Below are 55,163 nucleotides of genomic sequence, written 5' to 3' on the forward strand. Positions count from 1 at the left end.
CTCGACTGGATCTCGAACTCGTTGGCGCCGGGCACCGTCTTGATGAAGGTCTGCGTGTCGACCTTGCTGTCGGCCGCCAGCGGCGTCGTTTGGGCGGTGGATTGGGCAAGCGCGGCGGGCGCGGCGGCGAGCAAGGCCGCGGCGGTCATGGTCAGAAGCGTTTTCATCTGCAATCTCCGGTCGGAATGGTTCCCTCGGGATTCCAACGCCGCAGATGCGCGGAAGTTGCGCCGGGGCACCTTGCCGTCAATAGCAGCATGCCTCGCCATATTGCAGCTGCTCGTGCCAGTTCGGCCGGCCCTCCGGGGTGAAATCCATCAGGTTCCACAGGATCTCGCAGGTGCCGATGGCGCGCGGGTCCTGGCCGGGCTCGGGCGGGGCGAAGCCCAGCTCTGACGACCAGAAATGCCTGATGCCGTCAGCGTCGCGGTTGAACACCGACAAAAGCGGGATCTGCGCGCGGTCGGCATCCTCGGCATTGTAGTCGCGCTTGAAGCTGTTGTTGGCCGACGACACCAGCCGCATGTTCTTCCACCCACGGTCCCGGCCGAGCGTGACGAGGTTTCCGAGCGCCGTTTTCGCCACCACGGCGAAGTTGAACCCGGCCGCCTGGAGATGGCCGACCGCGCCGTCGAACTGGTCGAGCAGCGCCGTGCAGGACGGGCATGGCTGGTCCGGCCGTGCCAGCTTCGCCGTGCCGCCCGTCATTGCCACGTCGCGCGTCTCCTGCGGATGGCGCGGAAACATCATCTGGTAGAGGATCAGCGTGTCCTTGCCGGGTGCGAACAGTTCCGACAGCTTTATCTCGGCCGCCCTGCCCTCGGCATCCAGCCCGTCGAACACGTAATCCTGTGGCACCAGCCCGCCCGGCGGCAACGCGCGGCGTGCCACGGCCACATCCTCCATGGCACGGCGCAGCTCGATTTCCTTCTTCAGCAGCTTTTCGCGGGCGGCGCGGTATCTGGCGGATTCGTTGGGGAAGGTGATCATGATCGGCTCCTTGGTCACAGCGCCGGCGTCCCGGCGCGGTTGCTCTAAGACCTAAGGACGCTCCGCTGCGGCCGGTTCCGACAATTTCCCCTCACCCTTTCACGCCGCCGGCGGTGAGGCCCGAGACTATCTTGCGCTGGAAGATCAGCACCAGCACCACCAGCGGCACCGTGACGATCACCGATGCGGCCATGATGTTGCCCCATGGGATCTCGAACTGCGAATTGCCCGACAGCAGCGCGATCGCCACCGGCACGGTGCGCTGGGCGTTGTTGGAGGTGAAGGTGAGCGCAAACAGGAACTCGTTCCACGCGCCGATGAACGCCAAAAGCCCGGTGGTCGCCAGCGCCGGCCACATCAGCGGCAGGAAGATGCGCGTGATGATGATCCACGGCGTCGCGCCGTCAAGGATCGCCGCCTCCTCGACCTCGACCGGCAGGTCGCGCACGAAGGCGGTGAGCACCCAGACGGTGAACGGCAAGGTGAAGATCATGTAGGAGAAGATCAGCGCGAGAAGCGAATTGTAGAGGCCGAACATCCGCACCAGTTCGAACAGCCCGGCCAGCACCGCCACCTGCGGGAACATCGAAACGGACAGGATGGCGAATAGTAGCGCTGAGCGGCCGCGAAAACGGATGCGCGCCAGCGCGTAGGCCGCGGTGACGCCGAGGAACAGCGAGAGCGCGACGACCGCGCCGGAGACCACCAGTGAGTTGATCAGGTTGCGTGCGAAGGCGCCTTCTGTCAGCACATTCCTGTAATTGCCGAGGCTGAACGTCTTCGGCCAGAGGTCGGCCTGGAACAGTTCGGTCCCCGATTTCAGGCTGGTGACGATGGCGTAATAGAAGGGGAATACCGCGACCAGCACGATGACCGCGACCAGCAGGTAGAAAGCCGTCCGCTTCAGGATCCACATCTCAGCGGCCCCCCTCGAGGCTGATCCGGCCGATCCGGATATAGGCCGTGGTGAGAAGGGCAAGAATGAGGAACAGCAGCGTCGAGGCGGCCGAGCCGTAGGCGAATTTGTCGAACTCGAACAGGTTCTCGCGCGCGAACACCGACATCGACTTGGTGTGCACGTTGTTGGGCGTCAGCACATAGATCAGGTCGAAGATGCGCAGCGCATCGAGCGCGCGGAAGATCACCGCCACCATCACCGCAGGGCGGATCAGCGGCAAGGTCACCCGCCAGAAGATCTGCCACGGATTGGCGCCGTCGAGCCTCGCGACCTCGATGATCTCGCGCGGCAGCATCTGCAGCGCGGCAAGGATGAGCAGCGCCATGAACGGCGTCGTCTTCCAGATGTCGACGACCAGCACGGCCGCCATCGCCGTGTCGGCGTTGGCCGTCCAGGCGATCTTGGTGTCGATCAGGCCGAGATTGAGCAGAACCACATTGATGATGCCGAACTGGTCGTTGAGCATCCACTGCCACATCTTGGCCGAGACGATGGTCGGGATCGCCCAGGGGATGAGGATCGCCGCCCTGACGATGCCGCGGCCCGGGAATTCGGCATTGAGCACCAGCGCGACGACCATGCCGAGGATCGTCTCGCAGGTAACCGAAAGGGCCGCGAAACGCACCGTGTTCCAGACGGCGCTCCACCACACCGGGTCGGCCAGCACGCCATCGTAGAGCACCCGGCCGCTCGGCATGCGCAGCACCGAGAAGTAATTGGCGAAGCCTGCCCACTGGCGGGCGTCAAGATCGGCCAGCGAAGCGTCGGTGAAACTGAAATAGACCGTGCGGGCGAGCGGCCAGCCGGCAGCGGCGGCGAGCACCAGGAGCATCGGCGCCAGGAACAGCCAGGCCGAACGCACGCGCTGGCGCATCAGCCGCGAGCGCGGGCGGCGGGTCGCGACGGCTTCAGTCCTCGGCTCCGCTTCTGTCATCCCTCGCGCCGGGCGGGACATGGAGGCGCGTTGTGGCGTCACCAGCCACGCCCCTTCAGCCTGGTCAGCATGGCTTCGAGGTCGGCCAGATTGTCGCCCGCGGCGCCATCGCCCGACAGCGTCTTGTGGACGGCGTTCCAGAATTGGCTCGACGCCTCGTTGTACTTGATCCTGGCCGCGGCCGAGGGACGCGGCACCGCATTGAGGAAGATCTGCTTCCAGCGCGGAACGATCGGCTGTTGTCTGGCGATGTCGGTATCGTCATAGAGCGCCTGGATGGTCGGCAGGCTGGAGTTCCTCAGCGCGCGGTATTTCTGCATCGCGGGCGAGGCGATGAATTTGACGAGCCCGATCGCCGCGTCCGGGTGCCTGGAATATTTGGACACGGCAAGATTCCAGCCACCCAGCACCGCCGCCGGACGCGCGCCTTCGCCGGTGCCGGCCGGCAGCGGCGCTACGTCGAACTTGCCCTTGATCGGCGAGCCTTCGGAATTGCCGAGTGCATAGGCGTAGGGCCAGTTGCGCATGAAGACCGCATTGCCGGTCTGCCACACGCCGCGCGATTCCTCTTCCTGATAGGCCAGCACGCCGGGTGGCGCGATGGTTCCGACCCAGCCTTTGGCCATGTCGAGCGCTGCCGCCGCTTTTGGATTGTTGATCGAGATGGTGCCGTCCGGCTCGATGATCTGGCCGCCGCCATTCGACATCACCCATTCGAGCGCGTCGCAGGTCAGCCCCTCATAGGCATTGCCCTGGAAGACGAAGCCCCAGATGTCTTTGTTGCCGGCAGCCCGCTCCTTGTCCATGACCAGCCTGGCGGTGTCGGCCAGCTCCTTCCAGGTGGCAGGCACCTTGGCGTCGTATTTGTCGAGCAGGTCCTTGCGGTAGTAGAGCGCCGGCGCATCGGTGAAGATCGGCAGCGCCACCAGCCTGCCGTTGACGGTCTGCGACTGGATGATCGAGGGGAAATGGGCGCCGACGACATCCTTGGTCGCCGCGGTCAGGTCGACAAGCTGGCTGGCGAGCTGCGGCGCCCAGATCACATCGGTCTGGTAGACGTCGATATCGCTATTGCCGGCGGCAAGCCACAGCCTGTACTGGCCGAACTGGTCGGTCCCGGATGCCGGCATGACGACGATGCTGACCTTGTTGCCGCTGTCCTTCTCATAGCGGTCGAGGATTTCACGCAGCACCTTGATGCCGATTCCTGTGTCGCCCGATACGATCGACAATTCGACGGCTCGCGCAGGCACAGCCGCAATCATCGCGGCAGCGACCAACGTGGCAAATGCGTGAAAGAGCCTCATGGCGGCGGAGGATCTCCTTTCGGAACGGCGACGCAAGCCTTCGAGGCTCCGGAAGCTCGTCGGACCCCTCCACCACTCTTTGAATGCGGAGCGGCGCTCTGGGTTCCCGAGCGATGCCCGCGAGCGGCGGTGGGCCGGGCCGCGGCTTCAGCCTTCCCAGGCGACAGGGCTCATCCCAAGCCGCTGATAGAGCCTGACAGCGGCGGCGTTTTCCACCGTGTTGGTCTTGAGGTCGACATGGTCTGCGCCGCGTTCGCGAAAGACGGCGAAGGCGTGCCACATCAGCGCCTCGCCGATGCCCCTGCCGCGCGCCTGCGGATGCACGGCGAGATCCCTGACGAAGGCGCTCGTCCAGCACAGCGCCGCCGCCACCAGCAGGCCCTTGGCGTCGATGACGAGGAAACAGAGCGCAGAATCGAATTCGGGGTCGCCTGAGATGCGTGGCCACCATTCGTCGAACGGACCGTCGGCGCCATCGTTGAACACTTCGGTCAGCAGCGCATGCAAGGCCGGCGCATCGCCGGGCTCGAGGGTGCGCATGACAAAGCCATCCGACCAGTGCGCGGGAACCAGCGTCTCGTCGAGGATCTTGCGCAGCCGGATGTCGTTCGGAGCCGGCGGGCGCGGTTCGGGCATTTCGCTCAGGCGTCGGGCAGCAGGCGGCGCCGCTTGCGGTCGACGCCGAGGCCGGTCGCCTCGAGCAGGCCTTTGCGCTTGGCGTCGAAATAGTAGCCGGTCTGATAGAGCCAGTCGGCGCGCTTGGCGTTGCCGTCCGACACCAGCCAGGCGCCACGCAGGTATTTGACGGCGTATTTCAGGTTGGTTTCGGCATCGAACAGGCCCCTGGCCGGTCCGTCATAGCCCATGCCGCGCGCCGTCGCGTGCTTGATCTGCATCAGCCCCCAATGGCCGTTGTTGTAGGCCTTGGGATTGAAGGTGCTTTCGCGGTTGACGACATGGCGCACAAGGTCGACCGGCACCTGATAAAACGCGGCGTATTTTACGATCAGCCGGTCGATATCGCCGCGCACGCCGGTCGCATGCTCTTCCTGCACCGGAGCGGCAGGAAACTGGACGAGGGCAGCCGGATTCTGCGGCACAACATAGGCCGCCTGCTGCACGCCGGGCATGGCTTTCTGATCGTTCCTGGCGATCGCCGGCACGATGAGCCCGGCGGTGGCGTAGGTGGCTGCCGCCTTGATTGGTGCGCCGGCGCCAGCCGGCGGCGGCGCCTGCCAGGCATTGGCGGTCATCACCGCCGGCACGGCCGGTGCGGTTGGGGTCGCTCCGGCAAAGGCCGCGGTTGCCGCGGCCGCCTGTGTGGTCGGGCCGGCGGACAACTCAGCGGTTTGAACGGGCGTAATCCCCGACGATTCCGGCAGCACCGAAACCGTCTCCGGCAACGGTATGGTGAAGCCGGCATCGGTGCCGGCGACGGTCGCTGTTTCGGTGAGGGAAGACGCGGATTTCATCTGCGATGTCGACGTGCAACCGCTGACGCAGGCCATGGCCGCGATCACGCCGAGCGCGATAAGGGTTTGTTTTGCTGGCAAGCCGCGTTCGGGTCCGGTTCGTCGGATGTTAAGAAATCCCTTACACCAGCGATTCCTGGCGAGCAATCGGGGCGCTCAGGTGGTTTTCGGGTGGCGAGACTCGGGCCGAAATGCCATATTGTTCCTGATATGTACCGGCATGAATGCCGGTTTCTGGCCATTTTGCGAAAGGAGCACGCCATGCAAACGCCGTCGCAGATCACAGCCGGCCACGCAGTGTTAGAAACAGTGATCGGCTTCATGGGGATTGCCTGGAGCGAAAAGGGCCTGATCCGGCTCTGCCTGCCCGAACGCAGCCGCGAGGCGGTCGAGCGGCGGCTGATGCGCCACGCCGGCGTTTCGGCCGCTACCGTGCAGCCGCCGTGGGTGGTCGAGCTGATCGCCTCGATCAAGGCCTATGCGGCGGGCGAGGATATCGATTTCTCCGGCGTGCCGGTCGATCTCGACGGCATCGACGATTTCCGCCTCGCCATCTATGGCGCGGCGCGAAAGCTAGCCTATGGCGAAACCACCACCTATGGAGAACTGGCCAAGCGCGCCGGCCATGCCGGCCTGCCGCGCGAAACCGGTGCCGCGCTTGGCGCCAATCCGGTGCCGCTGGTCATTCCCTGCCACCGTATCCTCGCCGCCGGCGGCAAGATCGGCGGCTTCTCCGCGCCCGGCGGCTCGACCACCAAGGAAAAGATGCTGGCCATGGAAGGCGTGCGCGTCGGCCCGCCGCCGCCAGCGCAGGTCTCGTTCGGATTTTGACGCGATAACAGCCGCGCCAGGCTATGGCCTAGTCGTTATGAAAAAACCGCCGGCGGAAACGCCGGTCGTTGTCCGGTCGCTTGCAATTGTAGACCGGGCAGGATTTCGTATCGGCGCTCGGCACATAGGCGCGTGTCCTCACCTCGCCCATGGTGCAGAATTGCTGGCTCTGCACGTAGCGGTCGTAGAGTGGCAGTCCCGGTACCCGCCTCGACTGGTAACGCAGGATGACGGCGCCCTGCCGCGCGATCGTCGCCTGTACGCGGCCACACTCCATCCGCGTCGGATCGTAGCGCGAGATCGCCTGCGCCTCGGCGGCAATCAGCGTCAGGCATGCTGCCAGCAGAATGGTCTTCATGGTCCTCTCCCCTGATGCGCGGCTCACGGACAGCGCCATCTGACGCAACGGTTTCACCGGATTGGGGCGGCCATTGGGCGGTCCCTCGATCACGGCTTTCTCACGCAGTCTTGTATTTCGTGCGAAAGCAGCCTATATCAGCCCCATTGATATTTCGGCCGATCGATCCGGGCCTCGCGATCTTCGCGTTTGCTGACGTCTATCTCCAAAATCTCGATGCACACCGGCTGGACCTCGGTTCAGTCAAACCAAAGCAAATGTGAAGGACTATTTTTATGGCAACTGGAACGGTCAAGTGGTTCAACGCCACCAAGGGCTTCGGCTTCATCCAGCCTGACGCGGGCGGCGCGGACGTTTTCGTCCACATCTCCGCTGTCGAGCGCGCTGGACTGTCGACCCTGGTCGAAGGCCAGAAGATCAACTTCGAGATCGAGCAGGACCGCCGCACTGGCAAGTCGTCCGCTGGATCTCTGAGCAAGGCAGCCTGATTTTGAAAATGGCGCGCGCCGGGCGACAGCCCGGGGCGCGCGGCAAGTCACGGATGTACTGACGGTCGCGCGAGAAGCGCGCCGGAGCGGAAAGACCCGACAAGCCGGATCAGCAGATAGCTGCCAGCCCGGACCGGACGCTCCCGATCAGGCTACCGAAATGGGAAGGCGGGCATTGTCCCGCCTTTTTATTTGCCTGGATTCCAGGCATGTAAAGCCGAACCTAGAGTCCCACCTGTGGTACCATTAGAGTGGTATTATCCGGCCATGACCAAGCTTGAGCAAATCGAAAAGTCCATCACCGAACTGAGCCCCGAGGAGCCGAAGGCGTTTGCCGCATGGTTCGAGGCGCTCCAGGCGGACCTGTGGGATCGGCAGATCGAGACCGACGTGAGGGCGGGGCGATTGGACAAGCTTGCCGAACAGGCATTGGCTGACCATCGCGCCGGCCGGACTCGGCCTCTGTGAACAACGTCGCCTCTCCATCATTCTGGAAGGCTTATGAAAAACTGTCGTCGTCGATCAAAGCAAAGGCGGACAGGCGTTTTGTCATACTGCGTTCCGATCCTTTTCATCCCTCCTTACATTTCAAGCAGGTCGGTTGCTATTGGTCGGCGCGGGTCGACGAAACTACCGGGCTGTTGCCATACGCAACAATGAAGATGTGATCTGGTTCTGGATCGGCACCCATGCCTACTACGACCATTTGTTGAAATAGCTCCCGCGCAGCTTCTCGGACGATGGGTGGCCGGGCCTCGCGCCTGTTTGGCGCGCCTCGCCCAAAAGAGCCGCGGGGCGGTGGCGAGGTTGAGGATAAAATTACCCTACCCACTCCATAGAGACGTGCCCCGGATCCGCCACCACGCGGTCAAGCCACGCAGCCACCGCCGGATAGGCGTCGAGCTGGAAGCCGCCCTGCTCCGCCGTATGCGTATAAGCGTAAAGCGCGATGTCGGCGATGCTGTAGGCGTTTCCGGCGAAGAACGCGTTGTTCTCCAGGTATTTATTCATGACACCGAGCGCCTTGTTGCCGCGCTCCAGTGTCACCGCCAGCCGCTCGGGCGTCGCGTCCTTGGCCCTTTCGGGAAAGGTCAGCAGCGCCTTGCGCACGGCGATATAGGGCTCGTGGCTATACTGTTCGAAGAACAGCCATTGATAGGCGAGCCCGCGCTCATACTTGTCCGCGGGCAGGAAGCGCGTGCCCTCCGCGAGGTAGAGCAGGATGGCGTTGGATTCAGCGATCCGCTTTCCGTCGTCGAGTTCCAGCAGCGGCACCATGGCATTCGGATTCTTGGCGACGAAATCCGCTTTTCGCGTATCGCCCGTGTGCGAACTCACCTCGACAGTGGTGAAAGGGAGGCCGAGCTTGGCCATCAGCAGGCGCGGCTTGTAGCAGTTGCCGCTGTCGATCATGCTGTAAAGTATCATCGCTGGTCCCCCGAGCGCTGCCATGTGCAGACGCGATTATCGTAGCCGCGCCGTCCTCACCAATGATTAGTTTTGGCGCGACGATCAGCGCCGCTGATGTGTAGCACACGGCGCTACCCGAACAGCGGCACCACCTTGCTGTCCCTGCCCAGCAGCGCGTCGATGGCGAGCGGTCGCTCGTCGAAGATCACCCCGGCCAGCGCCGGCCGGGCGAGTAGAAAACCTTGCAGCAGGTCGACGCCGCCATCGAGCGCGACGCGCAGATGGGTGGGCTGTTCGATGCCCTCGACCAGGACCTTGGCGCCGCGGTCGTGCAGGCTGGAGACCAGCGGGCGGAAGAACCGCTCGGCGGCGGCGTGGCGGCAGAATTGCGCGAACCAGCCACCGTCGATCTTGACGATATCGGGCTTGAGCAGGCTGACCCGCTCCTCGGTCGAGTGGCCGGTGCCGAAATCGTCGATGGCGATGCGGATGCCGTCGCGGCGCATCTCGCGCACCAGCCTGGCCAGCAGCGTGTCGTCGGCCGCCTGTTCGGTGATTTCGCAGACCAGCATGCCGGGGGCCAGGCCGAGCTCGCCGAGATGCCTGCTCATCAGCCGGATTTCGGCCAAGGCCCGGCCCCGGTGGGCGTTGACCAATGGATTGTAGTTGAAGAACAGATCGAGCCCGTCGACGCCGATGTTGCGGAAGTTCCTGAGATGCAGCACGCGGCACATGGTTTCGACGAACAGCCGGTCCTCGGCCGCGACGCCTTCGAAGAACGCCCGTGCGGCGCCCGGCCGGCCGGCGCGATGCGGCTCTATCAGGCCCTCGACCGCGATTGCGTGCAGGAAGCGGCCGCGCGGCGCGAAGATCGGCTGGTAGGCGCTGCGCAGGCGGAAGTCGCCATAAACGCCATATTCGATACCGACCTCGTCCATGAAGATCGCATCGCCGACATCGCGCCGCCGCTCGGGTCTCATCGTGTGCCCCTGCGCCCAAAGGCTTTCGCCGCCCGCGCGGTATGCGGCGCGGCTGCCGGGACGGAAGATGCACTGTCGGCGGCAGGCGATGGCCCGTCCTCGCCGAAGACGCGGAAGCTGGTCGGCGCCAGTTCCGGCCGTGCCAGCACGAAACCCTGGACCATCGAAGCCCCGGATTTCTCGGCCAGCTCCAGCTGCCAGCCTTCCTCGATGCCCTCGAACACGGTGCGGATGCCTTGTGCCTCGAAGCTTTTCACCATGGACGTCAGCAGCGCGAAGCCGGCGCCGGACGCCATCAACTGCGTGATCCAGTGGGCATCGAACTTGACGATGTCGGGTTTCAACTCCTTGATGCGGTTGATGTCGGAATCGTCGGCGCCATAGTCATCGACGGCAATGCGAAAGCCGTTGCCCTTCAACGCCGCGACGAAACCGTGCAGGGTCTCCTGCGAGGCTGGACGCTGCTCGGTCACCTCGCACACGACACGGCCCGGATCGATGCCGGCCTCGTGCAGCACCAGGCGCATTTCGCGCAAGGCATTGTCGGCAACGGCGCGCTCGGTGAACACCGACGGATCGAAATTGACGAAGATCGACGCTTCCTGCGGCAGGCAGGCGCCGGCATTCAGCAGATGCAGCGTCCTGGTCAGCGCCTCGACATGAAGCCGGTCGGCGGCCGGGCAGGTGCTGAAGAAGCTCATTGGCGATTGCGGTTCGCCGTCGCGGAACGGCCGGATCAAGCCCTCGAAGGCGGCAACCGACAGCTTGCCTTCCCTGAAGGCGAAGATCGGCTGGAAGGCGCTTTGCAACGTATAAATGCCCCAGACACCTGACGAGGTGCCGTCATCATGACGGATGATATGGGCAAGCCCGATGCTGCGCGACAAGGTTCCTCGCTCCGCGAACTGGCGCAATTGGGTTACGATCCTGCCACGCAAGCCTCTACCGCCCGTTAATGAACTTTCTGTTGCCGATCACGGCTCATTGACCTCCTTGCGGCACTGGCCCAGCCGACAATGCTTGCACTCACGGGAATGATGCGACATGAGAAGCGCCGCGGCCGCTCCTGGCCGCGCTGATCCTTTCTGGAGAGAAAAAAGGTCATGGCCTTCCTTGCCGACACCCTTTCCCGCGTGAAGCCTTCCGCCACCATCGCGGTGACGCAGAAAGCCCGCGAGCTGAAAAATGCCGGCCGCGACGTCATTGGCTTGGGTGCCGGCGAACCGGATTTCGATACGCCCGACAACATCAAGAATGCGGCGATCGAGGCCATCCGCCGTGGTGAGACCAAATATCCGCCGGTGTCGGGCATCGCGCCGCTGCGCGAAGCGATCGCGAAGAAATTCAAGCGCGAGAACAATCTCGACTACAAGCCGGAGCAGACCATCGTCGGCACTGGCGGCAAGCAGATCCTGTTCAACGCCTTCATGGCGACGCTGAACCCTGGCGACGAGGTCATCATCCCCCGGCCCTATTGGGTCAGCTATCCCGAGATGGTGGCGATCTGCGGCGGCACCTCGGTGTTCGCCGACACTTCGATCGACAACGGCTTCAAGTTGACGGCAGAAGTGCTGGAAAAGGCGATCACGCCGCGCACAAAGTGGCTGCTGATGAACTCGCCGTCGAACCCGTCGGGCGCCGCCTACACCGAGGCCGAGCTTCGGTCGCTCGCCGACGTGCTGCTCAGGCATCCGCATGTCTGGACGCTGACCGACGACATGTACGAGCATCTGACCTACGGCGACTTCGTCTTCAAGACCATCGCCGAGGTCGAGCCGAAGCTCTATGAGCGCACGCTGACCATGAACGGCGTGTCGAAAGCCTATGCCATGACCGGCTGGCGCATTGGCTACGCCGCGGGTCCCGTCCAGCTGATCAAGGCGATGGACATGATCCAGGGCCAGCAGACGTCGGGCGCCTGCACCATCGCGCAATGGGCCTCGGTCGAAGCGCTGAACGGCCCGCAGGACTTCATCGCCAAGAACAAGGCGATCTTCCAGGGGCGCCGCGATCTCGTCGTCTCGATGCTCAACCAGGCGCGCGGCATCTCTTGTCCGTCGCCGGAAGGCGCCTTCTACGTCTATCCGTCCTGCGCCCAGCTGATCGGCAAGAAGACCAAGGCCGGCAAGGTGATCGACACCGACGAGGCCTTCTGCTCGGAGCTGCTCGAGGCCGAGGGCGTGGCGGTGGTATTCGGTTCGGCCTTCGGCCTCGGTCCGAACTTCCGCATCTCCTACGCCACGTCGGAGACGCTGCTGGAGGAGGCGTGCACGCGCATCCAGCGCTTTACGGCATCACTGACCTGATCGTGAAAACAAAACCCGGCCAAACGCCGGGTTTTTAGATCGGCTCGACACGGTACTCAGCCGCCATATTGGGCCGGCGTCACCGCTTCCAGCCAGTCGGCATGCACGCCCTCGAGCGCTTCCTGCATCGCTATATGCGTCATCGCCGTTTTCGGCCCGGCCCCATGCCAGTGCTTTTCGCCTGGCGCGAACGAGATGACGTCCCCTGCCCTGATCTCCTGGATGAGACCGCCCCAGGTCTGGGCGAGGCCGGCGCCCGACGTGACGTACAGCGTCTGGCCAAGCGGATGCGTGTGCCAGTGGGTCCGCGCGCCCGGTTCGAAGCTGACCAATGTCGCCCGCAGCCGTGCCGGAGCCTCCTTCTCGATGATCGGCGTCTGCAGCACCCGGCCGGTGAAGTACTTTTCCGGCGCGATGACGGTCGGCGTGCTGCCGCAAGCAATGATCTTCATCGTTCGATCCCTGGAACTGGTGGCGATGCGGGCGGCGGCGACGCCGCTCTTCTTTCGAGACCCTAGTTTCGGCCGATATGGCCGTCGACGCAACCGGTCTGTTCGGCTTGCAAATCAGCGGCAACCGCACCGCGCTCGGCCCTTGAGGCTACCTATTTTCCTTGCCCTGCCGGCAAACAAGTGGGACGATACCTTTGGGCCGGTTGAAGACAAGCCCGCCCGCGACGGTCGAACAGGCCGGCCGCCGCTCAGGACCGACTGACCTTGGCCTGAACCATGAATGCCAGTCGGTCTCCAGGGAAACGCCTGAGTGGAGGTCAGTCATGGGTAATCGCGCCGGAGGAAGACGCACGGGACCGAAATGCATTGCCATAGTCGGTCCCTTCGCAAGCGGTAAGACGACACTTCTCGAAGCCATATTGGCCCGCACGGGCGCCATTCCCCGCCAGAACCCGGTTTCCTCGGGAAACACCGTTTCAGATCATTCGCCCGAGGCGCGCGCGCACGCCATGAGCGTCGAGGCGACCTTCGCCACCACGGAATTCATGGGCGAGCAGTTCACCTTCGTCGACTGTCCCGGATCGATCGAATTCTCCTTCGAGGCCGAACCGGTGCTGGCCGCCTGCGACCTCGCGGTGGTCGTCGCCGAGGCCGACGAGAAGAAGATCCCCGCCCTCCAGCTCATCATGCGCAAGCTCGACGATCTCGGCGTGCCGCGCATCCTGTTTCTCAACAAGGTCGACAAGGCGATTGCCGGCGTGCGCGACACGTTGAAGATGCTGCAGCCTGCAAGTGCGGTGCCGTTGCTTCTGCGCCAGATACCGCTGCGCAAGGACGGCGTCGTCATTGGCTCGATCGACCTGGCGCTGGAACGCGCCTACATCTACCGCGAATATGCCGAGAGCGAGGTGGCCCAGATACCCGGCGACGAAAAGGCGCGTGAGCTGGAAGCCCGTTTTTCGATGCTGGAACGGCTGGCCGACCATGACGACCAGTTGATGGAACAGCTGCTCGAGGAGATCGAGCCGCCCAAGGACGCGGTCTTCGATGATCTTGCCGCGGATCTGCGCGACGGCGCCGTCACGCCGGTGCTGATCGGCACCGCAGAGAAAGGCAATGGCGTGCTGCGTCTCCTGAAGGCGATCCGCCATGATGCGCCCGACATCGACGCGACCCGCAAACGGCTCGGCGCCCCCGAAGGCAACGCGACCGTGGTTCAGGTGATGAAGACCATCCATACACCGCACGGAGGCAAATTGTCGGTGTCGCGCATCCTTTCGGGACAGGTCGCCGATGGCTCCGAGCTCTGGCTGCCCGGCGGCGACATGGCAAAGGTGTCCGGCATCTACAGGATGCTTGGCAAGGACCAGTCGAAGCTCACCGCGGCGAAGACCGGCGACACGGTCGCGCTCGGCAAGCTGGACGCGGTCAAGACCGGCCAGACGCTGACCTCGGCCAAGGGCGGCATGAAGCCGCTGCTCCAGTTCGAGCCGCCGCAGCCTGTCTTCGCTTTCGCCTTGCGGCCGAAGGAGCGCAAGGACGAGGTGAAGATGTCGGCCGCCATCCAACGGCTGGCCGAAGAAGATCCCTCGCTCAGCCTGCATCATAACCAGGACTCGGCCGAGACCGTGCTGTCGGGCCATGGAGAAATGCACCTGCGCGTCGTACGCGAACGGCTCGAGGGCAAGAACCAGATTCCGGTCGAAGGCCATCCGCCGGCGGTGCCCTACCGCGAGACTATCCGCAAATCGGCGCAGCAGCGCGGCCGCCACAAGAAGCAGTCCGGCGGCCACGGCCAGTTCGGCGATGTGGTGATCGAGATAAAGCCGCTGCCGCGCGGCGCAGGTTTCCAGTTCACCGATACCATCACCGGCGGCGTGGTGCCCAAGACCTACATCCAGTCGGTCGAAAGCGGCATACGCGATTACCTGAAGTCGGGCCCGCTCGGCTTTCCCGTCGTCGACGTCGCCGTCAACCTGTCGGACGGCTCCTACCACGCGGTCGATTCCTCCGACATGGCCTTCCAGATGGCGGCCAAGCTTGCCATGAAGGAAGGCATGGCGGGCTGTTCGCCCGTGCTCCTGGAGCCAGTGATGAAGGTCGAGATCGTGACGCCCTCCGATGCGACCTCGAAGATCATCGCGCTGATCCCGCAGCGGCGCGGCCAGATCCTCGGCTACGACGCGCGGCCCGGCTGGCCAGGATGGGATGTCGTCGAGGCGACCATGCCGCAATCCGAGATCGGCGATCTGATCATCGAGCTGCGCTCGGCCACCTCGGGCGTCGCCAGCTACCGCGCCGTCTTCGACCACATGGCCGAACTCACCGGCCGGCTCGCCGACGAAGCGATGAATGCCAACGGCAAGGCAGCCTGATACTGATGCATGTCGTCTAAAGTGATCTCGGCTTTGGGACATCGACATCCACAAAGATTTGGGTGAGTGCCCTCTCGAACCTTGTTCGAGAGGGCGCAAACAAAAAACGACGCCCGGGGGGGCCGGACGCCGTTTTGTTTGCGGACCGTTTTCTTGGGAGGAGAAACGGCAGGTCCGCCGCATCTTGAAGTCGCCGCTTCGGCGGAAGAAGGTTCGGACGCGGTAGCCGCCTGAGCCCGGATCGTCCGAGTGATGCCCCCATCTCCCGTCCGACCACACCGCGTCCTATGATCTGCTTAGCAGGAGCCGAGCGCCTTTGACATGTTACCAGAGGTTACATGTCACTGTTACGTGGCTATTTCGGTGGATTTTCCCGCCCTTCCGGCAGCGTCCGGGCAACAAAAAAGCCGGATCAATGAAGATCCGGCTGAGTTTGATTGGAAGTGCCTGTTAAGGCTAACCTCCAGAGGGGAACACTCGAGGGCGCTAATGGGAGGAGAACGCGCCCAGGAGATGAACTATATATGTGCTCATCATGCCCAAGAAACAAGCATCTATTTTGCAACACACGCATGCAAAAAGACGCAGGCTGTGGTCTAAGCCATTTCTGGACCCAATAGGACCAGCAGAATCACCGAAGCGGAACCCGCAATGAGACAATTGTCACGGCGGAATCGCGAATCACGCTCGGTTTTCATCCCGAAATGTCAAAAACGCGCAATGGCGTGGAATGAGGCAGCAGGCGTTTATTTCCGAGGCAACTAATGCATGTCGCGCAAAGTGTCCTCGGTTCGGCAGCGACGTGAACAACAAAGACTTGAGCGCGTCGCGGGAATCGGTTTGGGCGTGACATGCTTCAGGCGGGAGACAAGCAATGCGGACCATTTCGGCGATCGCCGGCAGTGCTGCGTTCTTCATCGCGGCACCCTGTATCGTCGCCGGCCTCGTGCCGTGGCTGCTGACGGATCGCTGGGACCGGCCATGGTCGAGCCTGCCGGGTCTTGCCCCGCTCGGCTGGATCCTCATCGCGGTCGCCGTGGCGGCGCTGCTGCATGCATTCGCCTGCTTTGCGCTTGAAGGCCTCGGCACGCCTGCTCCGGTCGCCCCGACCGAGAGACTGGTGGTCGGCGGGCTCTACCGCCATGTCCGCAATCCGATGTATGTGGCGGTGCTGTCGATCATCATCGGCCAGGCACTGCTGTTTTCAAGCTGGACGCTTGTCGCCTACGCGGCCATGGCAGCCGCGGCCATGGCCACCTTCGTCAAGCTGTACGAGGAGCCGACGCTCACACGCCGCTATGGCGACGAATACGAAGCCTACCGCCGCAACGTGCCCGGCTGGCTGCCCCGCCTGACGCGCTGGCGGGGGTGAGGGTCTGCGCGATCTCCGGGATCAATACGACCAGCTCCGCGCCTTGGCGATGATGAAGTCGCGAAACACGTGCAGCTTCGCCTGGTTCTTCATCGCGTCCGGGTAGGCGAAATAGGTGTCGAAGGAAGGCACCTCCGTTTCCGGCAGGAGCTGCACCAGGCCGGAATCCTTGGAGATGACATAGTCGGGCAGCATGGCGATGCCGGCGCCGCCCTGCACCGCGCGCTTGATCGACAATATGTCATTGATCTGCAGCGTCGGCACGCGCTGGCCGCCCTCGAAATCGCCGACCGTTTCCAGCCAGTTCAGCTCCGACAGATGCGCGGGCACCGGCACGCCGAAAGTGACGATGCGATGCGCCTTGAGCTCGGCCACCGAAGCCGGCCTGCCATGCTTGGCGATATAGCCTGGCGAAGCATAGAGGTGGAAATGCACCGTGAACAGGCGGCGCTGGATAAGGTCCGGCTGCTGCGGCTGGCGCAGCCGGATGGCGCAATCGGCCTGGCGCATGGTCAGGTCAAGCTCCTCGTTGGCGAGGATCAGCTGCAGGCTGATTTCAGGATAGAGCTCGATGAACTCCTGCACGCGCTCGGTCAGCCAGCCGGCGCCGAGCCCGACCGTGGTCGTGACCCTGAGCACGCCGGAGGGGCGGTCCTTGGTCTCGGTCAGCCGCGACTTGATGGTCTCGAGCTTCATCAGCACGTCATGCGCCGTGCGGAACAGCATCTCGCCCTGTTCGGTCAGCACCAGGCCGCGGGCGTGACGGTTGAACAGCGGCACGCCGACATCGTGCTCGAGCGCGCTGACCTGGCGCGAAATCGCCGATTGCGACAGGTGCAGCGTCTCGGCCGCATGTGTAAACGACCCCGCTTCCGCCGCAGCGTGAAACACGCGTAGCTTGTCCCAGTCCAACGCCATGATTCCCCTCGTTCCTGTTTGGCGTCTGAATGAAAAATCAGGCTTTTACACGGCATTTCTAAGCCGTTCTTTCAACAGTTTGCGAACCGCTATTCGGCCGCCTCGCGATGCACCTCGATGCCGGCCAGGTACTTCTCCGCCTCGAGCGCCGCCATGCAGCCCAGCCCCGCCGCAGTCACCGCCTGGCGGTATATATCGTCGGTCACGTCGCCGGCGGCGAACACGCCGGGCACGTCGGTGCGGGTCGAATCCGGCGCCGTCCACAGATAGCCGTTCGGCTTCTGCTTCAGCTTGCCGACGAACAGCTCGACCGCCGGCGCATGGCCGATCGCGACGAACACGCCGTCGACCTCGAGCTGCGTCTCGACACCCGTCACCACGTTGCGCAGCTTCAACCCTTCGACCGAAGGCGGCAGTGGCGTCTTGCCCGGACGGCCGGTGATCTCGTCGACAACCGTGTCCCAGATGACGCGGACATTGTCCTTCTTCAAGAGCCGCTCGCGCAGGATGCGTTCGGCGCGGAAGTCCGAGCGCCTGTGGATGACCGTCACGCTCTTGGCGAGGTTCGACAGATAGAGTGCTTCTTCCACCGCCGAATTGCCGCCGCCGACCACCGCGACATCCTTGCCGCGGTAGAAGAAGCCGTCGCATGTGGCGCAAGCCGATACGCCGAAGCCCATGAACGTCTGTTCGGTCGGAATGCCAAGCCATTTGGCCTGCGCGCCGGTGGCGATGATCAGGGCATCGGCCGTGTAGACGGTGCCGGAATCGCCCGTTGCGCGGAACGGCCGCACGTTGAGATCGACCTCGGTGATGATGTCGGCGATGATGTCGGTGCCGACATGTTCTGCCTGCCTGAGCATCTCGCTCATCAACCACGGACCCTGGATGGGTTCGCCGAAACCGGGATAGTTCTCGACGTCGGTGGTGATCATCAGCTGGCCCCCCTGCTGCAGGCCGGCGACCAGCATCGGCTTCAGCATGGCGCGGGCGGCATAGATCGCCGCGGTATAACCGGCCGGGCCGGAACCGATGATGAGGACAGGCGCGTGCTTGGTGGTCATGAAAAGCCTCTGCGGAGGGCTGCCGGCGTTTGCGGCATGGAAAACTCGTCGATGTCGCGCGTAATGTAAGTGTTGCCCACGACGCCAGCAAGGCAAGTTGGCGCTCGTCCCCGGAAAGCTTTGTCGCACCGGGCGAACCGCTCTGGTGCTGCGTGGATTTCCGCGTGGGGGATGGCGTGGACAGCAAAGTCGTTTAATTACAAAATCCCGCAAGATTCTTTCGCCACCCGCAATCATCGAAAGCCCCGAAATGCCGCTCAAGGCCGACCTCGACGCAATCGACTGGAAGATCCTGCGCGAATTGCAGGCAGATGGACGCATGACCAATGTCGAACTGTCGAACCGCGTCGGCATTTCGGCACCACCTTGCCTGCGCCGCGTCAAGCGACTGGAGGAAGCCGGCATCATTCGCGGCTATCGGGCGCTGCTCAACGCGCCGGCGCTCGGTCTCGACGTGGTCGCCTTCTGCCTGGTCGGCCTGCACCATCAGGCCGATGCCGAGCTTCGCATCTTCGCTGAGCGCACGCGCGGCTGGCCGGTCGTACGCGATGCCTGGATGGTGTCGGGCGAATCCGATTTCCTCCTGCACTGCGTGGCAAGCGACCTCGGCGCCTTCCAGACCTTTGTCATCGAGGAACTGACCTCCACGCCGAACGTCGACACGGTGCGCACAGCCCTCACCATCCGCCGGGTCAAGGATGAAGGGTTGGTCTCGTTCGAGCGGCCGTGACGCCGATCGATTGCGGCGCCCGGCCAAAGCGAATTCCGGAATTTCGCCACATCGCCGCCGCGTTGATAACGGACAGGCGCAGGCAGCCGGATCGTCCTGTGCGATTTGGCGCCTGATTGGTTTCCTTGCCCAAGCAGCGTAAGTTCCAAGGACGATCCGCCGTGGAAGGGACCATGACCAGGTTTGCAAGCCCGATTTCGGCGCTCATCATCTGCATGAACGAGGCCGATATGATCGGCCCGTGCCTCGAAAGCATCGATTTTTGCGCCGAGATCGTCATCGTCGATTCAGGCTCCACCGACGCCACGTTGGACATCGTTCGGCAGTTTGTCGCTGAGGGCTATCCGATAAAGCTGCTGCACAATGGCTGGCCGGGTTTTCCGCATCAGCGGCAATTCGCGCTCGACCACGCCACGCAGCCCTGGTGTCTTTCGATCGACCCGGACGAACGCGTCGACGACCGGCTGCGGCAGTCGATCGTGGCGGCAGTCGAGACGGCGAACGCCGGTATCAGCGGATGGTACATCCGCCGCCGCGACTGGCTGAAGGGCTACGGCTATGCCCATCGCTGGGTGCTGCACAACAGGCTGTTGCGGCTTTTCCGCCGGGAAGGCGCAACCATGGACGTGACCGCGCGGGTCCATGAATCCTTCGGCGTTTCCGGCGAGACCAGCACGATCGAAAACGGCGTGCTGCTGCATCGCCGCGAAATATCGGTCGAGGAGGATCTGGCCCGGGCAAATGCCTATTCCAGCCTCAAGGCGGCCACCCTGGTCGAGAAAGGCAAGAAGCCGGGCCTGGTGCGGCTGGTGCTTTCGCCGCTCGGCAACTTCCTGAAATTCTATCTGGCCAAGCGCTACTTCCTGTGCGGCCGGCACGGTTTCGTCTATTCGATGTCGGTGATGATCTATTCCTTCGCCACCGAGGCCAAACTGTATGAGGCCTCGCAAGGCAGCGAACCGGCGTGAGCGGTCAGGTCCGGATCAAGACCGCTTATCCCGGCCATCGAGCCGCCCTATGGCGGCGAGCAGGCCGTCGAGGTCGCTGCTGTCCCGCAAGGGCCTGATGACGAAGCCGGAGCGAAGCTGCGCCTCGCCGTCGACGAGCCAGCCCTGCGGCAGGCCGGCGCCCAGGCCTGCCTCCATGTCGGCCAGCTTGTCGCCGACGATCACCGACCGCCGGAGATCGAGATCGAGGCGTTTCGCCGCCTCGAAGAGCATGCCGGGATTGGGTTTGCGCATCGGGTGATCCGATATGCCCAGCGGCCCCACGCCGGCCTCGTGGTAGGCGCAGGCCAGCACCATGTCCACGACAACGCCCTGATCGCGCAACAGGTCGAGCACGCGGCGGTTCACATCGGCGAAGGCACTCCAGCCGAAATAGCCGCGCGCGATGCCGGACTGGTTGGTCACCACCACGACCGGGATGCCGGCATTGTTGGCGGCGGCGATCGCCGGCAATATCTGCGGCCGGAGCTCGATCTCGGCCGGATCGCTGGGATAGTCGGTATCGACATTGATGGTGCCGTCGCGATCGAGGAACAGCGCCGGCTGGCCGGCGGGAAAAACCCTGCCGCCGATCCGCTCCACCCACAGGCCCGGCTCGGCCAGCGGGTGCGGCGCCTTGTCAGCCATTGCTGAGGCGCGCTTCCACCACCTCGCACAGGTGATGGTAGAGGCACAGATGCCCCTGCTGGATGATCGGCGTCGAGGTCGAGGGCACGTTGAGCAGGATGTCGGTGAGCGGCGCGAGCTTGCCGCCTGTGTCGCCTGTCAGGCTGATCACCGTCATGCCCATGGTCCGTGCCTGTTCGGCGGCCGCCAGGATGCTCGGCGAATTGCCGCTGGTCGAGATCGCCAGAAGCACGCCGCCGGCCGCGCCATGCGCCTCGACCTGGCGCGAAAAAACGGTGTCGAAGCCGTAATCATTGCCCCAGGCGGTCAGCACCGCGGCATTGGCCGGCAGCGCGATGACATTGTAGCCCTTGCGCTCCTTGAGAAAGCGGCCGACCAGTTCGCCGGCGATGTGAATGGCGTCGCTGGCCGAACCGCCATTGCCGCAGATCAGCAGCGCCTTGCCCGACGAAAGGGCGGCGACGATCGCGGTCGCCGCACGTTCCATCGCGCCTGTGAGATCGCGCTCGACCAGCGCCGTGATCGCGGCCGCCGAGCGGACCAGGTAATCGTTCAGTTCGGACATGAAACCCTCAATTCTTGTTGCCGGCCGAGCGCAACCTGCCGATGGTGCCGGTCGTGCTCTTGCCGGCGACGAGATCGACCAGGACCACGCGCCCGCCGGCTTTCTGCACCACGTCCGCGCCGACCACGGTGTCGACCGTGTAGTCGGCGCCCTTGACGAGTATGTCGGGCAGAAGCGCCTCGATCAGCGCCAGCGGCGTGTCCTCGTCGAAGACCACCACCGCGTCGACCGACGCGAGCGCCGCCAGCACGCAGGCGCGGTCGTGCTGGTCGTTGACGGGCCGTTCCGGCCCCTTCAGCCGGCGCACCGAGGCATCGCTGTTGAGGCCGAGCACCAGCCGGTCGCACTGGCTGCGCGCCGCGTGCAGCAGGCTGACATGGCCGGCATGAAGGATGTCGAAACAGCCATTGGTGAAGCCGACGCTGAGGCCTTCCTCCTTCCACGCCGCCACCAGCCGTGCGGCCGATTTGGCGTCGAGGATGGCATCCCTGTGGACGCTCGGACCGTGCGATCGAAACAGCGCGCCGTTGAGTTCCTCGACCGTCAGCCGCGCCGTGCCTCGCTTGCCCACCACAACGCCGCCGGCTGCATTGGCGATCGAGGCGGCCGCGGCCGGATCGGCGCCGGCGGCAAGCGCCAGCGCGAAGGTCGCGATCACCGTATCGCCGGCGCCCGACACATCGAACACTTCGCGCGCCTGCGTGGCGATGTGGCGCGCCTCCGTCGGACCGACGACGCTCATGCCCTTTTCGCTGCGCGTGGCGACGACGAAGTCGAAGCCATGCGCCGCAAGCAGCTCGCGCGCCGCGGCCACGATCTCGTCATCGCTGAACACCGGCCGTTCGACCGCTTCGCCGAGTTCCTTGCGGTTGGGCGTGATGGCGGTCGCGCCGGCATAGCGTGCATAATCCCGGCCCTTCGGATCGACCAGCACCGGCTTTCCCGCCTCGCGGCAGATCGCGATCAATTCGCCGGCGACGCCGTCGAGCAGGATGCCCTTGCCGTAATCCGACAGGATGACGATGTCGGCGTGCGCCAGCGCGGCGCGGAAATGCCGGACCAGCGCCGCGCGCTCCGCCGCGCCGAGCGGCTTGATCTCTTCCTCGTCGAAGCGCAGCACCTGCTGGTTGAGCGCGCTGAAGCGGCTCTTGGACGACGTCATGCGGCCGCGCTCCCGCGCCAGGCCTGTCGTGTCGGCGCCAAGCTCGCCGAGCATGCGCACCAGGCTGTCGCCTGCCGTATCAGAGCCGATCACCGAGACCGGAATGGCGGCGGCGCCGAGCGAGATGATGTTGGCCACGACATTGCCGGCGCCGCCCATCGCCAGGCTCTCGCCGCGCCCATGGAGCACCGGGATCGGCGCTTCAGGCGAAATCCGCTCGATGATGCCGTTGACGAACCGGTCAAGGATGAGATCGCCGACCACCAGCACGGTGGCCTGGCCGAAGTGCGCGATGGCGCGGTGCAAGGGCTCGGGGGAAAGTGGGTCGTGCTTGGTCATGTCACTGGCAACGCGCAAAAACCGGTTTTGAAGATGCATGGAGGACAAATTGGCCGGGATCGGTCGTTCATGGCGATGCCGATATACCGCAATTCGAGCCAGCGCAACGCCGGCTGGCCTCGTCAACTCTTCTGCAAGGCGACATGGACGCCAAGCCCGACCAGCACCGCGCCGCCGGCTCGCTGCATCATGCGCTGGGCGCTGCTGGAGCGGCGCAGCCTGCCGATCACGGCACCAGCCAGGAACACGCAGACGATATCGGCCGAGGAGAACATCAGGTTGACTGTCGTGCCCAGCACGACGAATTGCAGCCAGACCGGGAATGCGGCAGAGGCATCGATGAACTGGGGCAGGAAGGCCATGAAGAAGATCGCGGTCTTCGGATTGAGCACCTCGACGGCGATGCTCTCGAAAAAGGCGCGGTAAGCCGATTTCCGCTCGATCGCCGGCAGTGCCATGTCGCCTTCCGCGCGCTTGCGGAACAGCGCCACACCGAGCCAGATCAGGTAGAGCGCGCCGACGAGCTTGACCGCCATGTAGAGCGGCGGCACGGCGTGGAAAAGCACGGACAGGCCGGCGGCGGCGGCAAAGACGTGAACATAGCCGCCCAGATGAATGCCGAGCGCCGCCGTCAGGCCGGACCAGCGGCCGCGCGCCATCGTCTGCGCGGCGGCATAGAGCATGGCCGGGCCTGGAATATAGGCGAAGATCGCGGTGGTGGCGAAAAACGCGACGAGCAGCTCTGTCGATGGCATTCCTGGCCCTCATGATCGCGTCCGGCGGCGCGAGCCGACTGAAGCGTCAGCTTTGCGGCGCCACTGTGGCGCGCTGTGCCGTGCAGGACAATCGCGGGCGGGTCCACCCCTCGATTGTTCTTGCGGATCCCAGTGCCGCCCGGCAACGCTGCTTTGTCGACAGCTTCGTAAGCCTCCCTTATAAGGGCCGGAATCGCAAGCAACCAGAGGCGTTCATGATCATCGTCACGGGCGGCGCCGGCATGATCGGCTCCAATATCGTCGCCGCGCTCAATTCGGAGGGCCACGACGACATTTTGGTTGTCGACGACCTGAGCGATGGCCACAAGATCGCCAACCTTGCTGACTTGCGGATCGCCGATTATCTCGACAAGGACGATTTCCTGGCCCGCCTCGAGGACGGCGGGCTCGGCCGCATCGAGGCCGTCTTCCATCAGGGCGCCTGCTCGACCACCACCGAATGGAACGGCAAGTTCATGATGGAGGTGAACTACGCCTATTCGAAGCGGCTGCTGCATGCCTGCCTGGCGCTGCGCGTGCCCTTCCTCTACGCCTCCTCGGCATCGGTCTATGGCGGCGGCTCCGAGTTCCGCGAGGACGCGGAGCTTGAGCGGCCGCTCAACGTCTACGCCTATTCAAAAAAGCTGTTCGATGACTATGTCAGGCGCAATGTCTTCGATACCGATCATTCGCAGGTCGCGGGCCTGCGCTACTTCAACGTCTATGGGCCGCGCGAGGCGCACAAGGACGCCATGGCCTCGGTCGCCTTTCATCTGTTCAACCAGGTCGGGCGTGGCGAGAATCCAAAGCTGTTCGGCGCCCATGACGGCTTTGGCCCCGGCGAGCAAAGCCGCGACTTCATTCATGTCGGCGATGTCGCCGATGTCAATCTGTGGCTGTGGAAGCGCGGCGCGAGCGGCATCTTCAACTGCGGCACCGGCCGGGCGCAACCCTTCCGCGCCATTGCCGAAACCGTCATCGACACGCTGGGCAAGGGCGAGATCGAGTACATCCCCTTTCCCGACCACCTCAAGGGCAGCTACCAGAGCTTCACGCAAGCTGATATGTCGCGTCTGCGCGCGGCCGGTTACAACGGGCAATTCCGCAGCGTCGAAACCGGCGTCAGAGACTATGTCGAATGGCTGAAAGCCCAGCGATCCTCGTGATCGGCCCACGCTGGGTGGGCGATATGGTGATGGCGCAGTGCCTGTTCTCGGCGCTGAAGGAGCTTCATCCAAATGCGGCGATCGACGTGCTGGCGCCAGCCTGGGCGGCCCCTTTGGTCAAGCGTATGCCTGAGGTCCGCCAGCAGATCGATTTCCCGCTGAAACCCGGCGCGCTCGAATTCGCACACCGCCGCCGCTTCGGCCGCCTGCTGCGCGGCCGTTACGACAGCGCCTATATCCTGCCAGGCAGTTGGAAGTCGGCGCTGATCCCGTTCTTTGCCCGCATTCCACGCCGTTTCGGCCATCTCAGGGAAATGCGCTACGGCCTGTTGACCGATATTGTTCCGCTGCCGGAGGCCGTGAAACGGCGCACGGCGCAGGCTTATTTCGGCCTTGCACAGGGTGGCGATTTTCGGGCGCCTCATCTGACGGTGGACGCCAACAACCAGGCCACCCTGCTCAACCGTTTCGGCCTGGGGTCGCAGAAATTCGTGGCGCTGATGCCAGGTGCCGAGTTCGGCCCGGCCAAGCGTTGGCCGAGCGAACACTATGCCGGCCTTGCCCGGGAGTTCATGGCCAGAAGGTTCGAGGTCGCGCTGTTCGGGTCGAAGAACGACCGCGACGTGACCGCGGAGATCGCAGCCCTCGCTCCTGGCGTGGTCGACCTGGCCGGCCAGACGCGGCTGGAGGACGCCATCGACCTGATCGCGGCCGCCGGGCTGGCGGTCTCCAACGACAGCGGGCTGATGCATGTTGCGGCGGCGGTCGGCACGCCGGTTGTCGCCGTCTATGGTTCGACCTCGCCACAGAATACGCCGCCGCTGGCCGAACGGCGCGAACTGGTCTGGCTCGGCCTCTCCTGCTCGCCTTGCCACCGCAAGATCTGTCCGCTCGGCCACCTCAATTGCCTGAAGACGCTCGAGGTCGCACGGGTCATGGCGGCGGCGGACCGCCTGCTGGACATCCCGGCCGCCGCATGAAGGTGCTGATCGTCAAGACCTCGTCGATGGGCGATGTCATCCACACTTTTCCGGCGCTCCAGGATGCGCGCCGCGCACGGCCCGATATTGCCTTCGACTGGTGCGTCGAGGAGGCTTTCGCCGGCATCGTCGCGCTGCACCCCGCAGTCGGAACCATCCACACGGTCGCCATCCGGCGTTGGCGAAAACATCTCTTCGACAAGGCCACCTGGCGCGAGGCGACCGCCTTGCGACGCGCCTTGCGTGCGTGCCGCTATGATCTGGTCATCGATGCGCAAGGCCTGTTGAAATCGGCGCTGGTGGCCAGGCAGGCGAAGGCGCCGATCGCCGGCTTCGACCGCTCAAGCGCGCGCGAGCCTTCGGCAACGCTGCTTTACGACGTCGGCCACGCCGTCCCCCGCAACCTGCACGCCATCGAGCGGACGCGACGGCTTTTCGGGCAGGCGTTGGGTTACCGGCCCGATCTTTCGATACTGGATTCGGGCATTGTGCCGCCGCCCGGCAATCTGACCGGCATAGCCGGCAACACGGCCTTCCTGCTGCACGGCACCAGCCGCGAGGACAAGAAGTGGCCTGTTGAAGACTGGATCGAAACCGGCCGCCTGCTGGTTGAGCGCGGCATGACGCCGGTCACGACCTGGTCGGACGAGCGCGAACAGGCGGTGGCTGAAGCGATCGCCCGGGCAGTTCCATCGACGAGCATCGTGCCAAAATCACCATTGGCCGACATCGCGGCGATCCTGGGCAGCTCGAGGCTGGTAATCGGCGCCGATACGGGGCTCACGCATCTCGCCAGCGCCTTCGGCCTGCCGACGGTCGCGGTGTTTTTGGCCACGGAGCCGGGTTTGACCGGTCCGCGCGGCCCCTATGCATCGACGCTGCAGGCCGCGCCCGGTGAGCGAGTGTCGCCCGCGAGGGTGGTGGCTGAGGCTGAGAGGCTGCTGGAGCACCAGACGCATGGTCAGGCCGGCGCTGGCAAGAACTGATCTATTCAATCGGAAAGCTGGCGCTGCCCCTCATCGCCCTGCCGGGGAGAAGGACACCTTCACCGATGACTGCGCCAATTTTAAGCGTTTGCAGAATAGACGCCGACTTCGCGTTCAGCCGTCTTCTCCCCGTCACTATACGGGGAGAAGGTGCCGGCAGGCGGATGAGGGGCGGCGCCAACCTTGGCTAAAAACGCGCAGATCAGCGCCCCTCGAACCCCTTAGATAAACTGCACCTGGACGATCTCGTATCCTCTTGCACCACCCGGCGCGTTGACCTCGATGGCGTCGCCGACTTCCTTGCCGATGAGCGCCCGCGCGATCGGCGAGGAGATCGAGATGCGGCCGGACTTCACGTCCGCCTCCTGATCGCCGACGATCTGGTAGGTCTTCTTCTCCTCGGTGTCCTCGTCGACCAGCACCACGGTGGCGCCGAACTTGACCTTGTCGCCGCTGAGCTTGGTGACATCGATGACTTCGGCCCGGGCGATGAGATCCTCGAGCTCGTTGACACGGCCCTCATTGAGGCTCTGCGCCTCTTTGGCGGCATGGTATTCGGCATTTTCGGATAGGTCGCCGTGCGAGCGCGCTTCGGAGATCGCCTCGATGATGCGCGGCCGCTCCTCCTGCTGGCGCCAGCGCAGTTCTTCCTTCAATGACGCGAACCCCTCGCCTGTCATCGGGACCTTGTTCATGATACCTGACCTTTCCTGCCGCCACCCCCGCATTTCGGGGAAAGCCTTATCGATGGTGCAAAAAGAAAACGGTCCGGCAGCCTCGGGCTAACGGAACCGTTCACCGCAATTTCCCTGAATATAGCAATCTTTGCGGGCTTTTCACGCCCAAAAATCGGTTTCTGAAGAAATCATCACCGTTTTCGCGCGCGCCGTCGCAGGAGCCGGCATGGCAACAAAAAACCGGCCGTGATTGCTCGCGGCCGGTTCGAAAAGGCATTGAGGGGGGTCAGCTCCTCATGAAATGGTCGATCTGTTCGGCCAGCATGCCGTATTCGCGTGAACCCTTGCCGGTTCGCTTTTCGATCTCCATCAGCTGTTGCTGGGCGCCGGCCAGGTCGCCGATCTGGAGATGGGCTTCGCCGAGATATTCGCGCACCAGCGTGTAGTTGGGATCGATGCGCAGCGCTTCCTCGTAATAGCCGAGGCCAACGGCGACGCGGCCGGAATGGCGGTGCGAATAGCCGAGATAGTTGAGGATGCGCGGGTCCTGCTTGTTGGCGGCGAGGCTGAGCACGGCGATCGCCTCGTCATAGCGGCCGGCCATCGCCAGGTCATGCCCGGCATCATAGATGCTGTCGTCGTCCAGCATGCCTTCCTGGGGTGCGACGCACTTGTTCTTCTTCTTGTCCCAGACCATGCCTTTCTTGCATTTGGTGGTCGTACTGGTGTCGTCACCGCTGCCTGCGGCAAACACCGGAACGGCAAGGAACTGCAGAGCGAGAAGCGCGCTCGCCGCCTGGATCAGCACTCTTTTATGCATCGGAGCCTCCTGGAGGGGTGAGAATGCAACACTAACGCAGCGTGTCGGCGGTTTCATCCCGGAAAAAAGCAAGGGGCTAACATGAGGTGACGGATGCTCGAAATCCGCTATCATCGGCGGCGATGAAAGCTGAGCCAGCGGAGACCGCCAGTGCAGCGACGGCTTGAAAAGAAATGGGATTTGACGATCGGGCCCGACACCGTGCGGCTGTTCATCCTCAAATGCAAGGCGTTGAGCGCCGCGATCAATGAAGACTATGCCGACGGCGCCGAACACGAAATCGAGTTCGATGGAAACACCCGTGACAATCATCATCATGACGGACTCGCCGAGGAAAGCTCGGAAAACCTGACCGAAGAGGAACTGCGCGAGCTGATCAACGACCTCAATGTCGACGAGGCGGCCGAGCTCGTCGCGCTCGCTTGGGTCGGCCGTGGCGACTACGATGCCTCGGAATGGGCCGACGCCGTCGCCGCCGCGCGCGAGCGCGCCAACAAGCACACGGCCAAATACCTGCTCGGCTTGCCGTTGCTCGCCGATTGGCTGGAGGAAGGGCTGGAAGCGATCGGTGCGTAACGCGCCGGTAATCGATTGTGATCGGGCCTAAGCGCCTTCCAGGCAACTTCGAGCATCCCGGCACCGTTTCGAGGCGATGGCAACACTGAGCTTTTCCCGAAAATACAGGATTGCATTGGTCATGGTCGTGACAGCACTGCTGGTGACGCCGGCCGATGCCAGGCATCGTCACAGGCATCACGAGCCGCTTTCACCACGGGTGGAACAGCCACTGACGCCGCGGGTTGACCGGCCGCTGAAGCCGCGCGGCGAAAGGCATCGCAAGCCGAAGCCGGCACGGCAGAGGACGCAAAATCCGAAGCCGGTACGTGCGGATGTCCCAGTGCCTGAACCGCGCCCCGCTGACGCGCCAGAGGCGACAGAACCGAACACGCAAAATCCAGCCGCAACATCCGACCGGTTTCAGGAGGAAGGATCCCCTCGGAAGCAACAAGCCCGGCCCGAGCCGCCAGCCGATGCGAAAGGCGAACCGGAGCCGCCAGCCGTGGCGCCGACGCCGACACAAAGGCCTGAGACTGCGGAACCGGAGGTTGAGCCGCCGGCCCTCGCCCCGCCACCGCCGCCAAAGCCGGCGGACGCGGACAAAAAGGAGATGCTTCCCGATCCGCGTTCGGCTGACCTGCCAGACGCGAAAATGCCTGCCGAGGAAGTCGCCTGCCGCGAGCGGCTGAGGGGTCTCGGTGTCGAATTCGAGGAGCACAAGGCTGAAAGCGATCGCGATATCGGCTGTTCGATCCCCTATCCCCTGGTGCTGAAGAGCCTTGGCAAGTCGATCGCCATTGCCCCGGGCGCCGAGCTCAATTGCGCAATGGCCGAGGCGGCGGCACGCTTTGCCGGCAACGTCATCCAGCCGGCGGCGAAAGCCGAATTCGGCACCGACCTGAAATCGATCGGCCAGGCATCGGCCTTTGTGTGCCGGCCACGCAACGGCACGCGCAAACTGTCCGAACATGCCTTCGGCAATGCGCTCGATATTGCCAGCTTCACACTTGCGGACGGCAGGACGATCGAGGTCGGCCCGGCGCCACCGGACAAGGACGCCAAATTCCTCGACGCGGTGCGCAAGGCCGCCTGCGGGCCGTTCAAGACCGTGCTGGGCCCGGGCAGCGATGCCGATCATTCGCTGCATTTGCACCTCGACCTCGAGCCGCGCCGCCACGGCGGTACCTTCTGCCAGTAGGGCCGGCTCAGAAGCGATGCCGCAATTCGGCCGCAGGCATGAACGCCGGCGCTGATTTTTCCTTTACCGTTGATCGTTAAAATCCCGCCTATCGGGAAAGGGACTGCCGATGGACGGGATATTTCGTGCCGCGCTGGCGCTTGCGCGGCAATCGAAACGCGCGCGCGCCGCGGCCGGCGGGCTGGCCGCCCTGCTTGCGCTGGCCGCGGTGTCGGCCTGCAACACCGGCAACGTGCTGGCACTGGAGCCAGCCGTCGATGTCGGCGCGCAGACCGCGGCCGTGCCGCAATATTCAGGCATGCAGCGGCTGGTTCCTTCCAATCCCTACATGACGCAGGCCGCCTATCCACGCATGGACGAGCCGATGTCGCCGGTCGAGCAGATGCCGGCCAGCGAGACCGACTGCCGTCAGCAGCTGAGGCGCCTCGGCGTCACCTTCACCGACCTGGCGCCGATCCATGAAGGCCAGTGCGGCATCGACTATCCGGTGAAGGTTTCGGCCATCGGCAGCGTCGAGATGAAGCCCGCCGCGACGCTGACCTGCGACATGGCCGCCAGCTTCGCCGCGTGGACGAAGAACGAGCTCGTTCCTTCCGCCCGCTGGCGCTACTTTTCCGGCGTCAGGACCATCCACCAGGGTTCCAGCTATTCCTGCCGCAATATCGCCGGCGAAGGCGTGCTGTCGGAACACGGCAAGGGCAACGCGCTCGACGTCATGAGCATCGAACTCAACAATGGCGACGACATCGACGTGCGCAAGCCCGGCCTGTTCGCCTTCCGCACCCGCGGCTTCCTCAACAATGTGCGCGCCGACGGCTGCCAGTATTTCACCACCGTGCTCGGCCCCGGCTACAACTACGACCACCGCAACCATTTCCACTTCGACATCAAGAACCGCAAGAGCGGCTATCGCGCCTGCCGCTGATCCCTTTGCCTGGCGGCGGCTTCGCCGCCTACAGTGACGTCGTAGAACTCGAGCGGCATCGATGAGCCAACGAAGCTTCCGACGACGCGCTGCGACCTGGCTGGTGTTGCTCCTGGCGACCTATCTGGTGCTGGCCTATGTCGCCGCGCCGGAATTCTGGACGTTTCGCGATCGCGGCTTTCGCAGCCAAAGCTTCGAGATGGTGACGCACACCCCGCAAGGCATTCCGGGCGACCCGATCAATGTCGGCCTGATCGGCACGCAAAAGGAGGTTGTCCATGCCTTCGCCGTCGCTGGCTGGGACACGGCCGACGCCGTGACGCTGAGAACCGCGATCGATATTGGCCAAAGCGTCTTGTTTTCGCGCCCCTATCCGGACGCGCCGGTGAGCCGGCTGCTGTTCGAAGGCCGCGCTCAGGATCTTGCCTTCGAGAAGCCGGTCGGCGGCAGCGCCGACCGCCGTCACCATGTGCGCTTCTGGCAGACTGATGCCACCGGCGACGACGGCCGTCCGCTATGGCTGGGCTCGGCCAGTTTCGACCGTGGCGTGGGCCTGAGCCACGACACCGGCGCCATCACCCATCATATCGGCCCCGACATCGATGCCGAACGCGACTTTCTTATCCAGGATTTGACCGCCGCCGGAATGCTGATCTCAACCAGCGACCTGGAAGGCATCGGCGCCACCACGCACGGGCGCAATGGCGGCGGCGACCCCTATTTCACCGACGGCAAGGCCGTGCTCGGCGTGCTGAAGCAACTGCCATGATGCCTGAAGTCAGCTCGTGGCGACCACGACCTTGCCGAACGGTCCCTTCTCCAGATGCTGGAAGGCCTGCTCCACCTCCTCGAAGCCGAAGACCTTGTCGACCACCGGCCGGATACCGAGCACCTCGATCGCCTGGTTCATCCGCTCGAAGGCGCGGCGATGACCGATCGATATCCCTTGCACGACGATGCGATTGCGCAGGAACGGCACGATCGGAAAGCTGAGTTCCATCGAGCCCAGCAGGCCGATGACCGACAGGCGGCCGTCGGCGGCCAGGGCATCGAGCGATCGCCGCGCATTGTCGCCGCCGACCATCTCCAGGATATGGTTGACGCCGGTTCCACCCGTCAGGTCACGCGCGGCTTCGTCCCATGCCGGCTGGGTGCGGTAGTTGATCACTTGCCAGGCGCCGAGTTTCCTGGCCCGTTCGAGCTTGTCGTCGCTGCTCGAGGTGACGATGGCGCGCAGGCCGAAAGCGGCCGCGAATTGCAGTGCAAACAGCGACACGCCGCCGGTACCCTGGATAAGAATGGTCTGGCCGGGCACCGGCTTCGTCGCCTCCGCCAAGGCAAACCACGCCGTCAGCGCCGCGATCGGCAGCGTCGAGGCCTCGGCGTCGCTGAGCGAAGGCGGCGCCAGCACGACGGCATCCTCGTGAAGCAGCACGTAATCGGACAAGGTGCCGGGCAGTGACAATCCCAGCGTGTGCTGGTGAAGCACCGGCGGCGCATCGCCGTCAGGCCAGTCGGCGATCACTTGGCCCAGCACGCGTTGCCCGGCCTGGAAGCGGCTGACGCCGCCGCCGACCGCCACGACCTCGCCCACCGCATCCGATGTCGGCACGAAGGGAAAGACGAGGTCCGGGATCAGCACCCCGTCTAGGATCATTCGATCCTTGTAATTCAGCGATATGGCCTTGATCCGCACCAGCAGCTCATGAGGCCCAGGTGCGAGTATCTTTCCCTGCGCCGGTTGCAGCTTGGACAGGCCAAAACCGGTCATTTGCCAGGATCTGTTGATGTCCCTGTTCATCTCGTCTGCTCCGGATTGAGTTGCTGGCGAGATCTTTACGTCATTCCACTATAGAAAAAAGTGCTTCTATGTGGCATAATTGGAAACGAATTGAAGATCATTATTCTACAATAGGGACACAGCCATGGAATCCGCCGATCTGCAGGGCATTGTCGCCTTCGTTCAAACGATCGAAGCCGGCAGCTTCACCAGTGCGGGAGAACGGCTGCGCGTGACGAAATCGGCGGTCGGCAAATCGATCGCACAGCTGGAGCATCGGCTTGGCGTGCGTCTGCTCAATCGCACCACCCGCAGCCTGAGCCCGACAAGCGAAGGCCTCAGCTATTACGAAGCCTGCGTCAGGGCGCTGTCCGAAATCGAAGCCGCCCAGTCGCTGCTTGCCTCGCACCGGCAAGTGCCCTCGGGCCGGCTTCGGGTCGATTTGCCGTCGGCCTTCGGCCAGCGCTGCGTTGCCCCAGTTTTGTTCGACATTTCCAAGCGCTTCCCCGATCTGGCGATGGAGATCTCCTTCAACGACCGTCGCGTCGATCTCATCGAAGAAAGCATCGACCTGGCAGTTCGCATGGGCGAGCTCGACGACAGCCTGTCGCTCGCGGCGCGGCGGCTCTATGTCCAACGCTCGTGCGTATTGGCCGCCCCCGCCTACCTCGAGGAGCACGGCAGGCCGCGAACGATCGAGGAGCTCGCCGCTCATAAGCTGATCGGCTACACCCGTAACGGCGTCGCCCATCCCTGGACCATAAGGCACGCCGACGGCCAAATCGGAAAGTTCACACCGCGGGCAAGGCTGGTCCTCGACAATGGCGAGCCGATGCTCGACGCCGCCCTTGCCGGCTGCGGCATCACCTTCCTGCCGACATGGTTGGCGGCGGACAGCCTCAGGAGCGGTGCGCTCGAAATGGTGCTGTCGGACCGCCTCGTCGAAAACATTGCCGTCCACGCCGTTTGGCCGGTGACGCGAGCAGTGACGCCGAAGGTCCGCGTCGTAGTCGATGCGCTGGTCGAGCATTTTTCGGCGCCGCCCTGGGATGCCACCTGACGGGGCCGCATGCGCTGTCATCTTCCTGAAAACGGCTGCTGACTATTTTCCAATCCAGCACGGCAATGCTATTGACCCCTGATGCTATATGTTGAAATCGCCACCGTGGTCGTCCTCATCTGCGTGAACGGCCTTCTGGCAATGTCCGAGCTTGCCATCGTCTCGTCGCGGCCGGCCCGCCTCAAGGCAATGATCGATCGCGAGGTTAAGGGCGCCGGCCGGGCGCTTGCGCTTGGCTCCAACCCCGGCAAGTTCCTGTCCTCGGTACAGATCGGCATCACCCTGGTCGGCGTGCTGTCCGGCGCCTTTTCCGGCGCCACGCTCGGCGAAAGGCTGGCGCAGTTCCTGGCCTCGAACGGCATCCGCGAAAACATCGCCGATCCGCTCGGCGTCGGCATCGTCGTGGCCATCATCACCTATGCCTCGCTGATCATCGGTGAGCTCGTGCCCAAGCAGATCGCGCTGCGCGACCCCGAGCGGGTCGCCGTGCGCGCCGCCCCGGCCATGACCGTCCTCGCCACCGTCTCGGCGCCGCTGGTCTTCCTGCTCGATATCTCGGGCCGCGCCGTGCTTTGGCTGCTCGGCCAGCGCGGCGAGAGCGAGGAGAAGGTTACCGATGAGGAGATCAAGATGCTGGTCGCCGAGGCCGAGCATCACGGCACCATCGAGTCCGACGAGCGCCGCATGATCGCCGGCGTCATGCGGCTTGGCGACCGCGCCGTGCGCGCCGTCATGACGCCGCGCACCGAGGTCGACTGGATCAACCTCCAGTCCGACGATGCGACCACCCGCAAGCTCCTGATGGATACGCAGCATTCGCGCTTGCCCGCCGGCGACGGCGGCGTCGACGCCATGATCGGTGTCGTCCAGACGCGCGACGTGCTCGCGGCATTGCTGGGCGGCCGCGCGCTCGACCCGCGTCGGCACGTGCGCACCGCGCCCATCGTGCACGATCAGGCCGACGCGCTCGACGTGCTGCAGACGCTGAAGGAATCCGACGTGCCGATGGCGCTGGTGCACGACGAATACGGCCATTTCGAAGGCATCGTCACCCCCGCCGACATCCTGGAGGCCATCACCGGTGTCTTCCGTTCCGACCTCGAAGCCGGCGAGGAGGAGAATGCCGTCAAGCGCGACGACGGCTCATGGCTGCTTGCCGGCTATATGCAGGCCGACGAGATGGCCGAGGTGCTGGGCATCGACTTGCCGGAAAACCGCGACTACGAGACCGTCGCCGGCTATGTGCTGTCGCACATGCACCATCTGCCGGCGACCGGCGAATGCGTCGACGCGCAAGGCTGGCGTTTCGAGGTGGTCGATCTCGACGGCCGCCGCATCGATAAGCTGATCGCCACGCGCCTGCCCAGCGGCCACCGCGAAGTGGTGCGCTGATTGTTCCAACTTTGCCTCGGGCCAAGCGGTCATTGGCCGTCCGTCCGCGCCTACTGCTCCCTGAAGGCGCGGGCGAACGAATCGAGCATCGGCCGCGCGAGATATTCCAGGAAAGTCCGGTCGCCAGTGCTGATGAACGCCTCGACCGGCGTCCCGGGATAGAGCTGTTCGGGCTTCACGCGGGATGGCAGGTCGTCGATCTTCAGCTTCGCCCGGAAATAGGGTTCACGCGTAGCCTCGTCGATCAGCCGATCCGCGGAAATCTGTGTCACGGTGGCTGGAACCTCGGGCGTGAGCCGCGTGTTCAAGGCGGACAATCGCAGTTTCGCCGGCTGGCCGACGCGCACCTGATCGATGTCCTTCGGCCGCAGCTTCGCGTCGACGACCAATCCCGATGCCGTCGGCAGGATCTCCATGATCTTTTCGCCCGGGGCAACTACGCTGCCCTTGGAATTGTAGGTCGACGACACCACGATGCCCGCTGCCGGCGCCTTGATTGTCGTGCGCCGCAGCACCGCCGCGGCCGCCCTGATCTGTTCCTCGACGTCGGCCAGGTTGGAGCGAACCTCGTCCAACTTCGTCAGCGCCTCCTCCACCCGTTGCGTGGTCAAGCGCTCGGTCTGCTCCTGCGCCTCGACGATCTGGGTGCTGGCCGATGCAAGACTGGCCTCCAGCGCTCCCGCCTGGCCGACGAGGTCGGCTTCGCTGCGCAGAAGCTGGGAGTATTCGGTGCGGTTGGTCAGGCCTTTGTCCAAAAGGCTGGTCTTGATGCCGAGCTCCTTTTTCACCACGTCTACCTGCTGCTGGATGGCTTGTTTCTGGGCGTTCAATCCCACCACGGACTGGCGATGCATGGCGACCCGCTGCGCGAGGATGGATCGTTCCGACCGGAACCGGGCGAGCCTGGCGTCGAATTCCTTCTGCTGTTCGCGAACCAGCATTTCGAAATCGTGCTGAAGCGGCGCCGGCGCCGCTGTTGTGATCGGCGCCAGCCTGTCCAGCCCGTCCCGCTCCGCCTCTAGCCGCGCCGCACTTGCCCTGAGCGCGATCGACTGCCTCGTCAGCCGGTTGAGCTCGGCCTGCGCGGCGGTTGGATCCAGCACGATCAGATCCTGCGCCTGCCGCACGCGATCGCCTTCGTGGACCAGCAACTCTTGGACGATGCCGCCCTCGGGGTGCTGGATGAGGATGTTGCCTCCCATCGCCGAGATCGTTCCTTGCGTGATCACCGCGCCGGACAAGGGGGCATAGGCCGCCCAATAACCGAAGCAACCTGCAAATATCGCTATCGCCGCATAACCGGCGAATGCCACGCGCCCTGTGTCGGTGCGTGGATTGCGTTCCCCGGCGAGGCTGTGCACTGCCATCATCTACGATCCAAAGCGGGTTTTTTGCGGGGCGCTGCGGAGGGTCGTGGCGAACGACCCCGTCACCACCGTATTCTGCCGGGAAGAATTGCCGGCGAGCGGCTGCCGCAGCAAATCGCTGCTCGGGCCGAAGGCTTCGATCGCGCCGTCGCGCAGCAGCATCACGCGGTCGCAGGCCGCTGCGATCGAAGGGCGGTGCGTGATCACGATCAAGGTAATCCCCGCCGACCGCGCATCCGAGAGCACCGCTTCGAGCGCCGCTTCGCCGGCGCCGTCGAGATGAGCGTTGGGCTCGTCCAGGACGAGAATTCTGGGGTTGCCGTACAGGGCGCGCGCCAGCCCGATCCTTTGGCGCTCGCCGCCCGACAGCGCCCTGTCAGAGAGACCGATCATCGTCTGGTAGCCGTCGCGCTGCGTCAAAATCAGTTCATGGGCCTGGGCACGCTTTGCCGCCTCGACGATCGAGGCGTCATCCGCGTCGGGGTCGAAGCGGCCGACGTTCTCCGCGATCGATCCCGGGAACAGTTCCACCTCCTGCGCGAGATAGCCGATATGCCTTCCAAGCTGCTTTTCGTCCCAGGTCCTGAGATCGGCACCGTCGATCCTGACCGAGCCGCTGACCGGTTGGAGCGCACCGACAAGCAATCTGGCGAGCGTCGATTTGCCGGCTCCGCTCGGGCCGACGATCGCCACCGCCTCGCCGGCCCCGATGTGGAAATTCAGCCTCTTGACGATGGGCGGACCGCCGGGCGTATTCGGCGCGACGTAGATCAGATCCTGCGCCGAAATCGCGCCTGACGGATCAGGCAAGGCCAGTTTTTGCACCGCGGACGGACGTGCCGAAAGGGTTGCCTCCAGCCGTTTCCACGATCGTCTGGCGTCGACGATCTGCCGCCACGAGCCGATCAGTTGGTCGAGCGGCTGCAGCGCGCGCGACGATACCAGGGAAGACGCGAATATCATCCCGGCCGTCATCTTGCCTTGCAGGACCAGCCACGCACCCACGCCCAGTATCGCCAGCTGCAGCATCATCCGCACCGCCCGCGACGTTCCGCTGAAGATCGCATTAGCCGTCGACGCGCGGTCGTGAACGATCAGCGCTTCGGCGACGTGCTTTCCCCAAGCCCGCGCGGCGTTCTGGACCATGCCCATGGCGCGCAGCGTCTCGGCGTCGCGGGCAAAGGCCTGCTCCGACTGGCTGGCGACCGCCGAACGTCGTGAAAACAAAGCGTCGTTCCTGCCGATGGCAAGCTGGGTTGCCAGGACCAGTGCAAGCAGCATCGCCACGCCAGCCAGGGTGAGCCAGAACAGGACGGGATGGATCAGGTAGAGCAGTCCGAGGAAGAACGGAGCAAACGGCAGGTCGAACAGGACCGCCACGCCGCGCGACCTGATGAAGGCGCATACCGAGGCGAGATCACGCAATGGCGACAGGCCTGCGGAGGCGTGGTCGGCGCCAAGCGAAGCGGCGAACGTCTCCGCCCCGAGCTTGCTGTCGATGCTGGCCGCGACGCGCTGCGTGTAAATGGAGCGCACCGCGTCCAGAAAGCCCAGAAAGACCAGCGCGAGAACCGCGATGACCGACAGGTAGACAAGCGTCTCGACATTGGAGGAAGGCAGGACCCGATCATACACCTGCAACAGATAGAGCGGGATCACCAGCAGCAGGACGTTGATCAGCAACGAGAAAACGCCGACATCGGCGATGGCGCGCCACAAGACCGCCCGCAGACCTGACTGTCCCATCGTTCCCGCGCTCCCTTGGCGGCTCATGTCCCGAGACATCGGCGCTCAGACCGAGTGGTCGCCCGCAACGTCCAGGGGGTGGTGCTGCAGGTCATCCAGCGTATAGGCGCGGATATAGTCGATCTTCATCTCCGCCGGCGTGGCGAGATGGTCGGGAGGCGCGCCGGCAAAACCGCCGACGGCTAGATCGGCCAGCATGTACATGGGCGTGTGCATGTCGGACGGCGTCGCGGCTTCGGCGACCTTTACGCCGTCATAGGTCCAGACGAGCGTATCCGGTGTCCACAGCAGGCCATAGGTATGGAAGCCGTCGGTGTCCGAAACATTCACCGAGGAAGAGACCTTGGTGTGCTGTCCCGTCTCGTTCGTGTGCGCCGTCATGATGAGCGTGTTCGGATCCTGCCCGCGCGCTTCCAGGACGTCCAGTTCCGGCGGCCACGAGCCGTCTTCCGGCAGCAGCCAGAAGGCCGGCCAGGCTCCGGCCGTTTCGGGCAGGTCCGCCCGCATTTCGAAATAGCCGTAGGTCTGCGAGAAGCTTTCGTGGGTCGTCAGGATGCCCGAGGTGTATTCGTAATTGTTGATCAGTGGCTTGATGTCTTCGGGCGCTTGCGCCGCAGTGATGGTGAGCACCCCGTTTTCCACGCTGAACGGGTGGACTGAGCTGGTCGGGCCGTAATTGGCGTCGATGTACCATTGCAGCTCCCCATTGCTGCTCAACGTGCTTCCGTTCGGCGCTCCCCACCAGAAGTTGGAATTCCAGGTGCCGTTATGGCCGTTCCAAAGGCTGAGCGTGTTGAAGTCGTCGGAAAAGGACAGCGTCATTCCGGACTTGTCGATCGGCAGTTCGAACTGGCTGGGCGCCAGCTTGTCCACCGTCGTGTTGTTGAACACCAGCACCTCGTCGGATCCGAGATTCAGCAGAAGGTTCGCTCCTGCCTGGGTCATATGTGCCTTGACGTCGTCGAAAGACGTGAAGTCGTAGCCATTGAGGCGGACCGTGTCGTTCGCGCCGAAATCGGTGATCAGGTCGCTTCCATTGCCCCTGGTGATGATGAAAGTGTCGGCGCCGCCGCCGCCGATCAGCACGTCGTTGCCCTGGCCGCCATCCAGCGTCTGATGGCCGGAGCCGCCCTTGATGATGTTGTCCAACGCATTTCCGAACGCATAGCGATTGTTGCCGGTGACGACGAGGTTTTCGAAATTGTCGGGGAGCTTGTAGCTCATCCATGTGTCGATCGTGTCGGTGCCTGCCCCGGGATTCTCCACCACCTTGTTGTTGGTGGAGTAGAGGTGATAATAGTCGTCGCCCGCGCCGCCATAGATGGTGACGTTGACGCTGGCGTCCCCCCAGAAGGAGTCGTTGCCGGAGGTGCCGTGCAATTCCGGCCCGGATCCGGTCGCCGAGAACCAATGGGTGGACGTGCCCGTGTAGGGGAGAGGGATGCCTTTGGCGTTCACGACGGTGCTCATCAGGAAATCCTTTCCTCGCGCCTGTTCAGGTCATTCGAAACGGCAACCGCTTACGGAGCAACGTTGCCATGCACGATGTCGTTCCAGGAGCTTGCCACACAGTTCAGCATTACATCGACTGCTGGGTGACATTTTTCGAAACGAAAGCACTAGAGGCCAAGAAATGGTCTATAAATCGTAATGAAGTCGGTAAAACTTTTAATAAAATTTGCGCTTATACCGAGAAAACGGGGATATACTTGCTGCCACGCCTGGCGTAGGTCACAAAAAAGCGATTCCGGCTTTCTGGCGGGCCGTAACATTGCCGCTCTGGAGCGATGGGCGAATTCAAGGGCTGGCGCATCGAGCGAGGGAACAGGCCTCGGGCCGGCGGCGCAGTGCCTGCTATTTGTCGCAGGGGAACACCGTCAAACCGCGGCTTCGATCGGTTCGGAAAGCTTCGGGTTCGAGCGCGAGGCGATCAGGCAGCTGGCCACGATGAGGCCCGCTCCCGCCAGCGTGGTCCAGGTCACCGCCTCGTCGAAGAAGAACCACCCAAGCGCGATCGCCCAGACAAAGGCGGAGTATTCGGTCGGGATCAGATATTGCGCTTCGGCGCGCGCGTAGGCCCAGCTCATCAGGAATTGGCCGGCGAGCGAAAGCGCCGTCACCCCGGCGAGAGGAAGCCAGAGCTCGCTTGGCAGCGCAATGGCAAGCCAGGGTGCCGCGAGACCGAGGATGACGGCAACGCAAAGGTTTTGGAACAGCATGATTTCGATCGGCTTGGCCAGCAGCGCCTGTTGCCGCGCGAGGATCAGGTTGTAGGCGTAGAACACCGTCGATACCAGCACGGCGGCCGTGCCGAGCAGGGCATCCTCGGCATAGGTCGCATGCCCGAACTGCCCGGCTATTATGATTGCGACACCGGCAATGCCGGCCAGCGATGCCCAGATCGCCTGCCGTTGTATCCGTTCGCCCAACAACAGCGCGGCCAGCAGGAGCGCAAACAGCGGCGCCACGAAACTGAGGCCGATCGCCTCCGCCAGCGGCAGCCTGGCAAGCCCCCAGAAGAACGACAGCAAGACAATGCCGACAACAACGGCACGCAGCGCATGCAGCCTCAACACGGAAAGGGCGGGAAATGAACGCGACCCTGCCGACCAGCCGGCGCCCGCGACCACGGTCGCCAGCATGCTGCGCCATAGCACCGTGTTGTAGACGCCCACGGCAATGACCAGAACCTTCATCGCCGCATCCATCCCCGACAGAAGGAAGATGCCGAGCGCGCACACCAGCACCGGGATCATGGGGGAAACGACGCCTGCCAGGCTGGATGACTTCACGGGGCTTTGCTCATGTGATGGATCGCGGCCGGATATATCAGGGCAGAACGGCCGAGCCAGATGGCAGCTCCGCCCATATGGAGGGCCAACCCGTATCGGTCCGGCATCGCGCGAAAGCAACCTTCACAGCTCCACGCCTCAGCCCAGATACGATGCTGAATCCGCTGTCCTGCTCACTTCCGCTGCCCCGAACGCCGATGAAAACAGATGAACTTCCAAGCTTGGCCGGCGTTCCCCGCGCATGATGCGGAAACTCTTCGTGTTTGGTACCTTGAAGAAAGGCTTTCCCCTTCACGGCGAGGGTTTGTCCGAAGCCGCATTTCTGGGCGCCTACAGGACGCGAGAGCGCTTCCCGATGCTGATCGCTGGACCTCGCTTCGCTCCGATGATGTTCAATGAACCAGGCGTCGGCTTCCAGGTCGGCGGCGAACTCTACGCCGTGGACGATCGCGCCTTGGCAAACCTCGACAGGATCGAATCCGTTGGCAAGCCCGGAAATTTGCGCGTGCTGATCGAAGCAGAGCCTGTCGATGGCGGGCCGCCTGTCTCGGCATACGTCTACATGAAATCCCGGCATCTCGCCGCGCCGATCCACTCCCGATATCTCAAAGACTACAATGATCGGCGCTTCGCGCTTTCATGGGGTGGCTAGAATAACTCCAGGAAACGTGCATGGCGTTTCCCGCCTGGTTCGGCTTTTCTGCGACGCCAAGTGGTTTCACCTCGCCACTGATGCTCCGGCACGTTTTAGCGCCAAGGGATTTTGAGCTAAGGTGACGCATGACCGATACGGCATAGAGCATTCTCATGACTGAACGTACCGGCGCCGGAGACAGCAACACGGCAGTCGCAAGCGATCCTGCCGACGACGATCCTCGCCTGGCATTTATCTATCAGGAGGCGGTGCGAGGCCTCAATCATCAGCAGAATCTCGTCGAGAACATGAACACGCGCGCCGGCAGCCTCATCTTCGCCACCGCGTTTGTAAACTCGTTGCTTGGCGCAAGGGCGCTTTCCGACGGGCTCGGGCTCTGGGATTGGATCGCAGTCGCCCTGCTGTTCGGCATCGGCGGACTAATCGTCTTCCTGCTTTGGCCCTATCACAAATACACGTTCCGCTTCGATCCGGAAGAGCTGCTCCATCAATATGTCGATGGCGACAGGCCGCTGAAGATATCGGCCATGCAGCGCGCGCTTGCCCTTCGCATCAAGGCCGACATGGCCAGCAACTGGCGCATCATCCAGCGGCTTCGGGTAGCATTGCAGATCGCGCTGGTTCTTTTGTTGTTCGATATCCTCGCCTGGCTGTTCGCGATCGCGGGCGTTTGACACGCACGATTTTGGGCCGAAGGCTATTTCCATCCCCAGCGGATTGCCCGGCAGCCCGACACTAAGGCATCAGCACGACCTTGCCGATCGAGCGGTGCTCTTCGAGCAGGCGATGCGCCTCGCCGGCTTGGTCGAGCGGAAAGCGCCCGCCAGTCGTGACGACAATGTCGCCGCTGGCAGCCAGATCGAAAAGCTCCGAAAGGCTCGCTCTCAGCACTCCAAGGGACAGCAGCGGGAGCAGCGCGAAGCCCTTCAACGACTGATTCCTGCCGATCATCGCCTCAAGCCGGGCAACGCCAAGCGCATAGCGGCCAAGTGCTGCAAACACGAGCTCGCCACCGGGCGCCAGCATATCGAGGAAGTCCCCGGTCATCGTTCCGCCGACGGTGTCATAGATCGTATCGAGACCACCCTGCGCGGCGTCTCTGGTTTCGGCCACCCAGTCTCCGGAATGACGATCGATGGCGATGTCGGCACCGTGCGACATGGCGACGTCGAGCTTGGCCTTGCCGCCGGCGAGCCCAATGACCCGGCGCGCGCCTTGGCGCTTCGCCAACTGGACGAGCAACGAACCGACCCCGCCCGCGGCGGCGGGAACCAAAACCGTCCTGTTCGCCGGCGGACTTTGCCGCAACAGATGAAAGGCGGTCAGCCCCTGCACCATCAACGCCGTCGCCTCCTCGAACGAAAGCGGATACGGCAGGGGCACTGCCAAGCCTGCGTCGATCGTCACATACTCGGCATAGCCGCCAAAGGGGCGTGTCGAGGCAAACAAAGGCGCCGCGATCCGGGTCCCGATCAGCGTATCGTCCGCCCCTTGCCCGACGGCCTCCACGACCCCCGCCGCCTCGACGCCGGGAACCATCGGCAATTGCGGCGTGACCGCATAACGATCCGCGCGCATCAGCACCTCGAAGAAGTTGATGCCGGCGGCATGAACGCGGATCAGCACCTCGCCGGCCTGCGGCTCCGGTGTCGGCAGGTCGACAGTCTCCAGCACCTCGGGGCCGCCGAAACGGCTGAATTGTGCGGCTTTCATGGCAAACTCCGATCGCTATGGCATCGGCCGCGGTTTGCCACTATCTGCGAGACCTCGACTACACACTCATTTGTCCCCTGCTGACCAGGTGGTGACCATGGCGGGAATAACCAAGAGACTGCCGATGCTGCCGGCGGAGCGCGCCCTGAAAGTGATCGCAGGGCGCTGGAAGGCGGTCATCCTCTACCATCTCTTCGACGGCCCAAGGCGGCTGACCGCACTCAAGGCGCTGATGCCGGGCATCACCCAGAAAGTGCTGATCCAGCAGCTCCGCGAAATGGAGGAGCACGGTCTCGTCAGCCGCGAAATCTTCGCCGAAGTTCCGTCGCGCGTCGAATATTCCGCCACGCCGCTCGGCCTCAGCCTCGAGCCCATCCTGCTGGCGCTGTGCCAATGGGGCCAGCACCACGCCGACGAACTGAACGAAAAGCATCGCCTTGCCGACTGCGTCATCCGGCCACGACCAGGGCGGGACGAGCAAGCAGCCTTTCGCAATTGAAAAGGGCGGCGCAAGCGCCGCCCCACATCCTTGGGAGGATGATTTCGAGGCGGTCAGGCCGCCTTGATTTCCTCGTCTATGGCGTCGGCCTGGCGCGCGGTCTTGAGCGCCTTGGCCCACCAGGCGACGTCGTTGACGAGCGCGGTCGCGGCCTGGTTCAGGTGCTCGATCTCCTCGAGCTTCTTCTCGCCCTGGCGCACCGCGAGGAAATCGCCCCAGGCGATATGGACGGCCGACTTGACCGGCGCCATCTGCAATTCGACCGCGTGGAGGCGCAGCTGCTCGACAGCACGGGCACCGCCGACGCTGCCATAACCGACGAAGCCGGCCGGCTTCTTGTTCCATTCATTGGCGGCGTAGTCGATGGCGTTCTTCAGCACGGCCGTCGGGCCGTGATTGTACTCGGCGGCGGTGAAGATGAAGCCGTCATATTCGGCGACCTTCTTCTGCCAGCGCTGCGCCACCTCGTTGGTCGATGGCACCCAGGCGGAGGATGCGACCTCATCGAAGAAGGGCATCGGGAAATCGCGCAGGTCAACGACATCGACCTCGATATCGGCATGCGATTTGGCGATCTTGGCGATCCATTGGGTGGGCACGTCGGCGAAGCGCGCGGCGCGTGTCGAACCGACGATGATGGCGATCTTGGGTTTGGACATAGGGGCTCTCCTGGTAAGCAATTCCTGGGCAGGTAAGACTGGTATCGTTTGGATACCGGGGCTATATGAGTTCCTGTCAACTTCATGCGCAAGGAGGCACCTTTTTGTTACTGAGGAACCCGCACAACACCGAAGACTGCCGTGCCGTTTCGGAAATCCTGCAGCGCGTCGGCGACAAGTGGACCGTGCTCGTCGTCGGCAAGCTCGGCGACGGACCGCTGCGCTTCAATGAGCTGCGCGCGGCTGTCGGCGGCATCTCGCAGAAGATGCTGACCACCACCTTGCGAGGGCTGGAACGCGACGGTTTCGTCACCCGCACCGTGTTCCCGACCATTCCGCCGCGCGTCGACTACGAGCTGACCGAACTCGGCCATGAACTGCTGGTCCCCGTCAGCGCGCTCGGCGAATGGGCGCGCAGGAACACCACGCGCGTACGGGCCGCGCGTGCGAAATTCGATGGCCTGCATGGCTGAAATTCTACAGTCGTTCAGCAATCATTGACTGATTGTCTTCGTGTCCGCACCGCCGCCGCAGGGCTGAAAGACAGTTTCACAGCGGTCCCAGGCTTTAGCTTTCGGCCGGAACGGCCTTCGGCTTGCCCTCGCCGTCCAGCGCCACCATGACGAAATCGGCGTGCGTGACCTTTTCCATCAGGTCGGAGAGATAGCGCTGCGCCCAGGCCTCGACCTTGAGCGTCATCGAGGTGCGGCCGACGCGCTCGACATGGGTGTAGATGCACAGCGTATCGCCGATCTTCATCGGCTTGGCGAAGGACATCTCCTTGACCGCCGCCGTCACCACGCGGCCCTTGGCGCGCTCGGCGGCGCGGATGCCGCAGGCCAGGTCCATCTGCGCCATCACCCAGCCGCCGAAAATGTCGCCGGCGGCATTGGCGTCCGAAGGCATGGCCAGCGTGCGCAGCGTCAGATCGCCGATCGGCCGCCCGTCCGCGTAATGCACCATGCGAGTTATCCCCAGAGATTGACTGCCCTGATCCCGTATCGTCAAGGCGCCAACGCGTCAACGCGAGACGATCGCGATCCACGGCTCGGACCTTCATTTCGAGTCCCCCCGCAAGGGCTCGCGGCCTTCTAGAAATAGCGCTCGAGGTTCGCTCGAATGCGATCCAGAACAGTATGCCCGGAAACGTCGGGGACGAACGTCTTGCCGGTGATGGCCTCGTAAGCCTGCGCATAGACTTTGGAGGCCTGTTCGACGATCTCATCCGGGATTTCCGGAATAGGCTCCCTGTAGGGATCGCAGCGCGCCGTCACCCACGATCGGATGAAATCCTTGTCGAAACTCTCCGGCCGAGTGCCGTTCGCCAGGGCCTGTTCGTAACTCCCGGCGATCCAGTACCGGCTGCTGTCGGGCGTGTGGATTTCGTCGGCCAGGATGATCGTCCTGTTTTGGTCGATGCCGAATTCGTATTTCGTGTCGGCGAGGATCAGGCCGCGTTCGGCGGCACGCGCCTGGCCGCGGGCGAACAGGTTCAAGGCGTAGCCCGAGACGGTGTCCCACTGCGCCTGGGTGAGCAGGCCCTGTTCGATGATCTCGGTCCTGGACAGCGGCTCGTCATGGCCGCCATGCGCGGCCTTGCTGGTCGGCGTGATGATCGGTTCGGCCAGCTTCTCATTGTCGCGCAGGCCGTCCGGCAGCCGCATGCCATACATGTCCCGTTCGCCGCGACGATAGCGGGTCAGGATCGAGGTGCTGGTGGTGCCCGCCAGATAGCCGCGCACGACGATCTCGACCGGCAGGATGTCGAGCCTGGTGCCGACGACGACATTCGGGTCGGGATATTCGAGAACATGGTTCGGGCAGATATCGGCGGTTTCCTCGAACCAGTACCGCGCCGTCTGCGTCAGGACCTCGCCCTTGAACGGGATCGAGGTCAGGATGGTGTCGAAGGCGCTGAGGCGGTCTGTGGCGATGATGATGCGCCTCCCGTCCGGGAGGTCGTAATTCTCGCGGACCTTGCCCTTGTAGTGACCCGGCAGTTCGGGAATGAAAGCATCCGACAGGACACGCATGGGATCTCCTGCCTTGCGCAGATTGGCCGATGTCCTCGCATAAGCTGTCGACCCCATGCGTATCAAGCGGGATTGTTAAGGGTTCCCCGCAACTGGATCCGGCATCGCGGTCGCTTTTTTCACAACGCATGCCGGAAGGCCCAGCGACGCGGCAAGCCCGCCCCGTCTAGGCTGCGGCCAGATTTCCGGAGCCGGCCATACCCATCATGCAGACCTACGACTTCATCATCGTCGGCTCCGGCTCGGCCGGTTCGGTGCTCGCCGATAAATTGTCGGCCTCGGGCCGCTTTTCGGTGCTTGTGCTCGAAGCCGGCGGCAGCGACCGCCGCTTCTACGTGCAGATGCCGCTCGGCTACGGCAAGATCTTCTTCGATCCCACGGTCAACTGGAACTACAAGACCGAGCCGGATCCCGGTCTTGGCGGCAATGTCGACCACTGGCCGCGCGGCAAGTTGCTTGGCGGGTCCAGCTCGATCAACGCCATGGTGTGGATCCGCGGCGCGCGCGAGGATTTCGACGACTGGCGCGACGCGGGCAATCCCGGCTGGGGCTATGACGACCTGCTGCCGGCCTTCAAGGCGCTGGAGGACAATGAAGCCGGGGCCGACAGATGGCGTGGCAGAGGTGGCTCGCTGCACATCAGCGATACGTCTGATGCCGTCCACCCGCTGACGAGGCGCTACCTCGCCGCCGGCCAGCAGGCCGGCCTGCCGTTCAATCCCGATTTCAACGGCGCTGCACAGGAAGGCGTCGGCGTCTACCAGATCTCGACCCGCAACGGCCGCCGCATGTCGGCCGCGCGCGCCTTCCTGCGCCCGGCGATGAAGCGCGCAAACGTCCGTGTCGAGACCAACGCGCTGGCAAGCCGCATCCTTTTCGAAGGCAAGCGTGCGGTCGGCATCGAATATCTGCAGAAGGGCCAGACGAAGACGGCCCGCGCCGGCCGCGAAATTATCCTGTCCGCCGGCTCGATCAACTCGCCGCAGCTTTTGCAGCTCTCCGGCATTGGCCCGGCGGCGCTGCTCAACGGGTTTGGCATCCCGGTCATTCACGCCAACGAGAATGTCGGCGCCAATCTGCAGGACCATGTCGGCATCAACTACACCTTCAAGGGCAGGCTGCCGACGCTGAACCAGATCCTGCGTCCCTGGTGGGGCAAGCTCATGGTCGGCATGCAATACATCCTGACGCGTTCTGGCCCGCTGTCGCTGTCGATGAACCACGGCGGTGGCTTCTTCCGCACCGACCCGGCCTTTTCGCGCCCCAACATGCAGCTCTATTTCCAGGCGTTTTCGACCGTCATCCCGAAGAGTGGCGAGCGCCCGATCCTGACGCCGGACCCTTGGCCTGGCTTCTCCATCGGCTTGTCCAACTGCCGCCCGTCGAGCCGCGGCGAGATCATGATCCGCTCCAGCAATCCGTTGGACCATCCCAAGATCGTCGCCAACGCCTATTCAACCAATGCCGATGTCGAGGAGATGCTGGCGGCGGTGAAATTCGTGCGCAAGATCGCCTCGATGCCGGCTATGGCCGAGATCATCGCGGAGGAGGTTTTGCCAGGCCCATCAATCACTTCGGACGCCGACCTGATCACGGATTTCAGGAAACGCTCCGGCACCGTCTATCATCCGGTTTCGACCTGCCGCATGGGACCCGATCCCGCGCGCGCCGTGGTCGATCCGCGGCTCAAGGTACATGGGCTAGAAGGCTTGCGCGTGATCGACGCCTCGATCTTTCCCGACAACATCACCGGCAACACCAACGCCGCCTCGATCCTGACCGGATGGAAAGGCGCCGAACTGGTTCTGGAGGACCAAGAATGAAGATCACCGACGTCAAGACCTGGGTTGTCGGCAATCCGCCGCCCGGCATCGGCGGCAAGTATTTCATCTTCGTCAAGCTTACCACCGATGGCGGTGTGGTGGGTTACGGCGAGGCCTACAACGCCACCTTCTCCGCCCATGTCACGGCCAGGATGGTCGAGGACATGGCCGAGCGCTATCTCGTCGGCCGCGATCCGCACGACATCGAGAATTTCTTTCGCCGCGCCTATTCCTCCGGCTTCACGCAGCGGCCAGACGTGTCCGGCATGGGCTGCTTCTCGGCGCTGGAAATGGCCTGCTGGGACATTATTGGCAAGGAAGCGGACAAACCCGTCTACAAGCTGCTCGGCGGCCAGGTGCACGAGACGCTGCGCTCCTACACTTACCTCTATCCGCATACCGGCAGCGTCCATTCCGAGGACGCCCCGGACGGCAGGAATGTCTACAACGACCCCGAAATGGCGGCGGCCTGCGCGCTCGAATATGTCGAGCAGGGTTTCAATGCCGTCAAGCTCGACCCGGCCGGTCCCTACACCGCCTTTGACGGCCACCAGCCGCGCCTGCTCGACATCGACGTCTCGACCCGCATGATCAAGGCGATCCGCGAGGCGGTCGGCACGCGTGCCGACATATTGTTCGGCACGCACGGTCAGTTCACCGCCTCCGGCGCCCTGCGCCTTGCCCGTGCCATCGAGCCCTATGACCCCTTGTGGTTCGAGGAGCCGGTGCCGCCCGATATGCCCGAAGTCATGGCGCAGGTCGCCCGCGCGACTTCCATCCCGATCGCCACCGGCGAACGGCTGACGACCAAGTTCGAATTCGCCCGCGTCATCGAGAACCGCGCCGCGACCATATTGCAGCCGGACCTCGGCCGCTCCGGCGGCATTCTCGAAACCAAGAAGATCGCCGCCATGGCCGAGGCCTACCACATCCAGATCGCGCCGCATTGCTATTGCGGCCCGATCGTCGGCGCCGCCAACATCCAGCTGGCGGTGACGCTGCCCAACTTCCTGATCCTGGAATCGCTGAAGCAGTGGGACGGTTTCCACGCCACGTTGCTCAAGAAGAAGATCGAGTGGCAGGACGGCAACGTCATCCCGTCGAAGGAACCTGGCCTCGGCGTCGAACTCAACGAAGACGTCTGCGACGCTCACCCCTACACCGGCAAGGACCTGCATTTGCAGATGATGCAAACGCCGCTGATGCCGTGAGCGAACGCTACGCCTTCATCGGCCTTGGCCATCTCGGCGGCAAACTTGCCGCCAGCCTGGTGCGCAACGGTTTTGCCGTCACCGTGTTCGACCGGGAGCCCACCGCCGTCCAGCGCCTCGTGGCGCTCGGCGCTATTGCTGCCGGCAGCCCCGCCGAGGCGGCTGAGCGGGCGGGCAATGCCATAACTTGCCTGCCATCGCCGAAGGCCAGCGAGGCGGTTCTCGCCGGGCCTGTTGGACTGCTCAACGGCCTCCCCGCCGGCGGCACCTGGATTGAGATGTCGACCAATGGCCGCGACGAGATCGTGCGCCTCGCGGGCCTCGCCTCGGCCAGGGGAATCGAGACCTTGGAATGCCCGGTCACCGGTGGCGTGCATCTGGCGGCGGCCGGGAAAATCACCGCGCTGGTCGGTGGCGATGCCGCCCTCTACGAGCGTCATCGCCCTGCCATCGATGCGATGTGCGCGAAGTCGTTCCTGATGGGCCCGATCGGCTCGGCGGCGGTGATCAAGGTCATCACCAACATGCTGGCCTTCATCCATCTCGTCGCCGCCGGTGAGGCGCTGATGCTGGCCAGGCAAGGCGGGCTCGACCTCGCCCAAGCCTATCACGCCATCGTCGCCTCCTCCGGCAACAGCTTCGTCCACGAAACCGAAAGCCAACTCATCCTGAACGGCTCCTACGACATCGGCTTCACCATGGACCTGGCGCTGAAGGACCTCGGCTTCGCGCTGGGCATGGGTCGGGATTTCGGTGTGCCGGTGGAACTGGCATCGCGCGTCAATGCGATTTTCGAGCAGGGCAAGGCGGCTTACGGCGGCGGCGCCTGGTCGACCCAGATCGTCAAATTGCTCGAGGACGCTGTCGGCGCCGACCTGCGCGCGCCCGGTTTTCCGTCCAAACTGGAAATCTGAATCCGGGAAACTTGAAGCGGTTTCAAAAGGTTGAGCGCTCATCTGGAATCAGGACCGGAGCGACCTGAATCAAAGCCGCAACGTCTTGATTCAATATCTGAGCGTCAGAGCGCCGGGCAGGATCTCGAAGGTCGCTGGTATGCGCCCGGGCGACTCGCCGTCGATGTCGACCAGCGCGCCGTTCTTTTCCACGTCGCCGAGCGGTTCGACAACCACTTTCTTGCCGCGCAGGATGGTGATGGCCGGATGGTTGCGATGCCTGCCGCCATAGAGCAGGCGGATATCCCAGATCAGCTTCAGCTTGCTGGCCGCGCGCAGGATGACGATGTCGAATTGGCCGTCGGTCAGTTCGGCGTCCGGCGCGATCATCATGCCGCCGCCGAAGAATTTGCCATTGGCCACCGCGACCAGTGCCATGCGCGCCTCGACCGGCGCGCCGTCATCGACTGAAATCGTTACATCCTGGAACCGGTAGCGGGCGAATTCGACCACGGTGCGACACAGGAACAACGTCTTGGCCGAAACCTTGCCCTTGCGCTTGTCGGCGTTGACGGCGCGATCGGTAGCGCCCGAGAGCCCCAGGCTCGCAATGTTGACGAAGTGCCGGCTGGCCAGCGCGCCATGGTCGTCGATATAGCAGATGCGCCCTGCATCGACCGCCCTGCCCTTGGCCCCGGCGATCCGCTTCAGCGTCGCGTCCACCTCCTTCGGCAGGCCGAGCCCGCGCGCGAAATCGATACCCGTGCCGCACGGCAGCAGACCGAGTTCGGACGCGCGGCCGTTTTCCTTGGACGCCTGCAACAGGCCGTCGGCCACCTCGCTGGCCGTGCCGTCGCCACCGGCCGCGATCACCAGGTCGAACCCGTTTGCCGCGAGGTCGAGCGCCAGCCTTTCGGCATCGCCTTCGGCCTGCGTTTCGCGCAGTTCGAAATCGCCGAAGTGATTTTTCAACGAAGCGGCGACCTCGGACCAGTGCCGTTTCAGCCAGCCGCCGCCGGCAATCGGATTGAGCACCACCCCGACCTTCAATGCGCATCCCTCCCCGCAAGGCGCCAGGCACGCACTGCCCGATCGTTTGCCGGCATTGAAGCCCGCGCCCGTCGGCTGAGCAATAGGCGCTCTCGGTTCGCGTCCCGAAAAAGCAGGGCAGGCTGTCTAAGGCCTTGGAGGGCGAAATTCCGAGACTTCTGGCAATGGTCCCCGATAATCCCGCTATCCACAGGCCCGCGGGCATTCCCCAACATCCTTGGCCGGCGTAAGTTTAACCCATCTCAGGCGGCTACCGATCGCCCAGCCGAAAGGCGAAGGTGAAAGGCGGATTTCCTGAGGCCCGTACGGCCCGAAGCGAGAGCAGGCTCGCCTGCTTCGAGGGACGGAAGCCGAGACCTACGGGGTCGCGGAAAGCGTGCCAACGCCGACGGCGGACCGATGCTGCCATGAAGGACGGCAAAAACCTTCGATGGCCGCAGGGCAAAGCCCGCAAGGGTGGAGACCGGCGTGGTCTGGAACGGGCGCGGCCTTCGGGCGGCGACTGGCAGGACCGTCAAAATCAAGGCCGGCTTGGTGCGACGACTTTAGGGGAGTTGCTGCCGTGACCGTGTCCTGGTCTGACAGGGAGGCGCTGGGAGAAATCCCGGCGCCGACTGTCTTTTTCCCTCCCGCTCAAGCGCCTTCCCGGCGAAGTTGCGGGCGCCGCTTCACCGCGCGCCAAAATCGGTTAGTATCGCCCTGTCAGAGTCCGTTTGCGTTCGCAGGCGGGTTCGCTGAAGGGGGATACTTCATGACATTGATCCAGAAGCTTGCCGCCGCCCTGGCCTGACCGGCCATGGTCCTGTTTCGCTTCATGAAGCGTATCATCAGGACGATCCTCTGGCTGATCGTCATCATTGTCCTGATCCCGATCGCCGGGCTGGCCTACGGTTTCCTGACGACGCCGTCGCTGGACAAGACACCGTTGCCGGGTATCGCCGAAGGTGCACCGCCGCCGGCGCTCGCCGCCAGGGTGCGCGCCGAAATCCCCGGCTACCAGCGACCTGAGGAATCGACCTTCCTCACCTACCCGGAATGGGCCATCGTCTATGCTGCGCGCGAATATGCCGGCTTCGTCGCCAAGGACCAGCCGAGCGGCTTTCCCTATTTCGCCTATGTCGGCCGCTTCTGGCAGGACTACGCCATGGTGATCCGCGCCAGCTCCGCCTACAAGTTCAACTACGCCAACCACCAGATGCCGGTCGTCATCGGCACCAGCCACACGATCGAGCATGCCCTGCAATGGGCTTATGAAAACACGATCGGCCGCATCACCGAGGCGATTGCGGGCAGGCGCACGGCGACTGACATCTACCAGGGCAAGGTGGCGGCCGAATACGCCGCCTTCCTCGACCAGGGGCCGTGGTACCAGTTTCCCTATGCCGAGAAGCGCGCCGGGCTTTTCGCCGTGCAGCCGGCGCCGGGCGATAGCGCCGTGCGCTCCAGCGAACGCAAGCTTGCCTTCGGCCTCGCCGACACGATCAAGGAGTTCTCTGCCGACCTGATCAGACAGGCGCTCGCGGCAACATCCGATCCGGCCTTGCTCGACGTCCATGTCTGGGCCAAGGGGCCGGTCGGCGAAGCGACGCGCAACGAAGCCGACACCTTGCTCGAACGCGACTACGGCCTCGACGGCACCGTCTTCGTCACCAAGCGCTACCAGGTGTTCACCGAGATGATCCCGCGCCTGATCGACAAGGGCGTCTCATTCGTCGAGATCGGCGGCAACGACGAGATCATGATCACCGTGCTCTCCACGGATTCGATCGCCGTCCCCGAAGGCATGCGCATCCTGTTCAGCTATCCGCTGCCGGCCGATCCATCGACACGCCGCACCGGCATGGTCGTAGCCGTACCCAGGCTGCATCTGGTATTGCCGGCGCTGATCAAGTCAGGCGCCAGGCTGGAGCACGTCTACGACTACTGAGGCCTTTCGGCCACGCTGCGCGGAGAACGGCCGTGTCGAGCGCCACGCCACGCTCATTTCACAATCGCGGCCAAATCCCGCCTTGTTCGCGCGCGATGGACTGTCGCATGTCGCCCAAAGCGTGCCCGCGGGCTCCGCTCAGGGACCGGTTTGGACAGCGACATGCACCTGAATGGGCTGCCGAGGGGCACATCGAGGGGACGAGACCGTGATCAAGACCGCCCTTGTCGCCATGACCATCGTCGGCTGCGACTGCGACGCCAAGCTTTGCGAATATATCGGCGAGACGCCGGCCAAGTGGTCGACCATCGCCGAGTGCGAAGCGGCGATGAAGAGCCAGATGCTGCACGAGCGCAATTTCAACTATCCGCTCGTCTCTGGCATCTGCCGCGCGAAAGGTTCCGCGTCCTCCTCGCAACTGGCCGCGACCGCTTCGCGCCCGGAGCTGAGGCCCGCCAGCCGCGCCGTTGAACCGACGCTGCCGCCCGAGCTGAGCCACAGGCCGACGGTCCCGGTCGGCTCGCCGACGACGGCGATGGAAGCGGCCGCCGCGCGGCCGGTCGCCTATGAACAGGTGGTCGATGGCGGCACCGGCGTGCTCTATCGTACGAAAAACGGCTATGCCGTCGTCAAGACCGATCTTGGCCGCGCTGTATCGGCGACCGCCGACATGGCCAAGCGGTCAGCCAACTGGCTGGCTGGCCTGGTGCCGAGCAAGCTGTAGGGACGAAACTTTCTTCACCGGCGTCACCATCCCGGTCTGTCATCAACGGTCGCCGCCACCTTGGACCTGAAGAGACAAGACTCGCGCAAAGGTTGCAAACCGGATGGGGATGCAGCATTGTGTCGACCGCAACGATGAAGGGGGGCCTTCCATGAAACCAGCGGTTCGAACTGCGGCAGCCTTGATGCTGGCGCTTGCTCCGGGATCGGTCGGCGCGCAAGGCGTGGATCCGGGTGACGACAAGGGGATCATCTTCGCTCCGGGCGATCCCGACATGGCGGCGGCGACCGCGCAGGCGCTCGCCGGCCTCGATGAATTCCTGGCACTGTCCGAAATGCCTCCCTCCGGCACAGGTAGGTTCAAGTTGAAGGTCAAGGTGCGGGATGGGCATGTCACCGAGCACTTCTGGGTCATACCGTTCCGCCGTGCCGGGACAGGGTTTGTCGGCATATTGGCCAATGAGCCGGAGGCAGTGCACAACGTCGTGCTCGGCCAGAACATAGAATTCACCAGGGACGACATTTCCGACTGGGGATATACGCGGGACGGCCATCAGGTCGGCAGCTTCACGATCTGCGTGATGTTCAAGCGAATGTCGAAAGAAGAGGCGGACAACATGCGCGAAAAGTACGGCTTCGATTGCTGACGGGAACGCCGGCTGATCAAGCCGCTTCGTCCCTGGCGCCGATCTTGCGCACCAGCGCTGCCGTCGCCAGCATCGCGCCCATATCCGATATCATCGGCGCGACATGGGTCTGGCGTCCAGTGGCACCGAAATGGCGGGCAATTCGAAGAAATTCTTCGCCTGCGGCAGGAGCAGAAAACCGTCGCTGCCGTTGAGGGCCACGCGCGCGGGTTCCTCCGGCCAGGTTTCGCCCAGCCATTTCAGCGCTTGCGCCAACCGGCCGGTCACCAATGGCTGCGCCGCCTCGGCATTGTCGGTGCGGAACTCATAGGCGGCATCCAGTTCCGGCACGCCGGATGACAGTTCCTGCATCTTGCTGGCGAACATGCCACGGAAGAAGCCGACGACGGCATTGGTCCGCCGCGTCGCCACCAATATTCCCGGAAACGGTTCGATGGCTTCGAAGGCGACGATCACGCCTTTGAAGGCCGTCGATGAGCCCTT

Annotated in this window: 57 protein-coding genes and 2 pseudogenes (2 of these 59 cut by a window edge); 28 read left to right on the forward strand and 31 right to left on the reverse strand. The window is 63.9% G+C overall.

Annotation, left to right across the window (positions count from 1 at the left end; translation table 11 throughout):
* The 7 genes from FJ949_RS11905 to FJ949_RS11935 form a co-directional block, all read right to left on the reverse strand.
* On the reverse strand, nt 1-167 hold the 5' end (the start) of the coding sequence (locus FJ949_RS11905) for a DUF4142 domain-containing protein (RefSeq protein WP_140495937.1). Its footprint begins 385 nt before the window's first position; only the first 167 of its 552 coding nucleotides appear in the window; the start codon lies at nt 165-167; its stop codon lies off the left edge, out of view.
* A 79-nt stretch (nt 168-246) separates the two neighbouring features.
* Nucleotides 247-990 carry a DUF899 family protein gene (locus FJ949_RS11910; RefSeq protein WP_140495938.1) on the reverse strand — a complete coding sequence of 248 codons (744 nt, stop codon included), beginning with the start codon at nt 988-990 and terminating at the stop codon, nt 247-249.
* A 91-nt stretch (nt 991-1,081) separates the two neighbouring features.
* Entirely contained in the window at nt 1,082-1,906 is an 825-nt protein-coding gene (locus FJ949_RS11915) for a carbohydrate ABC transporter permease (RefSeq protein ID WP_140495939.1), read from the reverse strand.
* A 1-nt stretch (nt 1,907) separates the two neighbouring features.
* On the reverse strand, nt 1,908-2,822 hold the full coding sequence (locus FJ949_RS11920) for a sugar ABC transporter permease (RefSeq protein WP_181172132.1): 915 nt from the start codon (nt 2,820-2,822) through the stop codon (nt 1,908-1,910).
* A gap of 98 nt (nt 2,823-2,920) precedes the next feature.
* The gene (locus FJ949_RS11925; RefSeq protein WP_140495941.1) at nt 2,921-4,189 is read right to left on the reverse strand and encodes an ABC transporter substrate-binding protein; all 1,269 of its coding nucleotides are present in this window, start codon (nt 4,187-4,189) and stop codon (nt 2,921-2,923) included.
* A gap of 147 nt (nt 4,190-4,336) precedes the next feature.
* On the reverse strand, nt 4,337-4,825 hold the full coding sequence (locus FJ949_RS11930) for a GNAT family N-acetyltransferase (RefSeq protein WP_140495942.1): 489 nt from the start codon (nt 4,823-4,825) through the stop codon (nt 4,337-4,339).
* 5 nt (nt 4,826-4,830) lie between these two features.
* Nucleotides 4,831-5,742: a lytic transglycosylase domain-containing protein gene (locus FJ949_RS11935; protein ID WP_140495943.1), complete on the reverse strand. Its 912-nt coding sequence runs from the start codon at nt 5,740-5,742 to the stop codon at nt 4,831-4,833.
* Between the two features lie 180 nt (nt 5,743-5,922).
* Between FJ949_RS11935 and FJ949_RS11940 the strand changes: the two genes are divergently transcribed.
* Entirely contained in the window at nt 5,923-6,492 is a 570-nt protein-coding gene (locus FJ949_RS11940) for a methylated-DNA--[protein]-cysteine S-methyltransferase (protein ID WP_140495944.1), read from the forward strand.
* 28 nt (nt 6,493-6,520) lie between these two features.
* On the opposite strand, the gene FJ949_RS11945 is transcribed toward FJ949_RS11940, so the two are convergent.
* Nucleotides 6,521-6,850, reverse strand: coding sequence for a hypothetical protein (locus FJ949_RS11945; RefSeq protein ID WP_140495945.1), 330 nt, complete (start codon nt 6,848-6,850; stop codon nt 6,521-6,523).
* Nucleotides 6,851-7,125: 275 nt separating this feature from the next.
* Between FJ949_RS11945 and FJ949_RS11950 the strand changes: the two genes are divergently transcribed.
* The 3 genes and pseudogenes from FJ949_RS11950 (at nt 7,126) to FJ949_RS30650 (ending at nt 8,056) form a co-directional block, all read left to right on the forward strand.
* Entirely contained in the window at nt 7,126-7,338 is a 213-nt protein-coding gene (locus FJ949_RS11950) for a cold-shock protein (protein ID WP_010910991.1), read from the forward strand.
* Nucleotides 7,339-7,605: 267 nt separating this feature from the next.
* Nucleotides 7,606-7,806: an iron-containing alcohol dehydrogenase gene (locus FJ949_RS11955; RefSeq protein WP_140495946.1), complete on the forward strand. Its 201-nt coding sequence runs from the start codon at nt 7,606-7,608 to the stop codon at nt 7,804-7,806.
* Nucleotides 7,803-8,056, forward strand: a pseudogene (locus FJ949_RS30650) (hypothetical protein). Before FJ949_RS11955 ends, FJ949_RS30650 begins: the two are co-directional and overlap by 4 nt.
* Nucleotides 8,057-8,157: 101 nt before the next feature.
* Here FJ949_RS30650 and FJ949_RS11965 read toward each other — a convergent pair.
* The 3 genes from FJ949_RS11965 to FJ949_RS11975 all read right to left on the reverse strand — a co-directional run bounded on the left by FJ949_RS11965 (nt 8,158) and on the right by FJ949_RS11975 (nt 10,615).
* Nucleotides 8,158-8,766: a glutathione S-transferase family protein gene (locus FJ949_RS11965; RefSeq protein ID WP_140495947.1), complete on the reverse strand. Its 609-nt coding sequence runs from the start codon at nt 8,764-8,766 to the stop codon at nt 8,158-8,160.
* Between the two features lie 113 nt (nt 8,767-8,879).
* Nucleotides 8,880-9,728: an EAL domain-containing protein gene (locus tag FJ949_RS11970; protein ID WP_140495948.1), complete on the reverse strand. Its 849-nt coding sequence runs from the start codon at nt 9,726-9,728 to the stop codon at nt 8,880-8,882.
* Nucleotides 9,725-10,615, reverse strand: coding sequence for an EAL domain-containing protein (locus FJ949_RS11975; RefSeq protein WP_140495949.1), 891 nt, complete (start codon nt 10,613-10,615; stop codon nt 9,725-9,727). The genes FJ949_RS11970 and FJ949_RS11975 overlap by 4 nt, the downstream gene beginning before the upstream one ends.
* A 216-nt stretch (nt 10,616-10,831) precedes the next feature.
* On the opposite strand from FJ949_RS11975, the gene FJ949_RS11980 reads away from it, so the two are divergent.
* Nucleotides 10,832-12,034, forward strand: coding sequence for a pyridoxal phosphate-dependent aminotransferase (locus tag FJ949_RS11980; RefSeq protein ID WP_140495950.1), 1,203 nt, complete (start codon nt 10,832-10,834; stop codon nt 12,032-12,034).
* A 56-nt stretch (nt 12,035-12,090) separates the two neighbouring features.
* Here FJ949_RS11980 and FJ949_RS11985 read toward each other — a convergent pair whose 3' ends face one another.
* Nucleotides 12,091-12,486 (reverse strand): cupin domain-containing protein, encoded by a 396-nt coding sequence (locus tag FJ949_RS11985; RefSeq protein ID WP_140495951.1) that lies wholly within the window; start codon nt 12,484-12,486, stop codon nt 12,091-12,093.
* A gap of 323 nt (nt 12,487-12,809) precedes the next feature.
* On the opposite strand from FJ949_RS11985, the gene FJ949_RS11990 reads away from it, so the two are divergent.
* Nucleotides 12,810-14,861 (forward strand): elongation factor G, encoded by a 2,052-nt coding sequence (locus FJ949_RS11990; RefSeq protein WP_140495952.1) that lies wholly within the window; start codon nt 12,810-12,812, stop codon nt 14,859-14,861.
* Nucleotides 14,862-15,735: 874 nt separating this feature from the next.
* A complete protein-coding gene (locus FJ949_RS11995; RefSeq protein WP_140495953.1) occupies nt 15,736-16,233 on the forward strand; it encodes an isoprenylcysteine carboxylmethyltransferase family protein in 498 nt (165 codons plus the stop codon).
* Between the two features lie 21 nt (nt 16,234-16,254).
* Here the strand turns inward: FJ949_RS11995 and FJ949_RS12000 are convergent, their stop codons facing one another.
* Nucleotides 16,255-17,151 carry a LysR family transcriptional regulator gene (locus tag FJ949_RS12000; RefSeq protein WP_140495954.1) on the reverse strand — a complete coding sequence of 299 codons (897 nt, stop codon included), beginning with the start codon at nt 17,149-17,151 and terminating at the stop codon, nt 16,255-16,257.
* Between the two features lie 89 nt (nt 17,152-17,240).
* Nucleotides 17,241-18,215, reverse strand: a complete 975-nt coding sequence (gene trxB, locus FJ949_RS12005; protein ID WP_140495955.1) for a thioredoxin-disulfide reductase — start codon at nt 18,213-18,215, stop codon at nt 17,241-17,243.
* 250 nt (nt 18,216-18,465) lie between these two features.
* Between trxB and FJ949_RS12010 the strand changes: the two genes are divergently transcribed.
* Nucleotides 18,466-18,945: an Lrp/AsnC family transcriptional regulator gene (locus FJ949_RS12010; protein WP_140495956.1), complete on the forward strand. Its 480-nt coding sequence runs from the start codon at nt 18,466-18,468 to the stop codon at nt 18,943-18,945.
* A gap of 173 nt (nt 18,946-19,118) precedes the next feature.
* Nucleotides 19,119-19,913, forward strand: a complete 795-nt coding sequence (locus FJ949_RS12015; protein ID WP_140495957.1) for a glycosyltransferase family 2 protein — start codon at nt 19,119-19,121, stop codon at nt 19,911-19,913.
* Between the two features lie 15 nt (nt 19,914-19,928).
* Here the strand turns inward: FJ949_RS12015 and gmhB are convergent, their stop codons facing one another.
* The 4 genes from gmhB to FJ949_RS12035 all read right to left on the reverse strand — a co-directional run bounded on the left by gmhB (nt 19,929) and on the right by FJ949_RS12035 (nt 23,400).
* Nucleotides 19,929-20,579, reverse strand: a complete 651-nt coding sequence (gene gmhB / locus FJ949_RS12020; protein WP_140495958.1) for a D-glycero-beta-D-manno-heptose 1,7-bisphosphate 7-phosphatase — start codon at nt 20,577-20,579, stop codon at nt 19,929-19,931.
* Nucleotides 20,572-21,144 (reverse strand): SIS domain-containing protein, encoded by a 573-nt coding sequence (locus FJ949_RS12025; RefSeq protein WP_140495959.1) that lies wholly within the window; start codon nt 21,142-21,144, stop codon nt 20,572-20,574. The genes gmhB and FJ949_RS12025 overlap by 8 nt, the downstream gene beginning before the upstream one ends.
* A gap of 7 nt (nt 21,145-21,151) precedes the next feature.
* Nucleotides 21,152-22,645, reverse strand: coding sequence for a D-glycero-beta-D-manno-heptose-7-phosphate kinase (rfaE1, locus tag FJ949_RS12030; RefSeq protein ID WP_140495960.1), 1,494 nt, complete (start codon nt 22,643-22,645; stop codon nt 21,152-21,154).
* 122 nt (nt 22,646-22,767) lie between these two features.
* On the reverse strand, nt 22,768-23,400 hold the full coding sequence (locus FJ949_RS12035; RefSeq protein WP_140495961.1) for a LysE family translocator: 633 nt from the start codon (nt 23,398-23,400) through the stop codon (nt 22,768-22,770).
* 215 nt (nt 23,401-23,615) lie between these two features.
* Here FJ949_RS12035 and rfaD point away from each other — a divergent pair, with 215 nt between their 5' ends.
* From rfaD to waaC, 3 genes are read left to right on the forward strand one after another with little or no spacing between them, the layout of a single operon-like run.
* Nucleotides 23,616-24,566: an ADP-glyceromanno-heptose 6-epimerase gene (gene rfaD, locus FJ949_RS12040; RefSeq protein WP_140495962.1), complete on the forward strand. Its 951-nt coding sequence runs from the start codon at nt 23,616-23,618 to the stop codon at nt 24,564-24,566.
* Nucleotides 24,539-25,546 (forward strand): lipopolysaccharide heptosyltransferase II, encoded by a 1,008-nt coding sequence (gene waaF, locus FJ949_RS12045; protein WP_140495963.1) that lies wholly within the window; start codon nt 24,539-24,541, stop codon nt 25,544-25,546. The genes rfaD and waaF overlap by 28 nt, the downstream gene beginning before the upstream one ends.
* Nucleotides 25,543-26,532, forward strand: a complete 990-nt coding sequence (waaC, locus tag FJ949_RS12050) for a lipopolysaccharide heptosyltransferase I (RefSeq protein WP_140495964.1) — start codon at nt 25,543-25,545, stop codon at nt 26,530-26,532. Before waaF ends, waaC begins: the two co-directional genes overlap by 4 nt.
* A 221-nt stretch (nt 26,533-26,753) precedes the next feature.
* Here waaC and greA read toward each other — a convergent pair whose 3' ends face one another.
* Nucleotides 26,754-27,227: a transcription elongation factor GreA gene (greA, locus tag FJ949_RS12055; protein ID WP_008877613.1), complete on the reverse strand. Its 474-nt coding sequence runs from the start codon at nt 27,225-27,227 to the stop codon at nt 26,754-26,756.
* Nucleotides 27,228-27,495: 268 nt separating this feature from the next.
* Entirely contained in the window at nt 27,496-28,029 is a 534-nt protein-coding gene (locus tag FJ949_RS12060; protein WP_140495965.1) for a tetratricopeptide repeat protein, read from the reverse strand.
* 150 nt (nt 28,030-28,179) lie between these two features.
* Here FJ949_RS12060 and FJ949_RS12065 point away from each other — a divergent pair, with 150 nt between their 5' ends.
* The 4 genes from FJ949_RS12065 to FJ949_RS12080 all read left to right on the forward strand — a co-directional run bounded on the left by FJ949_RS12065 (nt 28,180) and on the right by FJ949_RS12080 (nt 31,479).
* Nucleotides 28,180-28,605, forward strand: a complete 426-nt coding sequence (locus tag FJ949_RS12065) for a DUF3775 domain-containing protein (protein WP_140495966.1) — start codon at nt 28,180-28,182, stop codon at nt 28,603-28,605.
* Nucleotides 28,606-28,804: 199 nt separating this feature from the next.
* The gene (locus FJ949_RS12070; RefSeq protein WP_224646967.1) at nt 28,805-29,785 is read left to right on the forward strand and encodes an extensin family protein; all 981 of its coding nucleotides are present in this window, start codon (nt 28,805-28,807) and stop codon (nt 29,783-29,785) included.
* A 109-nt stretch (nt 29,786-29,894) separates the two neighbouring features.
* Nucleotides 29,895-30,710: an extensin family protein gene (locus FJ949_RS12075; RefSeq protein WP_140495967.1), complete on the forward strand. Its 816-nt coding sequence runs from the start codon at nt 29,895-29,897 to the stop codon at nt 30,708-30,710.
* A gap of 61 nt (nt 30,711-30,771) precedes the next feature.
* Nucleotides 30,772-31,479: an LssY C-terminal domain-containing protein gene (locus tag FJ949_RS12080; RefSeq protein ID WP_140495968.1), complete on the forward strand. Its 708-nt coding sequence runs from the start codon at nt 30,772-30,774 to the stop codon at nt 31,477-31,479.
* 9 nt (nt 31,480-31,488) lie between these two features.
* On the opposite strand, the gene FJ949_RS12085 is transcribed toward FJ949_RS12080, so the two are convergent.
* The gene (locus tag FJ949_RS12085; protein ID WP_140495969.1) at nt 31,489-32,511 is read right to left on the reverse strand and encodes an NAD(P)-dependent alcohol dehydrogenase; all 1,023 of its coding nucleotides are present in this window, start codon (nt 32,509-32,511) and stop codon (nt 31,489-31,491) included.
* Between the two features lie 124 nt (nt 32,512-32,635).
* Between FJ949_RS12085 and FJ949_RS12090 the strand changes: the two genes are divergently transcribed.
* On the forward strand, nt 32,636-33,550 hold the full coding sequence (locus FJ949_RS12090; protein WP_140495970.1) for a LysR family transcriptional regulator: 915 nt from the start codon (nt 32,636-32,638) through the stop codon (nt 33,548-33,550).
* Between the two features lie 81 nt (nt 33,551-33,631).
* A complete protein-coding gene (locus FJ949_RS12095) occupies nt 33,632-34,942 on the forward strand; it encodes a hemolysin family protein (RefSeq protein WP_140495971.1) in 1,311 nt (436 codons plus the stop codon).
* A gap of 50 nt (nt 34,943-34,992) precedes the next feature.
* On the opposite strand, the gene FJ949_RS12100 is transcribed toward FJ949_RS12095, so the two are convergent.
* The 4 genes from FJ949_RS12100 to FJ949_RS12115 form a co-directional block, all read right to left on the reverse strand.
* Nucleotides 34,993-36,309, reverse strand: coding sequence for an HlyD family type I secretion periplasmic adaptor subunit (locus FJ949_RS12100; RefSeq protein ID WP_140495972.1), 1,317 nt, complete (start codon nt 36,307-36,309; stop codon nt 34,993-34,995).
* Nucleotides 36,310-36,312: 3 nt separating this feature from the next.
* A complete protein-coding gene (locus FJ949_RS12105; RefSeq protein ID WP_140495973.1) occupies nt 36,313-38,055 on the reverse strand; it encodes a type I secretion system permease/ATPase in 1,743 nt (580 codons plus the stop codon).
* Between the two features lie 45 nt (nt 38,056-38,100).
* Nucleotides 38,101-39,525, reverse strand: coding sequence for a family 16 glycosylhydrolase (locus tag FJ949_RS12110; protein ID WP_140495974.1), 1,425 nt, complete (start codon nt 39,523-39,525; stop codon nt 38,101-38,103).
* Between the two features lie 407 nt (nt 39,526-39,932).
* Nucleotides 39,933-40,811, reverse strand: a complete 879-nt coding sequence (locus FJ949_RS12115) for a DMT family transporter (RefSeq protein WP_140496414.1) — start codon at nt 40,809-40,811, stop codon at nt 39,933-39,935.
* 295 nt (nt 40,812-41,106) lie between these two features.
* Between FJ949_RS12115 and FJ949_RS12120 the strand changes: the two genes are divergently transcribed.
* Together FJ949_RS12120 and FJ949_RS12125 are read left to right on the forward strand one after the other, a co-directional pair.
* Nucleotides 41,107-41,499 carry a gamma-glutamylcyclotransferase family protein gene (locus FJ949_RS12120; protein ID WP_246674162.1) on the forward strand — a complete coding sequence of 131 codons (393 nt, stop codon included), beginning with the start codon at nt 41,107-41,109 and terminating at the stop codon, nt 41,497-41,499.
* 155 nt (nt 41,500-41,654) lie between these two features.
* Nucleotides 41,655-42,176 (forward strand): hypothetical protein, encoded by a 522-nt coding sequence (locus FJ949_RS12125; RefSeq protein ID WP_181167232.1) that lies wholly within the window; start codon nt 41,655-41,657, stop codon nt 42,174-42,176.
* Nucleotides 42,177-42,237: 61 nt separating this feature from the next.
* On the opposite strand, the gene FJ949_RS12130 is transcribed toward FJ949_RS12125, so the two are convergent.
* Complete coding sequence (locus FJ949_RS12130) at nt 42,238-43,215, reverse strand: zinc-binding dehydrogenase (RefSeq protein ID WP_140495975.1); 978 nt, start codon at nt 43,213-43,215, stop codon at nt 42,238-42,240.
* A gap of 97 nt (nt 43,216-43,312) precedes the next feature.
* Between FJ949_RS12130 and FJ949_RS12135 the strand changes: the two genes are divergently transcribed.
* Nucleotides 43,313-43,714: a helix-turn-helix domain-containing protein gene (locus FJ949_RS12135; protein WP_140495976.1), complete on the forward strand. Its 402-nt coding sequence runs from the start codon at nt 43,313-43,315 to the stop codon at nt 43,712-43,714.
* Between the two features lie 53 nt (nt 43,715-43,767).
* Here FJ949_RS12135 and FJ949_RS12140 read toward each other — a convergent pair whose 3' ends face one another.
* Nucleotides 43,768-44,373, reverse strand: coding sequence for an NADPH-dependent FMN reductase (locus FJ949_RS12140; protein WP_140495977.1), 606 nt, complete (start codon nt 44,371-44,373; stop codon nt 43,768-43,770).
* A gap of 104 nt (nt 44,374-44,477) precedes the next feature.
* On the opposite strand from FJ949_RS12140, the gene FJ949_RS12145 reads away from it, so the two are divergent.
* The gene (locus tag FJ949_RS12145; RefSeq protein WP_181165214.1) at nt 44,478-44,846 is read left to right on the forward strand and encodes a helix-turn-helix domain-containing protein; all 369 of its coding nucleotides are present in this window, start codon (nt 44,478-44,480) and stop codon (nt 44,844-44,846) included.
* 94 nt (nt 44,847-44,940) lie between these two features.
* On the opposite strand, the gene FJ949_RS12150 is transcribed toward FJ949_RS12145, so the two are convergent.
* Complete coding sequence (locus FJ949_RS12150; RefSeq protein ID WP_091579483.1) at nt 44,941-45,336, reverse strand: acyl-CoA thioesterase; 396 nt, start codon at nt 45,334-45,336, stop codon at nt 44,941-44,943.
* 128 nt (nt 45,337-45,464) lie between these two features.
* Nucleotides 45,465-46,406, reverse strand: coding sequence for a phosphoribosylaminoimidazolesuccinocarboxamide synthase (locus FJ949_RS12155; protein WP_140495979.1), 942 nt, complete (start codon nt 46,404-46,406; stop codon nt 45,465-45,467).
* Nucleotides 46,407-46,612: 206 nt separating this feature from the next.
* Here FJ949_RS12155 and FJ949_RS12160 point away from each other — a divergent pair, with 206 nt between their 5' ends.
* From FJ949_RS12160 to FJ949_RS12170, 3 genes are read left to right on the forward strand one after another with little or no spacing between them, the layout of a single operon-like run.
* Nucleotides 46,613-48,229, forward strand: a complete 1,617-nt coding sequence (locus FJ949_RS12160) for a GMC family oxidoreductase N-terminal domain-containing protein (protein ID WP_140495980.1) — start codon at nt 46,613-46,615, stop codon at nt 48,227-48,229.
* Nucleotides 48,226-49,440: a mandelate racemase/muconate lactonizing enzyme family protein gene (locus tag FJ949_RS12165; protein WP_140495981.1), complete on the forward strand. Its 1,215-nt coding sequence runs from the start codon at nt 48,226-48,228 to the stop codon at nt 49,438-49,440. The genes FJ949_RS12160 and FJ949_RS12165 overlap by 4 nt, the downstream gene beginning before the upstream one ends.
* Nucleotides 49,437-50,354 (forward strand): NAD(P)-dependent oxidoreductase, encoded by a 918-nt coding sequence (locus FJ949_RS12170; RefSeq protein WP_140495982.1) that lies wholly within the window; start codon nt 49,437-49,439, stop codon nt 50,352-50,354. Before FJ949_RS12165 ends, FJ949_RS12170 begins: the two co-directional genes overlap by 4 nt.
* Nucleotides 50,355-50,444: 90 nt before the next feature.
* On the opposite strand, the gene FJ949_RS12175 is transcribed toward FJ949_RS12170, so the two are convergent.
* Nucleotides 50,445-51,383: a diacylglycerol kinase family protein gene (locus FJ949_RS12175; RefSeq protein ID WP_140495983.1), complete on the reverse strand. Its 939-nt coding sequence runs from the start codon at nt 51,381-51,383 to the stop codon at nt 50,445-50,447.
* 796 nt (nt 51,384-52,179) lie between these two features.
* On the opposite strand from FJ949_RS12175, the gene FJ949_RS12180 reads away from it, so the two are divergent.
* From FJ949_RS12180 to FJ949_RS12190, 3 genes are all read left to right on the forward strand, one after another.
* A complete protein-coding gene (locus FJ949_RS12180; RefSeq protein WP_140495984.1) occupies nt 52,180-53,310 on the forward strand; it encodes a hypothetical protein in 1,131 nt (376 codons plus the stop codon).
* A 208-nt stretch (nt 53,311-53,518) separates the two neighbouring features.
* On the forward strand, nt 53,519-54,034 hold the full coding sequence (locus FJ949_RS12185) for a hypothetical protein (RefSeq protein WP_140495985.1): 516 nt from the start codon (nt 53,519-53,521) through the stop codon (nt 54,032-54,034).
* 151 nt (nt 54,035-54,185) lie between these two features.
* The gene (locus tag FJ949_RS12190) at nt 54,186-54,680 is read left to right on the forward strand and encodes a DUF2314 domain-containing protein (protein WP_140495986.1); all 495 of its coding nucleotides are present in this window, start codon (nt 54,186-54,188) and stop codon (nt 54,678-54,680) included.
* 16 nt (nt 54,681-54,696) lie between these two features.
* Here the strand turns inward: FJ949_RS12190 and FJ949_RS12195 are convergent.
* Nucleotides 54,697-55,163, reverse strand: a pseudogene (locus FJ949_RS12195) (hypothetical protein); it runs 501 nt beyond the window's last position.

Origin of the sequence: Mesorhizobium sp. B2-4-1 (genome assembly GCF_006442185.1) — a bacterium.
Lineage (GTDB): Bacteria > Pseudomonadota > Alphaproteobacteria > Rhizobiales > Rhizobiaceae > Mesorhizobium.

Bases quoted from the DNA above. Each gene is read 5' to 3' on its own strand.
- FJ949_RS12150 (WP_091579483.1), bottom strand. From the start codon at position 45,336: ATGGTGCATTACGCGGACGGGCGGCCGATCGGCGATCTGACGCTGCGC.
- FJ949_RS12095 (WP_140495971.1), top strand. From the start codon at position 33,632: ATGCTATATGTTGAAATCGCCACCGTGGTCGTCCTCATCTGCGTGAAC.
- rfaD (WP_140495962.1), top strand. From the start codon at position 23,616: ATGATCATCGTCACGGGCGGCGCCGGCATGATCGGCTCCAATATCGTC.
- greA (WP_008877613.1), bottom strand. From the start codon at position 27,227: ATGAACAAGGTCCCGATGACAGGCGAGGGGTTCGCGTCATTGAAGGAA.
- FJ949_RS12155 (WP_140495979.1), bottom strand. From the start codon at position 46,406: ATGCGTGTCCTGTCGGATGCTTTCATTCCCGAACTGCCGGGTCACTAC.
- FJ949_RS12060 (WP_140495965.1), bottom strand. From the start codon at position 28,029: ATGCATAAAAGAGTGCTGATCCAGGCGGCGAGCGCGCTTCTCGCTCTG.
- FJ949_RS11980 (WP_140495950.1), top strand. From the start codon at position 10,832: ATGGCCTTCCTTGCCGACACCCTTTCCCGCGTGAAGCCTTCCGCCACC.
- FJ949_RS12035 (WP_140495961.1), bottom strand. From the start codon at position 23,400: ATGCCATCGACAGAGCTGCTCGTCGCGTTTTTCGCCACCACCGCGATC.
- FJ949_RS12100 (WP_140495972.1), bottom strand. From the start codon at position 36,309: ATGGCAGTGCACAGCCTCGCCGGGGAACGCAATCCACGCACCGACACA.
- FJ949_RS12090 (WP_140495970.1), top strand. From the start codon at position 32,636: ATGGAATCCGCCGATCTGCAGGGCATTGTCGCCTTCGTTCAAACGATC.
- FJ949_RS11930 (WP_140495942.1), bottom strand. From the start codon at position 4,825: ATGCCCGAACCGCGCCCGCCGGCTCCGAACGACATCCGGCTGCGCAAG.
- FJ949_RS12085 (WP_140495969.1), bottom strand. From the start codon at position 32,511: ATGAACAGGGACATCAACAGATCCTGGCAAATGACCGGTTTTGGCCTG.
- FJ949_RS11950 (WP_010910991.1), top strand. From the start codon at position 7,126: ATGGCAACTGGAACGGTCAAGTGGTTCAACGCCACCAAGGGCTTCGGC.
- FJ949_RS12010 (WP_140495956.1), top strand. From the start codon at position 18,466: ATGCCGCTCAAGGCCGACCTCGACGCAATCGACTGGAAGATCCTGCGC.
- FJ949_RS11910 (WP_140495938.1), bottom strand. From the start codon at position 990: ATGATCACCTTCCCCAACGAATCCGCCAGATACCGCGCCGCCCGCGAA.
- FJ949_RS12015 (WP_140495957.1), top strand. From the start codon at position 19,119: ATGACCAGGTTTGCAAGCCCGATTTCGGCGCTCATCATCTGCATGAAC.
- FJ949_RS11945 (WP_140495945.1), bottom strand. From the start codon at position 6,850: ATGAAGACCATTCTGCTGGCAGCATGCCTGACGCTGATTGCCGCCGAG.
- FJ949_RS12180 (WP_140495984.1), top strand. From the start codon at position 52,180: ATGGTCCTGTTTCGCTTCATGAAGCGTATCATCAGGACGATCCTCTGG.
- rfaE1 (WP_140495960.1), bottom strand. From the start codon at position 22,645: ATGACCAAGCACGACCCACTTTCCCCCGAGCCCTTGCACCGCGCCATC.
- FJ949_RS12110 (WP_140495974.1), bottom strand. From the start codon at position 39,525: ATGAGCACCGTCGTGAACGCCAAAGGCATCCCTCTCCCCTACACGGGC.
- gmhB (WP_140495958.1), bottom strand. From the start codon at position 20,579: ATGGCTGACAAGGCGCCGCACCCGCTGGCCGAGCCGGGCCTGTGGGTG.
- FJ949_RS12160 (WP_140495980.1), top strand. From the start codon at position 46,613: ATGCAGACCTACGACTTCATCATCGTCGGCTCCGGCTCGGCCGGTTCG.
- FJ949_RS12140 (WP_140495977.1), bottom strand. From the start codon at position 44,373: ATGTCCAAACCCAAGATCGCCATCATCGTCGGTTCGACACGCGCCGCG.
- FJ949_RS11925 (WP_140495941.1), bottom strand. From the start codon at position 4,189: ATGAGGCTCTTTCACGCATTTGCCACGTTGGTCGCTGCCGCGATGATT.
- FJ949_RS12075 (WP_140495967.1), top strand. From the start codon at position 29,895: ATGGACGGGATATTTCGTGCCGCGCTGGCGCTTGCGCGGCAATCGAAA.
- FJ949_RS12190 (WP_140495986.1), top strand. From the start codon at position 54,186: ATGAAACCAGCGGTTCGAACTGCGGCAGCCTTGATGCTGGCGCTTGCT.
- FJ949_RS12025 (WP_140495959.1), bottom strand. From the start codon at position 21,144: ATGTCCGAACTGAACGATTACCTGGTCCGCTCGGCGGCCGCGATCACG.
- FJ949_RS11965 (WP_140495947.1), bottom strand. From the start codon at position 8,766: ATGATACTTTACAGCATGATCGACAGCGGCAACTGCTACAAGCCGCGC.
- FJ949_RS11940 (WP_140495944.1), top strand. From the start codon at position 5,923: ATGCAAACGCCGTCGCAGATCACAGCCGGCCACGCAGTGTTAGAAACA.
- FJ949_RS11970 (WP_140495948.1), bottom strand. From the start codon at position 9,728: ATGAGACCCGAGCGGCGGCGCGATGTCGGCGATGCGATCTTCATGGAC.
- FJ949_RS11915 (WP_140495939.1), bottom strand. From the start codon at position 1,906: ATGTGGATCCTGAAGCGGACGGCTTTCTACCTGCTGGTCGCGGTCATC.
- FJ949_RS12130 (WP_140495975.1), bottom strand. From the start codon at position 43,215: ATGAAAGCCGCACAATTCAGCCGTTTCGGCGGCCCCGAGGTGCTGGAG.
- FJ949_RS12000 (WP_140495954.1), bottom strand. From the start codon at position 17,151: ATGGCGTTGGACTGGGACAAGCTACGCGTGTTTCACGCTGCGGCGGAA.
- FJ949_RS12165 (WP_140495981.1), top strand. From the start codon at position 48,226: ATGAAGATCACCGACGTCAAGACCTGGGTTGTCGGCAATCCGCCGCCC.
- FJ949_RS12135 (WP_140495976.1), top strand. From the start codon at position 43,313: ATGGCGGGAATAACCAAGAGACTGCCGATGCTGCCGGCGGAGCGCGCC.
- FJ949_RS12080 (WP_140495968.1), top strand. From the start codon at position 30,772: ATGAGCCAACGAAGCTTCCGACGACGCGCTGCGACCTGGCTGGTGTTG.
- FJ949_RS11955 (WP_140495946.1), top strand. From the start codon at position 7,606: ATGACCAAGCTTGAGCAAATCGAAAAGTCCATCACCGAACTGAGCCCC.
- FJ949_RS12105 (WP_140495973.1), bottom strand. From the start codon at position 38,055: ATGGGACAGTCAGGTCTGCGGGCGGTCTTGTGGCGCGCCATCGCCGAT.
- FJ949_RS12125 (WP_181167232.1), top strand. From the start codon at position 41,655: ATGACTGAACGTACCGGCGCCGGAGACAGCAACACGGCAGTCGCAAGC.
- waaC (WP_140495964.1), top strand. From the start codon at position 25,543: ATGAAGGTGCTGATCGTCAAGACCTCGTCGATGGGCGATGTCATCCAC.
- FJ949_RS11990 (WP_140495952.1), top strand. From the start codon at position 12,810: ATGGGTAATCGCGCCGGAGGAAGACGCACGGGACCGAAATGCATTGCC.
- FJ949_RS11920 (WP_181172132.1), bottom strand. From the start codon at position 2,822: ATGCGCCAGCGCGTGCGTTCGGCCTGGCTGTTCCTGGCGCCGATGCTC.
- FJ949_RS11995 (WP_140495953.1), top strand. From the start codon at position 15,736: ATGCGGACCATTTCGGCGATCGCCGGCAGTGCTGCGTTCTTCATCGCG.
- FJ949_RS12115 (WP_140496414.1), bottom strand. From the start codon at position 40,811: ATGATCCCGGTGCTGGTGTGCGCGCTCGGCATCTTCCTTCTGTCGGGG.
- FJ949_RS11985 (WP_140495951.1), bottom strand. From the start codon at position 12,486: ATGAAGATCATTGCTTGCGGCAGCACGCCGACCGTCATCGCGCCGGAA.
- trxB (WP_140495955.1), bottom strand. From the start codon at position 18,215: ATGACCACCAAGCACGCGCCTGTCCTCATCATCGGTTCCGGCCCGGCC.
- waaF (WP_140495963.1), top strand. From the start codon at position 24,539: ATGGCTGAAAGCCCAGCGATCCTCGTGATCGGCCCACGCTGGGTGGGC.